We start from the raw sequence: 57671 nt of genomic DNA, 5'->3' as shown, positions 1-57671 counted from the left end.
AATAGCTGTCATCCCTCGTATCTCTCGTTGTCAGGTGTCATGGGAAGGGCGATGAGCGGGCGGCGTAGTTAAAAGTTCAAGATTTGCTCAAGATTCGTCCGATGGGCGTGAGAACGATTGAAAATATCCTGCTTTCAGCAAAAAGGTGTGGTACTATTTAAAAACAAGGGTATATGTAGGAGAGTTCATAGCATGGCCCAGAAAATCCTCATTATTGAAGATGAAGATGGCATCATTCACCTGCTCAATCTCTATCTGAAAAACGCCGGCTACGATGTCGTAGTCGCCAAAGATGGTGCCGATGGGCTGGCACTGCACGCGCGCACGCATCCTGATCTCGTCATCCTGGATATCATGCTGCCCGCCATCGATGGCTTCGAGGTCTGCCGCCGCATTCGGGCATGGTCAAAAACGCCCATTCTGATCCTGACGGCGCGTGCCGACGAGGAAGATCGCATTGCCGGACTTGACCTGGGGGCCGATGACTACCTGACGAAACCTTTCAGCCCGCGCGAACTGGTCAGCAGAGTGCGAGCCATCCTGCGGCGTGTGGGTGATACAGATGCTGGCGAAGGGCAGGCTGCGGACGGCCACGCTTCGAGCGCGAAGACCGTACTGCGCTTTCCCAGCCTTACTATCGACCTGTTAGCACGCCGCGTCGAAGTGAATGGCTTCGAAGTCACGCTAACGCCGACCGAATTTGACCTGCTGGCCCTGATGGCGCAGTCTCCCGATCGCGTTTTTACGCGCGAAATCCTGATGAACAAAATCTGGGGCTATGACTACTACGGCGATGGTCATATCGTCGATGTACATATCAGCGCGCTGCGCAAGAAAATCGAGGCAAATACCGACTATCGCTATATCAAAACCGTCTGGCGTATCGGCTATAAATTTGAAGTAGGAGCGCGTACAGCAGTTTAAGGTTTTCCATGAATCATTTCAAAGGAACTATATCTATGCGCATGCGTTGGTGGCAGAGTATTCGCTGGCGGCTGGCCCTGGGGTCAATGTTGGTAGCGTTGATCGCGACCACAATACTCTCATTGGCGGTAATCTTCGCCATTAACTATTATTATGGAGCCAATGAGCAACAACAACTCGTTGATGTTGCGAATAGCCTCTCACAACGGCTGGGCGTCAGTTATACCCAGAATGGCACGCTTGCAATGGCCGTCAATAACGTTTTGCCGAATACACCGCAGCAGAACGCTGAAAATCAAGATAATCTCTTGCTCGTCTTTAATAGATTTGCTCTGCTTGTCTATCCACGCATAGGTGGCCTGCATCCTCTTACGAGCGCTCTTTTAGTGAAAGTAACCGATCCTGCGATACAGCAGAGCGATTACACCAAATTAGTCACTGCCATTCGTAATGCTCGTTTGGGCACGACAACTGTGGGTGATCTTGGCAACGGTACACCCGGAAGTTCCACGCGCCCATTTGTAGTCGAACCGGTATTCGAGGGTGGTCAGAGCAGCGGCCGGGTCATTGGTATCCTGGTCGTCATACCCCGTTTCGCAGTCGCCGACACCATTCCGCCTTTTATCGCCACCGTGCGCCAGTTCATCCTGATCGCCGCGCTCGTCGTAGCTGTACTCGCAACCCTGGCTGCTATTCTCTTCTCACGCACCATCACACGCCCGCTCGCCAAAATGACGAGTGCCGCGCACGTACTCGCGTCTGGCGACTACAGCGCCCGCGTCACGACAGGAGCAGGTGGCGAGCTGGGTGAGCTTGCCGGTACTTTCAATAAAATGGCCGCCAAACTCGAGGCTGATGTCAACGAACTGCACCGCCAGGAACTCTTCCGCCGCGAACTCATCATGAACATTACCCATGACCTCGCAACTCCCCTCACCGCCATCGCCGGATTAGGCGAGTCGCTGGTGGATGGTGTCAATACCAGCCGCGAGGACTACGAGGCCACAGGCCGCGTTATCGTGCGCGAAACCCTACGCCTGCACCGTATGGTCAAGGACCTGCATATGATGGCGAAAGTAGAGGCCGGCGTCATGCAGCCCCAACGCAAAGCAATACGCCTGGCCGCGCTGGTCGATGACGTATTGGCCGTCCTGAGTCCCGAATTTGAGCGCGCCAATGTAGAGCCACGCAACGCCATTGCCTACAATCTGCCACCCGCCTGGGCCGATCAAGACATGCTCAAACGGGTCTTCACCAATCTCTGCGATAACGCGCTGCGCCACACCCCATCCGGTGGTACCGTCACCATCGATGCTCAGGCGTGCGGCAATATGCTCGAAGTTTCCGTTACCGATACCGGCGAGGGCATCCCCACCTCTGCCCTGCCGCGCGTCTTCGACCGCTTCTATCGCGCCGATGCCTCGCGCCAGGTCTCCACCGGCGGCAGCGGCCTCGGTCTCACCATCGTCCGCGCCATCGTCGAAGCCCACGGCGGGACTATCCACGCCGAAAATACAGATCAGCATGGCGCCCGCATCGTCTTCACCTTACCACAGGTTGCGCCAGAGCAGCTTCCGAATCAGGCGACGTTGCCGCTGCCTCTGAAGTGATATAAAATGAGTAACCGCACATCAGGGCTTGACAGGTAAATCACTATTAACAACCTGCTTGTAATAGAACTGCTTGCTCACATAGTAGTATAAACGTTTATTGAGCCAATAGCCCCTTGACAATCTCCCCTTTTCCGGTTACTATATCACTAACGGATATATCCGTTAGTGATATAGTAACTTCGTAGGTTTTCCTATATCGAAATGGAGGTTCGATGAAGAAAGCGCAAAAGAACCCGGAGGACCTGCTTCCTTTGACACCGGCCGTCTTTCATATCCTGCTGGCCCTGGCGGATGGCGAGCGGCATGGTTATGGCATTATGCAGGAGATCGCCGCGCGCACTCAGGGAACCATGCGCATGGGGCCGGGAACGCTCTATGGCTCCATTAAGCGCATGCTGGCAGACGGCTTAATAGAACAGGCGGCTGAACGTCCAGACCCCGAACTGGATGATGAGCGCCGTCGCTACTATCGCCTGACCAACTTCGGCCTGCGTGTCCTGCAAGCCGAGGCTCAAAGGCTCGAGCAACTGGTAAGCATCATCGAGAGCAAGCAGATTTTAGCCAATCCGAAACAGATTGGAGGCCTGCCATGACGACAACTCCATTGAAGAGGAACGCATCGTTCTCGGAACATTGCTATAGTCTGCTCCTGCGATGCTATCCTCGCCGGTTCAGGCGGGAATTTGGCCGCGAGATGATGCAGACCTTCTATGACTGTTACCGCGAGGCGCTGCTTGAACGCGGGCAGGCGGGTGTGACCAGGCTATGGGGAGCCATCCTGTATGATCTGGCAAAGACGGCATTGATTGAACATACGCGTGAATTTGTTTCTAAGATGAAAGGAAAGGAACCTATTCTTATGGTACAGCAATTTAGCCTGAATGTCGCTCAACTAACTGATATCGGACGCAAGCGTGAAAGTAATGAAGATAATATGATCTCTGTTATTCCTGATGATACCCAGATAATGACGAAAAAAGGTGCTCTGTTTGTGGTGGCCGACGGGTTGGGAGGGCATACTAAGGGAGAAGTGGCCAGCGAAATGGTCATCAAACATGTGCGCGAGGCCTATTACCAGAATGAGAGCGACGATATCGCAGCTTCTCTGCGCCATGCCGTGGAACATGCGAGTGCGCTCATCTATGCAGCTAATCAAAACCAGGCGCAGCCGCCGGATCAGGAACATAGTATGGGATCGACCTGCGTCGCGGCAGTACTGAAAGGCGATACACTTTATGTGGCAAACGTGGGTGATAGCCGTGCTTACATTGTGCGGAATGGGCAGGTGAAGCAGGTATCGCAGGATCACACGCCGGAAGCAGAGCAGGTGCGGGCTGGCCTGTTGACTGTAGAGCAGGCGCGCGCGCAGCAGGGCAATAAGATCACGCGCTGCATGGGTACTGATCCCTTTGTCGAGGTGGATGTCTTCACAGAACCGGTGCAATCTGGCGATATCGTTGTGCTTTGCACCGATGGCCTTTCAAGAATCATCAGCGATGAACAGATCGCCCAAGTTGTGCAGCAATTCGAGCCGCGGCAAAGCGTGCAGCGGCTGATCGAACTGGCAAACGAGCAGGGCGGCCCGGACAATGTGACGGCGGTCGTTGCCCGGGTGTCTTAGATGCAGAACTGATGGCCACTGTGAGGTTGATCTTGGGATTTTGAGCGGAAAGCCAAATTTGAAGTTGAACAACCAGTATCGGGAAGCGGCTCCTCATCGCATGTCATTCTGAGCGGCAGCGAAGAATCCGCAGCTCAGGTAGTCTGGAGGCCAAAGTTCTTGAGCCTGCCCGCATGTCATTCTGAGCGGCAGCGAAGAATCCGCAGCCTCGGCACAGGAATCGCCATGAACGTAGATTCTTCGCTGTCGCTCAGAATGACAGACTGCGTCCCACGGTGGGATGGCTCGCAAAATAGAAGGCTGAAAGGAATCTAGTTATGACAATCCGGGCCATTGTCTTTGATCTTGGCGGCGTGCTGGAGAACGAAATTGAGACTGATATGCATGTAAGGTGGGAAGCACGGCTGGGCCTCAAGCCAGGCGAACTACGTGAGCGCCACTTCAGTACGGGCTGGCTCATAGACGCTACCTACGGAAAATTCACGGAAGAGGAAATGCTCCAGAAACTTGGCGAGATTTTTGGCATGAATCGGGCGCAGGTGGACGAGTTTATGCTGGATTTCTGGGACAGCTATTGCGGTGAACTCAATAGCGAGCTGGCCGCCTACTTCAGAAGCCTGCGCCCGCGCTATTGAACGGCCATCCTCAGCAACGGCGTTCCTGGGGCCAGGCGCGTAGAACAGAAACGTTTTCATTTCGCGGAAATGGCCGATCTCATCATTTACTCTTACGAAGAGAAGACCGGCAAGCCGGAACGCCGCATTTTCGAGATTACCTGCGAGCGTCCTGGCGTAAAGCCCGAAGAGACCGTCTTCCTCGATGATATCGAGAAGTCAGTGGTCGAAGCGCGTAAGTTTGGTATTCATGCCATCCTCTTTCAAGAAACCGCTCAGGCAATTGCTGATGTCGAGGCCTGCCTGCAAGCTTACGCCTGATAACAGGATGTGGCTTGATTCGAGCCTGTTCATGCCCTCAATCTCATAAGTGCTTGCATCAGCCGCGTATATCTGGTATTCTCATAATAGGAATATTGCCAGGAAACTGTTTCCGAGTAGATCGCTGGATCATAGACCAAACTCGAATGGAAAGAGAGAACTTATGGATACTTCTCTTCAAAATACGCGCATCATAGAGGATCAGCTTGCCCATCCTGCCTCACCAGAAGTAGAAGAGGCCGGGGAAGAGAGCCACGTTCATCTGCCAGGCCCCAGTTACTGGCCGATTGTCCTGAGCGTGGCCATCCTCATCACTATCTCCGGTATCTTCTTCATTACCAGCGCCCCCTGGGTTACTATCGCTGGTCTTGTGCTGGTGCTGGTCGGCATTCTGGGCTGGGGATTGGAAGACCCCATGGCTGCTACGCACAAGGCGGAGCCGTTCTCCAGGCCGTTCACGTCGCCGGAGGCCGTGCTACAAGAGGCTGAAGATAGGGTTCATGAAATTGTGACCATCAGCAGTACTGCCTGGAGCGCTCACCCCGTCAAGGTCTTTATTGATCGTGAGGAGCCTGATGGCGTCGTACTGGCGCTGTATGGCAAGGTCGAACTGGAAGCGCAAAAAGTGGAAGTTGAAGAGGCCCTGCGCAAGATACCCGGTGTCCTCGACGTGCTGAACTTCCTGGTGGCCGAGGATGAGCTCTTGAACCAGGTGAACGCATTGATTGAAAGGTTGAAGGCTGCAGGCAAGCTCGAGGGCGCTAAGAACCTCTCGGCTCTGGTCGAAAACTATATCGTCAGCCTCTACGGTGAGGTGCCGAACAATGAGATGAAGTACATGCTGGAGAAAGAAATCACCGGCATCCCCGGCGCTCGCGTCGTCATCAACCATATCGGCTTGAATGAAAACATCCCCGGCAACCTTGGCAAAACAATGAACAGGATAGCGCGCATCTAAACCACTCATAAAAAATGGGCAAACCAGAGCTTGTCTGGTTTGCCCATTTTTTATGAGCGGTTTAGATTACCGTTTGCGCAAGAATGCCGGAATGTCGATCACATCACCCTGTGGCGTATTGCGGTTGCCGCGTGGCAGATCGAGCGCCTTGGGGTCCATGCGTCGGACCGGGCGCTGCTGGCGGGCGTCCGCGGCGGGGCGCTGTAACGGCTGCGCCTCCGGCTCCGGCACGGGCAGTTGTGAATGCGATGCCTGGGCCGACATTTCCATCCTATCGCCTGTATCCTCGCCGTCATCGTACAGGTCGTCATCGACATCCCCGCGTCCCATATCGCCACGGCTGAGGGAAGCCAGGGGTTGACGGGCCGAAGACGAGATGGGATCCTGCACTGGCGGAGCAGGCGGCATGGCCCGTCCGGCGTTCTGAAGCGGTCCCGTTGGATGCCTGGCAATATTCAGTGGCGGCGGCGTAACGGGCAGCGGGCTGTAACTGCTCTGCTGCACCGGGCGCCCGCCAGAACCGGCGTTGGGTGACGATGCGCCTGTGTAGAACATATTCCGGTTGTACTCCATGCGACCAGCCTGCGCGCCGACCACTTGCCCCCGTGCGTCGAAGCCCGTAGCGATCACAGTGATCTTCACTTTGCCGTCGTAAGCCGGGTCCTGAACGGCGCCGAAGATGATATTGGCCTCCGGGTGAGCTGCCTTGCTGATGATATCAGCCGCCTCGTTCACCTCGAAAAGCGTCAGGTCGAGTCCGCCGGTGATATTGAAGAGGACGCCGCGCGCCCCGTTGATATCGATATCGAGCAATGGGCTGGAAATCGCTATATGCGCGGCATCGACAGCGCGGGACTCGCCGGTGGCCTCGCCAATCGCCATCAGCGCCGAGCCCGCCGCCGACATAATGGTTTTTACGTCGGCAAAGTCCAGGTTGATCAGACCGGGCACGGTGATGAGGTCGCTGATGCCCTGAATGCCCTGTCGCAGCACGTCGTCGGCCAGCCGGAAAGCCTCTTTCAAGGGCATCTTCTTATCTGCCACCTGCAACAGGCGGTCATTTGGCACCGTGATCAACGTATCCACGTGCTGTTTCAGATTAGCGATGCCCTCTTCAGCGGCCAGGCGGCGCTTGTTTCCTTCAAACGTGAATGGCTTGGTCACGACGCCGACGGTCAGCGCCCCGACCTCGCGTGCGATTTGCGCGATGATCGGGCTGGCGCCGGTGCCGGTGCCCCCGCCCATGCCCGCGGTGATGAAGACCATATCAGAGCCTTTGAGCGCCTCGTAGAGTTCCTCGGCATTCTCTTCCGCGGCCTTCGCCCCCACGCTTGGATTGCCACCCGCCCCGAGGCCACGGGTCAGCTTATCGCCGATACGAATATAATGCGGTGCCTCCGTCTGCAGCAACGCCTGGGCATCGGTATTGACAGCGATAAACTCGATGCCCATCATATTTGCCTGTATCATGCGGTTCACCGCATTACTTCCTCCGCCCCCAACACCGATCACGCGTATCTGGGCGAAGCCCTCAACTTGATGATTTCCTAATGGTAGCATTTGTGGCCCCCTTTCCTTGTTTTGTTGCCTCGAAAGGTCTAATGGTCTCCCCGCTCAAGTCCTTCCGTACTCAACAAACAGGTGATGGCAATGGTGGGGGCAAGTGCTTGCCCCCGGAACAATCTCAAGGTATAAACGCTCGCAGCCAGCGGCCTAAGCGAGCAAGCATAGTTCCCTGGTCAATTTCTGCCAGCTCTTCCTCCTCGGTCAGGAATGAGGTGTGGCGCAATCCCCACAACAACAATCCAACCGAAGTGGCATAAGCCGGGCGACTGATCGAATCGGCAAGCCCGTGCAATCCCAATGGCGTGCCGATTCGCGCCGGCAGGTCCAGAATCTGGCCCGCTACGTCCAGGATGCCGGGTAGTTCCGCCGTTCCACCGGTCACGACCAGTCCTGCCGGCAGTAGCCCGTCATAGCCGGACTTCTTGATCTCCTCATGCACCATCTCGAACAACTCTTCTACCCGCGCCGCGATGATCTCGGCGAGCAGCTTGCGCGGTACCAGGTCGTTACAATCAGGCATATACTGCGAGAGGTCGATCATATCATCATCGGCGATGGTCGAGGGGTCGCAGTGACCATAGGTTACCTTGAGTTCCTCGGCGACGCCGAAAGGCAGGCGCAGTCCAATGGCGATATCGCTGGTGATCAGGTTCCCGCCGATTGGCAGCACCACCGTCTGCCAGATAGCTCCATCGGTGAAAACCGCGACATCGGTCGTACCACCGCCGATATCGACCAGCGCGACACCGAGATCGGTTTCGCCGTCCCCCAGCACTGCCTCGCTGGAAGCCAGCGGCTCCAAAACAAGGTCCTCGATCTCTACCCGCGCCTTATGCACGCACTTAATTAAATTGTGAATAGATGACACCGCGCCCGTAATGATGTGCGTCTCCACTTCCAGGCGGAAACCGGACATGCCAATAGGGTTCTTGATGCCCTCCTGACCATCTACAACATAGCCGCGAGGAATCACATGAATAACCTCGCGATTCGCGGGAATGGGAATTGCGCGCGCGACCTCGATAGCGCGGCTAATGTCGTTATGCACGATGTCGCGATGACTTGGCGAGATGGCGACAAAGCCCTTGCTATTTTCAGACTCGATATGGCTGCCGGCTATTCCCACGTAAGCAGTGGTAATAGTTTTCCCTGAAAGGCGTTCTGCACGATCCAGCGCCGCTGCAATGGAAGTGACCGTTTCTTCGATGTTCACTACCACCCCACGGCGCAAACCCTGTGAAGGGCAGGTGCCAACGCCAACAATATTCAGCTTCCCGTCGCGGTCCAACTCGCCAACGAGGACACAGATTTTTGTTGTTCCTACGTCGATACCGACGATCACCCGCTCTTGCACGATACACGCTCCATTTGTTGCCGCTTGGGCGGTTATATGAGACGCACTACGGTTTTATGTTGTAGCCTGACGTGGGCCCGGGCGAGCCGATTCGTTTGTTCAACCTCATGATTGGCCTCGTTCAGGCCCCGTATCAGGCTGCAATTCTACAATGAGTTCCCGCGCGGGAACAACTACGACGACGATTGTAATGTATAGACAGGGCGTAATCCAAAGCGCAGGTCAACAGTTGCCAGGCGTAGCTGTTGCTGTTGCGCCAGGTTCAGAATGTGCTGGAGTTCAATCAGCCGGTTATTTAATGGATTCGTATCATCCGCCCCGCCCAGATAGGCTAACCAGCCATTTGAACTCGCGACCACGAACGACCCATTTTCCCCCTCACCACCGCTCCCCGCCCCGTTGTAGCGCAGCGTGAAGTTGGAACCGCCTATCATTTGCGGCAATTGCGCGAATATTTGCGCCGCAAATGCGATATCCATCGCATTCAGCCGGGCGCCTGGATGTACCTGCTGAATCGCGGTTCCGGTTCGCATGTCTACAACGGTTGGTAAATGGGCTGCTCCCGCTGTTCCACTCGCGGGAGCGATGACCACCCCACTTTTATCTACACTGTATGTGCCCTGTTTTGTCTGCCAGAGCAATACAGGGATCCGCTCCACAACTGTTATCGTCAGGTGGTTGGGCAACTGCCTGGCGACATTGGTAGAAGCCACCACCGGCAATGCATCGATACGATTCGTCAGTGCCTGTGTATCGAGAAGAAAGATGTTCTGGTTCTGCTCGCCCATCTGCTGGATACTTTGCGCCAGCAAGTGATTTTGCGTCCCCTCGACATCAACCCGCTGTATTTGAAAGGTTGGACTGGTGAGCGCAAAACTGACGCCAAGTATACCCACAATAGCCAGACCCAGCATTCCCAATATGCGCTTCCACAAGCCTCCACGACGCGCCTGGTGCTGCCCGCTGCGCCTCGGAATGTGCGAGCCGGCTCGCATGCGCGGCAGTGGCTTCGCAACGCGCACGCGTCCGGTGGGAGCGGGTTCGCCTGTCATAGCCAGGCTGCGCCGCGCGAACCGCGTTCCAGTATATGATTCCGCCGTTGGACGATGCTGCCGCGCTCGCCTCTCGGCCCATGTCGGCGGCTGCATGATGTGGTCGGGATTCCTGACCACACGCCTGCGCGCATGTGTATCCGGCGACGATACCGTCGCTCTCCGGCCTCTATTTACCGGCCTGCTTGCCATGCCCTCGCCCGTTGGCTGGTGATAGCGATAGCGATGGGCGATCTGTTCCTTTGGCCGTTTATACTCAGTCATGATTTTCCCCATTCTCCGCGCAGCTCGACTTCCAGCTCCAGCTCTACTCCAAACAGTGCGCGCACCCGATTGCGAGCCTCGACTATCAGCGCGACCACATCGGCGGCGCTGGCTCCTCCTAGATTGACGATAAAGTTGGCATGGCGCTCAGAAATTTGCGCTTTGCCATGAACGCGGCCCTTTAAACCAGCCTGCTCAATCAGGCGACCCGCGAAATCACCCGGCGGGTTCTTGAAGACTGAGCCAGCGCTCTGCTGCGGCGGCTGCGTCATCTTACGATGTTGTTTGTATTGTTCTATGAGTACTTTCAGTTTCTCAGGATTGTCTCGATGCAGCCGCACAGCCACCTGCAAAATGATCTCGGCGGGTTCAATCAGTCCGGCAGGCGCCACAACGGGGTAGCCCTGCTCATCGAACTGGACGCGCCGCTCTGAGCGAAAACGACTATGCCGGTAGCTCAAGTCCAATTCATCACGCGTATAACGCCGCAGGTTGGGTACTGTAATCCCATCCTCTGACTCGGAGCCGCGCCGCGCATCCAGTACCTCTACCCATTCCAGTACCTCACCGATCTCGCTGTTGTGGGCCCCCGCGTTAGAGATAATGCCCCCACCAAGCGTGCCAGGTATCCCCGGCCCAAATTCCAGTCCGCCCCAACCAAGGTTGGCCAGCTCGTTCAGCAAACGCGGCCAGCTTACGCCCGCGCCCGCCCGCAGCAGCGCCGTTCCATTGCCATGGTCTTCGATCTCGTAGTTGTTCAGAGCAATGCGCCCGACAATGCCGCGCGCCCCCGCGTCGGCGTACAGCGTATTGGTGCCGTTCCCAACCAGCAACAGCGGCCAGCGATCCTGCATGCACAGGCGCACCAGGTCGATAACTTCCTTTGCCGTCTCGAGCGAAATCCAGATGTCCGCCGGACCGCCAACACCGAAGGTGCCATGACGCGACAGCGGCTCATTGCGCCGTATGCGTCCCTGGAAGTAGGGGCGCAGCTGCTCATAGGTTGTATCGATCTCGAACGTCATAAGGCCTCGTTCTCCTGGGACTGCCTATCCTGCAAGAGCATCTCGCTGGCGCGATAAATATCGCCAGCTCCCATGATAATGACCAGGTCGCCACTGCGCAGGATATGGCGTAGTGCCGTAGCGGTTTCCGGCACGTTGCCCGCGTAGATAACCGATTTTCCACCCCGGGCGTAACGTGGCGATTGCGCCATCGCCTCGACCAGGGCGCGTGTATGTATCAGGCCGGTATCGTGTTCGCGCCCCGGATAGATATCGGCGAGTACGACGACATCCGCGCTATCAAATGCCGTCAAAAACTGCTCGAAAAAGGTCTTCGTCCGGCTGTACATATGCGGCTGGTAGACCGCGACCAATCGCCGCGCGGGATAGCGCCGGCGCGCGGCCTCCAGGGTTGCCGCGATTGCCGTAGGATGATGCGCGTAGTCATCGACCAGCACAATATCCCGCGGCTCTCCATTGAGCGACAGCGGCCCCTGGTGGCGAATCTCAAAGCGCCGGCGGATACCGCCAAAATCTTCCAGCGTCCTCACGATGACCTTCGTATCCAGGTCGATAGCTCTCGCCGCAGCCAGTGCTGCCAGCGCGTTCTGGATGTTGTGCGCTCCCGGCAGTTGTAAATGAATAGCATGTATTTCATCAAATGAGCCATCCGCGGTCCGCACGCGGAAGCTTGTTTCTCCATCCAGCTTTAGATCATAGGCGATAAAGTCCGCTTTTCCCTCAATCGCGTATGTGATGATGCGCCCCGGCCAGCCCGCGACGCGCTCAAGCAGTTCCAGGCAGCCAGGACTGTCGCTGTTCACAACCAGCGTTGGCGGGAAAGGCCAGTCTCCCTGCATATCCATGCCGCGTACAAAATGCTCGAAAGCCGCCAGGTACTCTTCGTAGTTCGCGAAGAACTCCGGGTGCTCAAATTCAATTGAAGTCACGACGGCCAGGCGCGGGTGGTAGTGCCAGAAATTGTTATTGAACTCGTCGGCCTCGTTGACAAAGTACTGGCTCTTGCCCAAACGGTAGTTGGCGCCGAAACGCGGCACAACGGCTCCGATTTCACACCACGGATCAAGCCCCGCATCGACCAGCATCAGCGCCAGCAGAGCTGTGGTCGTGCCCTTGCCATGCACGCCGCTCACCGAGAGCAGGCACTTGCCCTCCAGCCACCTGCCCAGCATCTCCTGCCATGTCATCACAGGCATGCCGCTGGCTTTGGCCGCGACCAGTTCCGGGTTATCGGGATTCAGCGCGGCCACCGCCGGTACGTAGATCAAGGCGTCGGCTCCGGCCAGGTGCTCGGGGCTATGCCCAATCTGTACCGGCACACCGAGCCGTTCCAGCAAATGCGTCGTCGACGACTCCGACTGATCGCAACCCGTCACGGTTGCCCCGCCCAGCATTGCCATCTGAGCTACTGCCGAGATACCTGAGCCGCCAATGCCCATGAAATGCAAGCGCGCTTTATTCAGTTGTTCATACTTCGTCGATGCGCTCATTATTTTACTTTAGCAATCTTTACTATTTCCGCCGCGATCTCCTGCGTCGCCTGTGGCCTGGCAAAAGCTCGCGCCGCACTCGCCATTGATTCTAGAAGTGTAATAGATGTGATAGTATAATTTACACGCTCTACAAGTATTCCTGGTTTCAAATCGTTATCCTTAATCACCTCGGCTGCCTGCTTGCGAGCAAACATGGCCGCGTTTGCCTCTTGCGGCGAACTGCCAATAGCGGGCGGCAGCGGAACCAGGATGCTCGGCTTGCCTAATACCGCCAGTTCGCTCAAGGTGGATGCGCCGGAACGACACAACACCAGGTCTGCTGCCTGCAATGCCATTGGCATTTCGGCGCTGAGATAGGCGACCAGGCGATAGCGCTTCCTGGTCGCTTCATCCACATTCGCCAGCATTCCTTCAGACCATGCCTGCGTCTCGTTGTATAACTCCTTGCCGCTGATCTGTAAGACCTGGCAGCAGGCCAGCAATTCCGGCAATGCCTGGCATACGACCTGGTTCAGGTGCCTTGCTCCCTGGCTGCCCCCGGTAACGAGCAGCAAAGGCGCATCCTTCGCGAATCCTAGTCCGGCCCGTGCCTCCTGCGGCGTTACCTGGCGCGCATCCAGCATTGCCTGGCGTATCGGGTTGCCCAGCTGTACGCTTTTGCGGGCCGGAAAATAGGCCAGCGAATCGGCAAATGCAACCGAGATGCGTGTCGCCAGCGGCGCTACCAGGCGATTCGACAGGTTGGGCGGCACATCCTGCTGGTGCATCAGCAGCGGTACGCCGTTCAGGCGGGCGGCCAGCCCTGCGGGAACCGCTACATACCCTCCGCTGGTAAACGCTACCTGTGGCCGGAATGCCCGCACGATGTTGATCGCCTGTACCATGCCCAGCGGCACGCGCAACACGCCTGTCACAGTCTCAGGCGAGATGTAGCGCCGCAATTTGCCGGCCCGCACCGTGGCTAAGCGAAATCCTGCCGCAGGCACCAGTTCTGTCTCCAATCCGTCATCGCTGCCGAGAAACAGTATCTCGGCATCATACTCCGTCCGTAACTGCGTCGCTACCGCCAGAGCCGGGTAAATGTGCCCGCCGGTACCTCCGCCTGATACAAGCACTCGCATTACAAATCCTTTAAGCCGGTGTTACATATTGCTTCCCCGCGCGCCTTTTGCGAAACGTGAGCGTCTGGCGTGAAAGCACCGGGTCCTCCGGTTCGCGTATGTAGCGCGAGATATTCAGCAGCACGCCGATGGCCGCCAGCGAAACGACCAGCGATGAGCCACCGAAACTGATAAACGGCAGCGGCACCCCCGTGTAGGGGATCGTGCCCGTATTCGCGCCGATATTGATCATCGCCTGCACGATTAGCCAGGTCGTGATACCAGTCGCCAGCAGCGAGCCGTAGATGTCCGGCGAGCGCCTCGCCAGGCGGAACCCGCGAAATGCCAGCACCATGAACAGCACGACGATGACCGTACAGCCGATAAAGCCCAGTTCTTCTCCGATGATCGGAAAGATCGAATCGGTATAGGGAAAGGGCAGGTAGCCTGTCTTTTGACGGCTGGCTCCCAATCCCAGGCCGAACCATCCCCCCGAACCAAAGGCTAAAAGCGCCTGGTAGAGTTGCAGGTTGATGCCCGTAACATTCTGAAACGGATGCAAAAAACCTGTTATACGGTAATAACGATAACCGTTGAAAGCTTCCCTCAAAAAAATCAATCCACCGCAGGCCATCGCCAGCAAAAACTGGATGATATTGGCGCCCGCCGTAAAGAACATGGCCGTCGCGAAGGCGGCAATGATGATGGCGGTGCCCAGATCGTTTTCCAGCAAGACCAGCCCCAGCACGATGCCGACCAGGATAATGAAAGGCGCCAGGCCATACAGAAACGAGCTGACCTGGTTTCCTTTCCGCGCCAGCCAATCGGCGATGTACAACGCCAGCACCAGCTTGGTCAATTCGCTCGGCTGGAAGGTGAAGAAAGAACCGAGCGCCAGCCAGCGCGAAGCACCATACGCCGTGATGCCGAATTTCAGCACGATCACCAGCAACGGCAGGATGATCACCATTCCTATCAGCGAGATGCGCCGCCAGAACCGGTAGTCCACGCGCATCGTTATAAGCATGGCCACGACTCCCAGCACCAGCCATATCAGTTCGCGCTGGAAGTAGTAAGATGCATCTCCCTGCTGGCTTGCAGCGATATACGAGCTTGCGCTGTACACCATCACAACGCCAATACACAGCAGCGCCAGTACGCTAATCAGCAACCACGAATCAATCTTTCCCGCAACTCGCGGCAGCTGCATTTCCAGCGCGTCAAGTTTTCTCTGTTCCTCCTCGCTGATCAGCGGGCCGTTGCTCTTAGCATCCTGATTCTCTGCTCGCGAAGGGGTAGTGGGCCGGTATCCCCAGCGCGGTTCGCTCCAATGAGCGTCCGCGTTTTTGCTAACCACGCTCTCCACCGCGGATGAAGCGAACTGTGCCCGGATGGATGATAAACGCTCGCCCAACCCGGCGCGCCTGCCCGGTAGGCGTTTGCGCGGCAGCGCAATAGCGGGGCGTGACAGGCTCTCTTCGGCGGCAAAGCGTACATTCCGCCGCGTGCCGCCGCTTTGCGCGGGTCTCCGCCTCGACTCAGCGAGCAGGCTTTCCTTTCTTCGTTCCACAGACTCCAATGCTGGTGAACGCATGTCATAGGGGCGTACCCTCGTGGCCGCCTGCCGCGTACCCCTCTTGCCTGCTGCACTCGCCCGGCGTTCCTCTCCCCGCTCAGCCTGCCTCTTATTCAATTGTCCTCTGCCGGTTTGACGAGTCATTTTCTTACGAGTTCTCCAATGGCAATTCATCCGTCAAAGTCTTGACATAGAACAAAATTTCTATTATACTTGCTTCCAGATGATGGCTTGCACCTGAAAAAATAACGGCAGATCGAGTTTATGACTCACTTTCGGGCCGCTCTTGCATGATATCCAGAGCCTGTTCAACGTCGAGAATGTCTCCAGGTTCCTGCACCATGTGCGAACGTATTTGCCCTAAATCCACAACCTCGATGCCCTGGGAGTGCAGCAACGCGCTCCACGGATCATACTGTAAGGGCATACCTTGTGCTGGTTCAACCCGCGCGCTACAGGGCTCGCCCGCCAGGCTCTCTTCTTCATCTTGTTGATATTGCATATTTATACCCTCATAAGAATTGCCTCAACAAACAAGTTTTTTCCGTATATGATCTGCCACCTCTAACGGCGGAAAGGGGTAAAGAGATAAGCACGCCCCTGAAAGGAGCTGCCGAATCTGTACCCCGCTTATTTTAGCGCGTCCGGCGGGACGGAATAATACTCCATCAACTGCTGCGCGATGATACCCCAGAGGGGTGCCGCCGCCGTACTGCCGTAGATTGCCTTTTGCGGCCTGTCCAGCTTGACTAAGATGACGAAGCGCGGGTTCGTTGCAGGAATAAATCCTGCCAGCGAAGCCTCGGTCTGGTCAGCCGAGATACCCTGCGTTGTCGCCGTGCCCGTCTTGGCCGCGATAGTATAGCCGGGAACCTGCGCAGGCTGGGCGAAACCGTATAAAGCCGAATCTTCCAGCATGCCCGTCAAGGTCTGGGCCGTTTTTTCGCTAATCACGCGCCGTTCTACCTGTGGCTGCGTCGCAACAATATGACCATTGTTATTGATCGATGCCACCAGGTATGGGCGCATCATCACGCCTCCATTCGCGATTGCTTCATAGGCCATTGCCATTTGCAAAGGCGTTGCCAGGATACTCTGTCCGAACGCCTGGCGGGTCAGATCGCTTTCCGTCCAGTTCGGGTCGCCGGGCTTGCGATAATAGCCCGTGGCCTCCGGTCCATCGATACCCGTCGCCTGCCCGAAGCCGAAGCGTGCCAGGTACGGATAATACCGCGATGGCCCAAGGATGTTGTGCGCGACATAGGCCGCGCCTACATTGGCCGAGTGTTCCAGCACCTGGGTCATTGTCTCGGTGCCATAAGCCAGATATTCCCAGTTGCAGACTGTGGGCGTCCCGTCGCTGAAGGACAGGCATCCCTGGTCATCCAGGGTCGTATCCGGCGTAATCAGCCCCTGGTCGAGCGCGGCAGCCATCGTAACAGCCTTCATCGTAGAGCCAGGCTCGTAGGCGCAATACAGAACCGGATTGAAGTAGACCTGTTCGCTATTCAGGCAACCCACCTGGTTCGCGTATTTGCCATAGTTGTTAGGATCGAAGGTTCCTACCCCGGCCATGGCGACGACCGCGCCCGTGCGCGCATCGATGACGACGACGCTGCCGCTTTCCGCCTGCAATTTTTGCACGGCATTTGCCAGCGCGTTCTGTACCATGTACTCGACTGCGCTATCGATAGTGAGCGTGATATTTGCCCCGCTCACCGGCGGTTGCTCATTATCGGCCCCTACCACCAGCGGATTGCCTTGCAGGTCGGTTTCGGCGGTGAAGCTGCCCGGCTTTCCAGCCAGCAGCGAGTTGTACTGGCCCTCGATACCATACACACCCACATTATCGCCGTCGTTCTGTGTGACATAGCCCAGAATCTGGGCGGCCAGCTCTCCTGCCGGATAGATGCGCCAGGTACGCGGCTGCAGGAACACATCCGGTAGTTGCAGCGCTCGCAATTGCTGGCTTTGCTGCGGGTCAATGCGTACCGCGATTCTCACTGTAGGCAAATCACTGCTGAACGCCTGTTGCAGCTTCTGCATGGAAACATTCGGCAACACCTGGTGCAGTGAGTTGATCAAGGCCTCCAGGTCGCTCTGCGTGTTATCGGGATGGTCTATCGAGAATTGAATCGGCTCGACGTACACATCGTCACGCACGACATTCGTTGCCAGGATACGGCCCTGGCTGTCAAAGATGAGGCCGCGCGGCGCGTTTAGTATTTGATTTTGAGTGTGCTCCTCGTTGGCAAGCTCCGCCAGGTTGTATCCGCTATGTGATTCGAGTATCTGCCAGTAAAAGAGCCTGCCTAAAAGTATCAACATGCCAACACAGACCAGTAAGAAAATGAGCATTTGTCGATTTCGCGCCCGGCGCATTTCAGCACTCATTATTTTCCCCTGTGTGTTATGGTTGTAAATTCTGGTCGTCGCGCGGAATCGTTCTCAGGTGCTTTATCACCAGAATCTGTATTGTCTTCGGATCGGCTGGAGCCAGGCCCATCGCTTTAGCGTGCGTGATAATGTAGGCCGGTGATTCTTCCTGAGCGATGGTGTTGATCAGGTCCTGGTTCTCTCGTTGCAGTGTGGCCTGTTGCTGGTGCAAATTTTGAATTTGCTGATTGTCGTTGACAGCCTGCCCCAATTGAGAAAGGTAAAGGATAGCCATCAGGCCAATCAGAAGGACGCTACAGACGCTCAGGGTGCCGGGACCAATACGATAGAAAAATGGATGCAGGTGACGCCGCCGTTTCGCGGCCAGAATTGGCCCTGCCGGGATACTCTGTACAGGCTTGCCAGGCGTGGAAGAGCTGGCGGGTTGAGCCTGCCCTCCATGCAATTCTTTTCGGTCTCTAAGGCGATCCATTTTCTGCGTTCCCTGCGACACCTCGTGCCGGTACTTGTATGCCTGATACCGCTTGGGGGCTTTACCTTCCCCAAAGTGGAGTCATTGCAATCACATGCCGGCGCTCTACGAGATGAGCATCTGCACTTACAAAAGACGCACTACGAGCCAATAATAGCTTCAGCGGCCCGCAGTTTGGCGCTGCGAGCGCGGGGGTTAGCCACAATCTCCTGTTGAGTTGGGGTCAAGGGCTTCGTTGTCAGAATGCGCAAACGCGCCTTGTGCCCGCACATACAGACAGGCAGGTCGGGTGGGCAAATACAATCTTTTGCCTCGCGCCGCATAAACTCTTTGACCCGCCGGTCCTCTAACGAATGAAAAGAGATCACTACCATTCTTCCTCCAACCTTTCCACCACTTTCTCTATCCTCCCTCCCCACACTTAACACATCCAGTATTTGAGGGAGCGCCTTTTCCAGGTTCTCCAGTTCTGAATTGACGGCGATGCGCAGCGCCTGAAACACTCGCGTAGCCGGGTGAATCATCCCCGGCTTATACGGGGCGCCGATCAACACCAGCCTGGCGAGTTGCGCCGTCGTGGTAATCGGCCCTTTTGCCCGCTCGCGTGTAATGCGCCAGGCAATCGGACGCGCCCGTGTTTCTTCGCCGTAGCGCCAGAAGATATCGGCCAGTTCCTGCTCGCTGGCATTGTTGACGATGTCAGCGGCGGTCAATTCCTGTGACTGGTCCAGCCGCATGTCCAGCGGGCCATTCGCGCTGAAAGAAAATCCGCGTGCCGGATCATCCATCTGGTACGATGAGAACCCCAGGTCGAGTAAGACGCCTTTTGGCGATACAAAACCGGCCTCGCGCGCAAAACGGGCCAGTTCAGCGTAATTCCCATGCACCAGCACCAATCGCCCATTGTTCACCTGCTCGGAAAGTCGATCCTCTACCCTTGCCAGGGCTCTGGCATCTTTGTCGATACCCAGGACTCTTCCGTCCGGCGCAGTCAGCTTCAGAATTGCTTCGGTATGGCCTCCTCCTCCTAACGTACAATCGATAAAATCTGTACCGGGTGTGGGTGAGAGCAGTTGCAGCACCTCTTCCAGCATGACCGGTACATGACCGAGTTTTTGTGTTTCCATAAGTGTAGTATATGATCTTAAAAGGGGATGGTATTCCCCTCGGCGTCGAGTCGTTCCTGATACTGCTGCCAGGTGGCGCGATCCCAGATTTCGAAATGATCGCGCACACCGGCAACGGTCACCTCACTGTCCAACTTTGCGTAGGCGCGTAATCTGGCCGGAATAACGAGCCGCCCCTGCCCATCCAGTTCTATCTCGCTTGCGCTGGGATAAATGCGCCGTTCGAAGTCGCGCAGTTCATCACTTGATTTGCCCGCGACGAGTTCCGCCGATTTTTCCTCCCAGCGCTGCATGGTATAGACCGATAAGCAGGTTCCCATTCCTTTACTAATGACCGCACCGCGATCCAGCTGCCCGCGAAACCTCGCGGGGACCGCCATGCGCCCTTTTGAGTCAATGGTATGCTCGTATTCGCCCAGAAACATGTTTCTTTTCAATCCCAATCGAGAAATCGACCATTGAGCCTCAGGCCCGGCGGTCGCCCGAATTTCCATCCCCTCAACAGGTTCAGGAAAGGGTCTGGCGGCTCCGCTGCCCTATGGGAGCAGTAGAACTGCCAAACCCGCAAAGATCAAGTGCAGATGCACCAGAGTTCGCCCGACCAGCGTTCCCCTGGGAAGTCTTCCAGCATGTTCTCCCTCATGCCGGAAGACTTCACCGTATTCTCCCACTCGCTGGTCGAACTCACCATTTTCAGTTCAAATTCACCACAGCCCCCCACTTCTCCCCACCACATTATAGCATTACATTGTAAGTCTGGTGAAGGGTCTTATCCACCAAATTTAGAGCAAACAAGTGGAAAACTTGTGGATAACTACAGCAAACCCTCTAAATGACAATACATGCGGCCTGTTTTACTGCTTGCTTGATGTGACAAATTGGCCCGCTTCAACGTTCTACTAGTACAAGAACTTAAGCTGCTCGCTCTCAGATGAAGTATCGTGGAGAAACGCGGGCCGTTCTTGATATTGAGATATTTGGGGGAAACAGTTAGAAACGCCTCCGGGTGGTGTATTTAGGGTGGGGGGGAAGAAAGGCAGGCTGTGGGAAGAGTAAGCTATGAGCCAGTGTTTGCGTTGTAGCAAGCCTTGCGCGACAACCAGTGTATTTTGTGATGAATGCCGCTCTTTGCTGCATTATCAATTGCCGCAGGGTCCTGCTTCACCGGATATGCAACAACCGCAGGAACCCCTCGCGGTAGCTTCCTCATTCTCTGAACGTCCCACATTAGAGACGAAGGGCCAGGATGCCGGTGAGCCTGTAACCGGTCCCCAGCCGATTGTACGCGATCCACAGACCCCCCCGCCTCCCACGCTCTCCAGCTATGCTAATGTTGCCGAACAGACGCTCTCAAGGTTGAACGAAGCGGCGCGGCGCATCTCGCAGGCAAAACAGGGCAGGAGCGAACATAAAGGTCGTCAATATCCCCATGCTTCGCGCCTGGCGCCGATCAGGGACATTTCCGCCGATATCCAACGCGCGAGTACACCTTTGCCGAAAGTCTCAATGCCCGCCGAAAACACCCCGGCTTCCGGTAATCCTTCCTCCGATGGCGCGCTACCCATATCAGGTGAGGGTAAGCCGGATGATATTGCAAATCAGGCGACTGTATCAACCCCAGGCCTGGCTGCCAAAGATGTTGAATTGCCCGACCTCTGGCCCTGGCTGGATACCGAGCTGGAAGACAAAGAGGTTGATAACTGGGCAAACCAGACCGACCCATTATTGTCCCGTCATTTTCCCGATAGCAGCGAATCGGCGCGTATAGAGGAAGAGGATATGCGGCGCGCAGCTGCCGAGGGCATATCCACTGCACCTTTTCCTTCGTACCGTCGTTCCCACCGCTCGCCTCGCCTGCGTACCGCGTTTATCGCCCTGGCAGTTTTAGCAATTCTGGCAATGATAGCCGATGGCATTCTGCTTTCTTTCGCGTTTAATCACTCGCATCAGGCCAGCAATGGGCCTGGCGGCCCACCGGCTTTGACGCTTTCTTCCAATCAGGCCAGTATCGGCACCACTCTGCAGTTGGTCATCAGTCACTTCACGCCGTCAACGACTGTCTATTTGACGCATGATATAGATGAAACCGTACAGACGGCCAACGATACCAAGTATCTTCCAATCGACGCGCGGGGGAATGCCAGGACGGCGATTGTTATCGATAATACCTGGGGGCCGGGTTTTCATTTACTTTTCGCCGAGGATGTCCAGACTCGCTATACTGCCAGCGCGCAATTGCAGATCGTAGGTCAGGGGCAATCACGTCCTCCACGCCTCGTTCTCCCGGCAGCAACCATCAATCTGGGCACCGATTATCAAGGCGCCAATACCATTCAAAATATCACGCTCACGAATGGTGGCGATGGGGCAATCAACTGGACGGCGAGCAGCAATTCATCCTGGCTGCAGGTCTCTCCATCTCAGGGCATGTTCAGCAAGAGCCAGACGATTGTGATCGCCGCCCAGCGTTCAGGTCTGAAGCCAGGAAGCTATACCGGAAAGCTCACCTTTTCTTCAAACGTTGGACCGGCTCAGGGTATAGTCATACAAATGGATGTGCGCCCGCTCTCCGCAAAAGCAGGCCCGGTGCTATCCCTGTCGCCCGCCGTGCTTTCGTTTACGGCCACCGATGGAAATACTCAAATACTTAGCCAGGCGTTAACAATCAGCGATCCGGGGTCTCAGACGCTAAACTGGTCGCTCACTGTGAATGATTCTACAGATCAGTCCAGCCAGGATGCGTTTTTACATATGCTCGGCTCGAATGTACATTGGCTGACAACGAGTCTGTCCTCCGGTGTCATTGCAGCTGGCTCATCTGAGACAATTGAGGTGAGTGTCCAGAGTGCTATGCTGCTCCCCGGTACTTACCTTGGTACGCTGAACTTCAATGCGAAAGGCGCGATCGATGGCCCACAGTCGGTAAGCGTCTCCTTGACGGTGCAGCCGCATTGTGGGCTGGTTGTCAGCCCCGGGGGTCTAACTTTTACCTCTGTGCAGGGGCAGGGTAATCCCAGTAATCAGACCTTGAACCTCTCACTGACGAACAGCTGTGACGGTTCAATCGTCACCTGGCATGCAGTTCCATCGGTGGGCTGGCTATCGGCAACGCCCTCAAGCGGCCAGTTAAAAGGGGCGATGAATACGGCGACTTCCGTCGCTGTGAATATCAATGGGCTTGCTCCGGGAAGATATAACGGTGCGCTTACTTTTGCTGCCGGGCAAAGTACGCTGACGGTGGCAGTTCAGCTGACGGTCCAGCCAGCGCCGCCACCGGCTGAACCCATCATGAGCGCCTCGCCGCTGAATCTCAATTTTAGCAATATACAGGGCCAACCAAACCCGTCGGGCCAGGTGGTAACCATTACCAACAACGGAACCGGCCCGCTCTACTGGAAAACAACGGTCAATCAATTTTCATCAAGCTGGCTTGGCGCAGCGCCGACAGGGGGCGTTATTCAAGCGAAGCAGACGGGACAGGTAACCGTTAATGTAGATACATCTACGCTCTCGCCCGGCACCTACGTTGGACAGGTAGTTCTTGAAGGAACGGACAAAAGTGGGCATGTGGCTAGCGGCAGCCCGCAAAATGTTACCGTCAATCTCGTGGTCCAGCCGCCCTGTGTCCTGACGCAGCCCTCGTCCAGCTCATTGACTTTCAGCTATACAGAGGGGGGAACGGCTCCCACACCGCAAAATGTAACGTTTACGGGGACGGGTAGCTGTGCCTGGCCCTTGAATTGGACGACAGCGCTTAACCCTCCGTCTTCAACCTGGTTGACGCTTACCCCGGCCAGTGGATCAATTAAAACCGGCGGAGAAGTTGCGACCATACAGGTGAGCGTGAATACGACCGGCCTGCTGCCGGGAACGTATAGCGCGCAGGTCGCTATCAACGCTACCGATAATTCCGGCGCGCCTGCCCAGGGAAGCCCGCAGACGTTCACCGTGACCCTGACAGTGGTACTGCCCTGTACTTTCCAGTCGCCGCCATCCCCGCTGCTCTTCACAGCGCTTGAGGGGCAGCCTGCTTCACCGGCGTCCCAGACTTTCACGATTGCTGAAACAGGGGGATGTAGTTATCCTGTCTCCTGGACGGCAGTTGGAGATCCCAACAGCACCACGTGGTTGAGTTTTACGCCCATTTCAGGCAGTGATGGCGGTACCGGAAGCCTCGTCACCGTCACCATCGCTTCGACAAATATGGCCCCTGGAACCTATACAGGGCAGATTACCGTCTCCGCGACCGATAACAATGGCGTCTCCGTACAGGGCGCTTATGTGGTCACGGTTCAGTTGACCATCACTGCCAATATCAGCGGCACCATCTTTGCCTGCGCCGGACTCCCTCCTTCCTGTTCCAATCCCCAGCCATTAGCCGGCGCAACGGTCACGCTCATCAGCAACGGCAATGCAATTCAAACCGTGATTTCTGATCCTTCAGGCAATTATGTATTTACTCATGTTCCTCCTGGACTCTATATCATCACTATCAGTGGCATGCAGGGGGGGATGCAGTATAACGGCGTTTCATCGTCTCTTCAGCTCTCCGGCAATATCAGCGGGTTCAATATCGATGTCTTCTCTGGGTAAGAATACCCCTTGCAATAAATCTCAACATGTGTATTAATATAACAGCATGTATCATACTATTTTCCTGAATTGCAGTAAGCGAGTGAGACCTTTGAAATGTGCAACCTTTCCGATTGTGGAGAAGGATGCCGCCGCAAGACGGCCTCTTTTACTTGCCAGGCCATAGTTGGGTTGCATTCCTGGCGTCTTGATTATTACATCTCCTGGGAGGGGAAATGGAGACGAAACGCTGTCCAGGCTGTCATAAACTGTTGCGAGCCGATGCCCAGATTTGTGGTACCTGTGGGCACAACTTCGTCCAGGTTACTTATGTGAGGCGAAAGGCCAGAACTCACCCTCGCCCGACGCTACAATTGTCTGACTCATCCCAGCCACCGGCTTCTCCGCATGGCGCGGGACATTATTCCGGCCTGCACCCCGAAGATCAACCCTACCTATCCAGCTTCATGGTTGCTGTGCATCCCGAACCTGATGTTCCACAACCTTTGACCTTCCAGGAATCCGCGGAAAATGTATTGCCCGCGCGAGAGGAAGATGATCCCATTACTCCGCCAGGACTGCCTGCTCACTCTCAACAGCGCCAGGTGAAGAAAACAGTAAAACTGGTGGCTTCCCTGTCTCCTTCACCACTGCCAGAGACCCAACGCGGCTCACCTGTACCATCGTCCGCTCCGGCTCCCCGCGGCCCAGAGCAGCCGCAAAAAGTAGCAGCTCGCTATCAACAACCATCCGCGTATCGCCCGGCAGCGCGGCGGAAATCACAGTTCCGCTCGCATGCCATACCCGTGCTGTTAATAGCCGCCTGTATCCTCTTTTTATTGGCGACCAGTCTGCTTGCGTTTCTCCTGTTGAATGGGAAATCGCATGCTACCCGCCCCACAGTACTCGCGCCCGCGCGCCTGCAATTATCGACGGCTAACATTGATCTGGGCACAACCGAACCGGGGGGCGTGTATCACAAAACGATAGTGCTGACCAATAGCGGCGAACAATCGATCATATGGCAGGCGAGCAGCGATTCATCCTGGCTCAGCGTTACACCGGCCAGCGGAAAATTGACAGGCAATACCACTACATCACTTCCTATTACTGTCAATTGCGGTGTATTGCCAGCTGGAAACTATACCGGCCATATCGCGTTCGCCCAGCAGGGCAGCCATACACTGTTGACGGACCTGACGGTCACCATGGCAATCAAGGCATCTCCCGTCAATCTGGCCGTGTCGCTTGCCTCGTTATCTTTCTATGGCAGCGCCGCCCAGAATCCTGCCGGCCAGGCGCTGACTATTCAGAACAAAGGCACCGCTGCCCTCGCCTGGAGTTCAAGCGTAACCACGGCAAATAAAGGCTCCTGGCTCTCGATCAGCCCGGCGCGAGGAAGTTTGCAGGCAAATGCCAGCCAGGTCGTGACTGTAAGCGTTCAATCGCATGGCATGGCACCCGGAACGTACCAGGGAACGATTAATTTTAAGGGTGGGGCTAACCCACAGGTGATGGTAACGCTGGTTGTCGCTTCTCCCGGCAACCTGGGTGTCTCATCCTCTTCCCTGGCATTCTCCGCCGTGGCGGGCCAGCAGGCGGCGAGCCAGGGATTGGTGGTGCAGAACAGCGGCGGACAGCCTCTGAACTGGACGGCGGTTGCGGCCACAGCCAATGGCGGAAACTGGTTGAGTGTTACTCCTTCGCAGGGCTATCTCGTTGCGCATGTCGCGGCAAACATCACGGTAAATGCTAATGCGGCAGCCCTCAACTCCGGTACGTATCAGGGAACGCTGACCTTTAGCTATGCTGGCGGCCCATCGATGCAGGTAGCCGTTTCGTTCACCGTCAGTCCGCTCCCGGTTCCCGGCCTCAATGTCCGTCCCGGCACGCTGAATTTCAGCACCATTATGGGCACCAATCCAGCGCCGCAAAGCTTCTTAATTACGGATAGCGGGACAGCCCCGCTCGACTGGGCAATCTCAGAGGATGCGAATGGCACGAAGTATATTCCTCTTGCCTCGACGCATGCCACGCTGTATCCAGGGAAAAGTACCACCATTACCGTCCAGCCCAACGTATCACAGGCCGGAGCCGGAACGATTTCCGCCGTCCTCACGGTCTATGATAGCGATAAAGGCTCGCAAGTACCGAGCGCACAGATCGCTGTTACCATCACTATTCTCAACCAGGCGCAGATCAGTGTTTCCGTAAACAGTATGAGCTTCGACCAGAACAGCCAGATAACCCAATCTACCGAACTGCTCGTAATCACCAATACCGGCTCTGCCGTCCTCAACTGGGCGCTGGCGCAGTCCGGTCAATCACAGGCCTCCTGGCTCTCTGTAGATAACAGTTCAGGCTCACTAGGACCTTCCGAGGCGGCGCTGGTCAATGTAACGTGCAACAGCAGCCAGCTCTCTCCCGGCACCTATACGACCACACTCGAGGTCAGCGATACCGACTCCGGCTCACCCGTCCAGCCGCAATATATTACCGTGACACTGACCGTTTCGAGTTAAGTTGACGCTCTTGTACCCCTGTGCTACACTCCTATATATATAGGCAGAGGCTATGTACGTACCGATCATCATATTTAGAAGGCCTCTGTTAAGAACTCAACTAATATAGTGACTCGGAGGATGTAAGCGTGCCAACCATTACTTTTGTGCGTGAGAATATTCAGGTGGAAGTGCCCGAAGGCGATCACGTGCGCTACCCGGCGCTGGAGAACGATGTGCCTGTCTATTGCGGCCTGTGGAAATTCGCCAACTGCCACGGCAATGGCCTGTGTGGTACGGACCGCGTAGCCGTCTCTCCCGCGACCAATACCAATCCCCTCACCTTTATGGAGAAATTCTGGTTACGTAAGGACCTGAAGAAGAACCCCAACATGCGCCTCTCTTGCCAGGTCGAAGTCTACGGCGATGTGACCGTGGAAACGCAGTGTGGGAGTTAGCAAAAAACGCGCCGGGTCCATCCCCAGCTGGAGATGGGCCCGGCGCGTTTTTTGCTAACTCTTATCAGTCAGGCTCTACCACGAATAAGAGCGTCACCGCAAGCTCATTGTTCCAGTAAATTTCCACTTTCCCCTCGAGCGGTTGAGAGAATTGTATTTCGGCGTACCCGGTAGATTCTTGCGCTTTCGTAACGGGTTTGTCGAAAGAATTAAAGAAGGTGGAATTGGTGTACCACTTCAGGGTAACGGTACCGGGCGAGCGAGGATGCACGCTGTATGTCAGGTAAATAGCCTGGTTCACCTTGAATTGATTCGTGGGATTCAGGGCTACAACCGTATTGGAGACAAACGCCACTTTAGAGGCGGTCGTGGCCGAAGGAATGATATTGAACGCCGGGCCTTGTTGGAGCGTCATGGACGGGATGGGTAGCTCGGTGACGGGAGATGGCGGCATATTCTTCGCGCGCGCGTCACCTATGATGTAATGTACAAACGCAAGCTTACCCGTCACTTTGGCATAATAGCCCGCGCCCGCGCAGAGCAATCCAAACACAATCAACACGCTTAACAGGCCGCTGATGGCGCGGTAGCGCGGAATAATCGGGCGCGGTTTGGTATACATGGGTGGAATGTGTACCACCGGCTCGGTAGTGGGCGGCGCGGGAATAAGCGCGCCTCCATCGGCTCCCGTATGAATAGCTGGCAGTCCGGGAGGCATTGTCATCAACGACTGGGGAAACATCCCTGCCCGCTGTGGTTGATATGGTACAGGCAGCAACGAAGGTGACTCGTTTGCGTTTGTAGGAGACATGGAAGGAAATGCCTGGGGAGCCATAACCTGTGCCCAGAGCGAATTATCGTGCGTTTCTGCCCCCGACCCTGCTGGCGCGGCCATAATACCGCCTCTTATAGCGCTGCTTGCGAAGGGACTGGTATTTTCCATCCCGGGCATAAACTGAGCGCTGGAAACAGTCCCCGGCTCTCCAACCAGCGGAGAAGGCGCGTTGCAATGCGGGCATAATTCTTGATTGGAAGGTCTAAAATTATTGCATGACGGGCAGATCATAATGGTTGATCCTTTTTCTCTCCCATAAATGCTCTCCTCGTTTCAAAAGGAGGCTACCTTTTTGTATATTTCTCTGTCACATTAAAAACCACAGTAACATCCACGTATTCCCCGGTCAAGTATTCATCCAGGCCGTAGGGAAAATTGGCTATGCCTCGTTAAATATAAACGTGTTTCAAAACGTATCTGACGACTCGCATCAAAAGTATCTTGAACAAGATAATGCCTGCATGTTACCATTCAAACAGGAGATAGTTGTAGCGCACGCATGAGGAAATAGAGGCCGAGCGAGACGACATATGGCAGAAACTCAAGAACAATGGTACAATCGGCAGGCCATCGAACACCTGGCCCAGCATATACCGTTTGAAAGCGATACCGCGAGCAAAGCGGAACAAATAGAGATGTTGCGCGGGCTTGTCATTCGTCATGGCCGGGAAATGGACCCCGAACTCTTCGGCTTCGAGGCACGTAGCGAGCTGGTGCGCCTCGGATTATGGAGCCGCATCGGACCCGAAGGCTATAAACCCGATCCTTTCGCCGATGAAGACCCTTGAGGTCTATTTTGTGCTAGAATAAACAAGAGAAGGTTCCTCTGATTGCCGTTTAAGTCTTTCATAATAAGGGGGGCAATGATGCTCAAGGGTACACTGCTGTATCTGGCTCAGAACAATAGGGTACGCAACTTCGTCATTCATAATCGTGCCACTCGCAGCGTTTCGCGCCGGTTCGTGGCCGGTGAGGTGCTGGACGATGCCGTCGCGGCAACACGCGTGCTTAATCAACGCGGCATGCATGTTTCGCTCGACCACCTGGGAGAAAATGTCTCTGACGAGAAGGAAGCGATATCCGCCGCGCAGGATTACATTAATATTCTTGATTGCATCAAGCAGTCAGGTATCGATGCCAATATCTCCATCAAGCTCACCGCGCTTGGACTGGATGTTTCGCAGGAGTTATGCGAACGAAATGTGACGCGCATCCTCGAACACGCGCAACAGTTTCCTATTTTCGTGCGCATCGATATGGAGGGTTCGGCCTATACCGAGCGAACGGTGGATATTACGCTACGGATGCACAAGCGCTTTGAGCATGTAGGCACGGTCATACAGTCCTGCCTGTATCGCAGCAAGAAGGATATCGAGCAGCTAATCGCCCAGGGAGTGCGCGTGCGCCTGGTCAAGGGCGCCTACAAAGAGCCGAAATCCGTGGCATTCCAGAACAAGAGCGAGGTCGATCACAATTATGTCAGGCTAATGACCATGTTGCTCCAGCATGGCAATTACCCGGCCATTGCCACGCATGACGAGGCTATCATCAATGCGACCTGCAAGTTTGCGCGTGACAACGGCATCAGCAAGTCGGCCTTCGAGTTCCAGATGCTCTATGGCATCCGGCGCGACCTGCAAGAAAAGCTGGTTGCCCAGGGATACAATATGCGCATCTACGTTCCCTATGGCTCGCAGTGGTATCCCTACCTGATGCGGCGCATGGCGGAACGGCCCGCTAACCTGTTATTTGTGATGAGCAATATGATTCGGAAATAGAAGCATGACAGTTCTACCCTACAAGGGCATATCTCCCACCATCGAGGGCAACGTCTTCATTGCCCCGGGCGCGATGATCATTGGCAATGTCACCATTCGCGAAGGGGCCAGCATCTGGTACAATGCGGTCGTGCGAGGAGATAGCGCGCCCATCGTCATTGGACGCCGCACCAATATTCAGGATAACTGCGTGCTGCACGTCGATGAGGATGCGCCCCTGACGATTGGGGATGAGTGTACGATCGGTCACGGCGCTATCGTGCATGGCGCGACGATAGGTGACCATGTACTTGTTGGCATGAACGCCGTTGTCCTCTCGCACGCCCAGGTAGGCCCGCGCACGATCATCGGCGCGTGTGCCCTGGTTTCTGAGCGCAAGACGATACCAGAAGGCGTACTGGCGGTGGGAGTGCCCGCCAAAGTAGCGCGTAATCTCACTGTTGAGGAGAAGGATCAGATCCCCGCGAGCGCCGCCGGATATTGCGCGAGGGCAGTAGAGCATAAGAAAGCGATACAATCAGGCTGATCTTTAAACATCCTCTTTCAGATTCCGGCGCAGTTCTTTCACGAAGCCGAAAATGCCCTCTATCCAGGTCATTTCAGGCTCTTGTTTTTTTGCCTGCTCCTTTTGCTGGCGATGTAGATTGGCTCTGGCATCGGCACGTCGTTGCATCTCCTTGCGCTGCGCGTCGTATTGGGCGCGCCTGGCCGGGTTGCCGATGATTTCATAGGCCTGGTTCAGGCGTTTGATATGGATGTCGAGCGCGTGCCGGTTCAGGTCAGGATGATGCATACGCGCGAGGCGATGGTAGGAGCGTTTGATCTCTTCCATCGATGCAGTTGGGGGCACTTCAAGAATTTTATAGTAGTCCGGCATTATGCACCTGTGCTTCCAAATCCACCGCGGCCCTGGCCCATCTCGCTCACTTCGTTCCAGACGGCACGCGTAATCGGAACAAAAATACCTTGAGCGATGCGCTCGCCGCGTTTCACTGTGACCGCCTCTTCGCGGAAATTGAAGACCTGCGCCTTCAGCTCGTCTCCCTCACCGCAGTAATCCTGGTCGATGATGCCCACACCGTTCGGGATGAGCAGTCCCTTGCGACGTGGGGTGCTGCTTCGAAGGGCAAGCAGCAGCATATAACCCTCTGGAATGCGCACGATCACATTGCAAGGAACCAGTTCTATCGTGCGCGGCTCAATCTCCGTATCTTCGCGACAGAGCAGGTCAAAGCCGACCGATCCTGCCGTGGCATACGTTGGCAGGGGCAAACTGGTATCTATTCGTTTGATATTTACCAGCAGATGTTGCGCGGATGTTTCCATATCTGTTATTCTAAGGTAGAGTTGGGATGTCGTCAAGTGAAAACCCTTAAGGCGCCCAATCGTATCTACTGGTGGAACCATTTTTAGCATGATAGGTCGAGGGAGCAAACTTTTGCAGGGTATGAAGGAGCTGTCTCCAATGAACACACGTGTAAAGTTCGTCATTCTGGGCGTGCTTTTATGTGTGGCGTTGGGCGCTGCGATCTTTGCTGCTATCACCACCGTACAGGCAATTCAGCAGTTCAGGCAACAGCACCAGCTTACCACGTCAGGCGATGTCAGCACCATTCGCCCCTGGATGACGATTCATTATATCGCGCTGACCTATCATGTTCCCGAAAATTACCTTTACCAATCCTTACATATCACGAATCCTCAACAGGTTCGTCATGCGACCCTGCGTGTCCTGGCGGATCGGGCTAATCAACCTGTGGATGATGTCATCCACGAAGTCCAGAAGGCTATTCTGACGTATCGAAAGCAGAACCCACAGACCGGAATGCCCATACATACCGGCCAGTTGAACGGCGCGCCTCGTGCTCCTGGAAGGGAGAATCCATGAGCATATTTCTCCCCATCGTGCTGAACTGGCTGCTGGCCTATGGCTATCCCGTTATCTGGTTCGCGATTTTCATAGCTTCTGCCGGGTTTCCTATTCCCAGCGCCCTCGTCTTGCTCGCGGCAGGAGCATTCGCCCAGGCTGGCGATTTCAATATCTTTTTGCTGGCGGTGCTTGCCCTCAGCGCCTCGGTTTGCGGCGACAGTACGGGCTATTTTATTGGACGGCGCTGGGGTACGAAAGTTATTGACTGGCTAGAAACATCGAAGTGGAACCGCTTTATCTCGCCCAGAGCCATTGAACGAGGCCGCGCGCGCTTTAAGAAACAGGCTGCCTGGGCGGTCTTTCTCACACGCTTTCTCTTTCCGGCATTGGGAGGCGTTGTAAACCTGATCGCGGGCGCTGATCCCTATCCCTATCGTTATTTTCTACCGTGCGATATCTCAGGAGAGATCTTATCAGCAGTGATCCCACTTTCGCTCGGTTATGCTTTTGGTGCGAGCTGGGAAGCGGTAGGCGATGTATTAGGTTCATTTTCGATATTTGCGCTGGCTCTGCTCGCTGCTACATTTCTGACGCTGTACCTGATTAGAACGGCACGCCGTAGCAGAGTGGAGAAGCTCGACACAATGAAAGAGCCGGCTATCGTTCAGTTCAAGAAAACCGGAACAATGCCGCCGGATAATCCCGCACAAAGGTCAGGCGAATTGCCACTTTCGTGAGTCTAGAACGTATATAAATATAAGTAGATGAAAGTTTTGTCTCACCGGTTGAACCTGATAAATTGAGTGCTTTAGGGACTAGAAGAAAGGGAGCGTTTGCGTTATAATTGGAGTGGCGAAGGAATATTTTCCGCCTTCTCTGTGTTTCTATAGAATAGAAAGACAGTGCGTATCATTGACTTCCTCCCACTCGGTATTCGGGCTCATAGCTTAGTTCATAGAAAGGAATCGCTTTCCCTGAGTGCGACGGAAATTGCTGCTATCTTGCTGCTTAAGATGCTACTGTTCAAGGAGGGCGCAATATGATTGATATAGAGCGGGCCGCAACCGGAGCAACGCTTACCCTGGATGACACAAAACAAATGAGTACCGATCTGGACAAGCAATACGACGACATCGTCGACCGGTTGCTGACGAAAGATCTTGAATATACTGATGAAGATGTAGAGGATTCTGGCAAGGACGAAAACGAGCTGGAAGAGGACCTTACGAGTATGGGGCCAGCACCTCTTGAGTTGGAAGAAATGTCTGATATGCATGAAGACCTGACTCAATTACAAGGTTCACCCGTTCTGGATGCCTCCATTCTCGCTCTGCCGGCTATCGCAACCGGGGAGACCCACCACGCGCGTCGCTCAAACGTGCGCCGTCGTCGCTCCGAAGATGCCGATGAGAATGCAGACAATACCGCTGATGCCGGTGAGTCCGACGCGGTGATGACCTACCTGCGCGAAATTGGTCGCGTGCCTATGATTACGCATGAGCGTGAAATCGAACTCGCTCAGCGCATCGAGATGGGCGACCGCGAGGCGATGAAGCAGTTCATCCTGGCTAACCTGCGCCTGGTTGTGAGTATTGCCAAGCGCTACGTTGGCCGCGGCCTGACGCTGCTCGACCTGATCCAGGAAGGCAATATCGGCCTGATCCGTGCCGTACAGCGCTATGATTGGCGGCGTGGACATCGTTTCTCGACGCACGCCACCTGGTGGATTCGCCAGGCCATTAGCCGCGCCGTTGCCGATAAGGGTCGCACGATTCGCCTCCCCGTCTACGTCAATACGGCATTGAACCGTATTCGCCGCGAACGCCAGCGCCTGTTACAGGAACTGGGTCGCGAACCCACCGAAGAGGAACTGGCCGAGGCTACCGGGCTTGATCCCATTCGTATGATCGAGTTGCAGTCCGCTCCTGGCGCCCCTGTCTCCCTGGAATTGCCTGTCGGCGAAGACGAAGAGCAGGAACTCGGTGATGTGCTGGCCGATACCGAATCTGCCTCGCCAGAGGAGATCGCGACGACGCAGACGTTGAAGGATGAAGTACAGCGGGTTCTCGAATCGGTGCTCACTCCCCGCGAGCGATTGGTCTTGCAGTTGCGTTTTGGTCTTGGCAACAGCCAGGCCCACCCCCTCGAGCAGGTGGGACGCGAACTCGGCATCACTCGCGAACGCGTGCGCCAGATCGAAGCCGGGGCTTTAGCGAAGTTGCGCCAGCCGCCCGTGCTGGAACGGTTGAAGGGCTAATACTATAAAAAAATCGGGGGCAACCGGATTGCCCCCGATTTTTATTTCTTCTTCCCTTTTCCCAGGTCCCTCTCCACGTGTATCACTCCCCTGACCCGTTCCAATTTAGCGAACACGCGGTACATCTGATCCAAACCGTCCACTTCGAGCGTGGCGTTGATAAGAGCGGTCTCTTTGCCTGCGCTCACGTTTGAACTGACCGAGGTTATATTCACGCCGATCTCGGTTACCACTGTAGCGATGTCGCGTATCAGTCCCGCACGGTCGCGGGCCGTAATCAGTATTGGGGCCAGATAGCGCTGGTAGCCCATATTGGTCCAGTTCACGTTCACCAGGCGCTCGCGGTCGCGTTCGCGATAGCGCTCGATATTCTTGCAGTCGGCGCGGTGAATAATTGCCCCCTTGCCCCGGCTGATGAAGCCAACGATTTCATCCCCAGGCAGCGGGCAGCAGCAGTTCGCCAGGCTGGTCAGCAATCCACTGACGCCCGCGACCTGCAAGCGTGCGGTGGGAGCCGCTTTAGATGCGGCAGGCAGCGCGACCGGCTCCACCTCTTCTTTCTGCTCTTTGCTTTCGCGTGGTTCGCGCTGTTGCCAGAACTCCTGCAGTTTCACGACGATGCCATGTGGCCGCATCTCGTCGCTACCCAGCGCCGCCAGCACATCCTCGAGCGTTTCCTTGCCGTACTCTTTGGCCAGCCAGAGTTGCGCATCTTCGGTGATCGCGTCGATACCGCGTGGGATACCGCGCGATTTCAATTCACGGTCCAGGCGCTCGCGTCCGATCTGGATATTGATGTCCCGCTCGTGAATTTTCAGGTAGCGCCGTATCTTGCTGCGCGCTGCCGCGGTGCGGGCGAAATTCAGCCAGTCACGCGTGGGGTGTGCGGTGCGGCTCGTCACGATGTCCACAATCTCGCCGCTGCGCAGCTCGTAGTCCAGCGGCACCATGCGCGTGACGAGGCGTTCGCCGTCGCCGCTGCCGCTCTCCGTGATAATGCGCGCCCCGGAACAGTGGTCGCCAATCTCGGAGTGAACGCGATAGGCGAAATCGACCGGCGTCGAGCCAACCGGCAGGTCCTTGACCTCGCCGCGCGGTGTGAACACAAAGATCTGCTCCTGGAAAATCTCTTCCTTGACGGCCTCGACGAATTCAGCATCGGTCGCCGTTGACGAGTGCAGTTCGCGCTGCCATTCGGCCAATTGCCGCAACCAGGCCAGCAGTTCTTTCGCCGAACTGGATGCTCTATCGCCCACGTCCTTGTAATGCCAGTGCATCGCCACGCCGTATTCGGCCATTTCATGCATGGCAAAAGTGCGAATCTGAATCTCTACCAGGTGGTCGTCCAGGCAGAAGACCGTCGTATGCAGCGCCTGGTAGCCGTTTGGCTTGGGGTTGGCGATGAAATCTTTGATGCGCCCCTCTTTGGGCCGCCATAGACTATGCACGTGACCCAGCGCGATGTAGCAATCGGGCGTCGTCTCCACCAGAATACGAAATGCAATCAGGTCATGAATCTGGCTGAAATCGGCGGATGCTTTCAAGACCTCGAAGTGTTCGACGTTGCCCGCGTTACGTTGCAGCTTCTTATAGAAACTATACAGGTGCTTCACGCGCCCCGATACTTCCGCTCTCAAACCCAGCTTCTGCATTTCATCACGCAGGATTGTGCAGACGCGGTCTACATAGGAGCGCCACTGCTTGCTTTCGGCCTCTACCTGGTCACGCACCCAGACGTATTGCTCAGGCTCCAGAATCTGAAATGCCAGGTCATCCAGTTCGCTTTCCACGCGCGACATGCCTAAACGACCGGCCAGGGGAGCATAGATCTCACGCGATTCTCGCGCCGTGGAGATGATCTCCTGGTGATCCGCGGGATATTGATGGGCGCAGATCAGGCGCATCACATGCAGGCGGTAGGCCAGTTTGAGCAGAACAACGCGCGGGTCTTCCGACATGGCGAAGAACATTTTGCGCACCGTTTCGGCTTGCTGGCGGCGCAGCGCCTCACGGATGCGCTGCTTCTTTTGCTCGCGGGTATTCTCGCTTTCCGCCTGTGCTGGTGACTGGGCTACCTGCGCCACCGTTTGCTTGGTGCGCTCCAGGATATTCATACGCAGCATGCTTCCTACCACGCGCGCTACAGGGACGCCGAGTTCCACTTCTACACGCTCGAGGGGAAGAAGATCGGCGTCGACGGCCTCAAATACCAGGCCGGAAGCGACACCCACGGCATCGATATGTATCTCGGCGAGAATCGTCGCCACTGCCAGCGCGTATTCGAACGGCGGGAGCGTGCGTTCGCCGCGCGCATCGCCACAGGTCTCCCGCGCGAGTTGAAGCGCGTGGCGCACCAGTTCCACTTCGGAAGCCGGCATATATTCCTGTACGGTATTCAGTAATTGAGCCGCTGGCTCGCTAGAGACCTTTTTTGGCCTCGCCTGGTTCTTTATAGACATATCTATCATAAGCATTTCCAGTAAATGCGTGTTGCTGACTTTACTAAGCAGCGCGGCGGGCAAAATTCCGCGCCACACTCACCACATTTTTAATCTGCTGCAATCGTTCAAAGATCGGCTCGATCTGATCGACGCTCTCTATCTCCAGTGTCGCCGTGATGACGGCCTTTTGCAGCGAGGCATTGGTCGTCGATGAAACGGCGGTCATGTTGATACCTGCGTCAGAGACAACTGCCGCGACATCGCGTAAAAGGCCGGGGCGATCATGCGCGATAATGATGATCGGCGCCAGGTAATGCCCGGCTTCGATCTGCAGCCAGTTGATCTCAACAAATCGCTCGCTCTCCTGCACTCGCAGGCGGCGCAGCGTCCGGCAGTCGCTGCGATGGACGATGATTCCTTTATTGGGATTGAGGAATCCGATAATCGCGTCGCCGGGCAGCGGGCAGCAGCAGTTGGCGAGCCTGACAACAGCCTGCGGTACTTCACCGTTCCCATTGTTGCCGTTGGTATGGTGCCCATTTTTAACCGGCTCCGTCTCCTGCTTCATCTCGCCCCGGTCCTGTAAGAGCGGTGTCAAATGCTCAAGCACCGCCCCTACTGGCAGGTCCTCTCGCCCAAGTGCCACATACAGGTCATCGGCTGTCGTGTACTTCTTATTCGTATTGAAGCGAGACAGGTCTTCGTCGCGCACGACCCGCAGCCCGGATACGCCAGCGGCCTTGAGTGCCAGGTCAAGACGCTCGCGGCCCAGTTGCAGGTTAACTTCTCGCTCGTATGTATTCAAGTACCGGCGAATTTTCGTGCGCGCGCTGGCCGTCCGCGCGAAGTTGAGCCATTCGCGCGTCGGATGCACCGCCTCGTCTGTAATAATATCGACGATCTCCCCGCCCTTGAGTTCATAATCCAGCGGCACGATGCGTGTCACCAGGCGCCCGCCATCATCTTGAGTGGTAATGATGCGCGCGCCCGCGCAGTGGTCGCCAATATCAGTGTGAATGCGATACGCCATGTCGAGCGGAGTCGAGCCGCGCGGCAGGTCTTTGATCTCGCCCTTGGGGGTAAAGACGAAAATCTGCTCCTGGAAGATATCTCCCTTGACTGCTTCCACAAACTCGTCCGCGTTCTGCGGCAGGCCACGCTGCCACTCGCGCAGTTGCTCAATCCAGGCGATCATTTCATGGGTTGAGAGCCTTGATCCACCGCGGTCCTTGAGATACCAGTAACTCGCGATGCCATAGTCCGCGATACGCTGCATTTCATGCGTGCGAATCTGGATCTCTGCCAGCTGGTTGTCCAGGCAGAAGACCGTCGTGTGCAGCGATTGGTAGCCATTCAGCTTGGGAGTGGCGATGAAATCTTTGATGCGCCCATCCTTTGGCCGCCACAGGGCGTGAATGAGTCCCAGCGCAAGATAGCAATCCTGGACGGAGTCAACAAGGATGCGGAAAGAGACGAGGTCATGAATCTGGCTCAATTCATCCCCACTCTGTTGCAGTTTGCGCTCGATACTGGACAGGTGTTTTTGCCAGGCATGCACCTCGGCGTGAATGTCGGCCTTCTCCATCTCCTCTCGCAATACCTGGCAAATCTGATCGATTGAGGGTTGGCGCTTGCGCCTCTCCGCTTCCACGGCACGCGCCAGTTGCGCGTAGCGCTCAGGCTCCAGGTAGCTGAAAGCCAGGTCTTCGAGTTCTGCCTGTACTAAGGCCATCCCCAGCCGCCTCGCCAGGGGCGCGTAGATTTCTCGCGTCTCGCGGGCCTTATTCTGTTGCTGGGCAGGGTTCATGACGCTCAATGTGCGCATGTTGTGCAGGCGGTCGGCCAGCTTCAGCACCACCACGCGGGGATCCTCGGCCATTGCCAGCAGCATTTTGCGTACCGTCTCAGAACGCTGGCGCCGTTTCAACTCACGCGCCTGCTTTTGTCTTTGCTCCACCTGCTCGGGCGTCTCCGGCAGAGGGCCGCTGATGGTCTTCCTGCCCGTTCCCTCCTGGTTATCAGGAGCCACGAACTTTGTGCTGGGCGCGGGTTTGCTTGCCAGCGCATCAAATTTTGTGACGCCGTCCACGATGTTGGCAACGGACTCCCCAAATTGCTGGCGCAGTTCCTCCAGTGTGAAATCTGTATCCTCGACGACATCGTGCAGCAGCGCGGCCACGATGCCATCGGCATCGATGCGCATATCGGCCAGCAGGAGCGCAACCTCGAGTGGATGTTGAATGTAAGGATCGCCAGAACGACGCACGACACCCCTATGTGCCAGGTTCGCGACCTCGTAGGCACGCTGAATTCTCTCCATTTCTTCTGGAGAGAGGTATTGGCGCGTTTCCTCCAGCAGATGCTCAAGCGTCATCTGCGGAAGCGCCAGGAATTCATCAGGGTTCGTGGTCATCATATACATCCCTCTGAGGGTCTCCCACAAGCTCCTCGTACATAGTTTAGAACAATGCTATGTTCATTGCAATAAACATGTAAAGTATTTGCTATTGTAGTATTTTACGTTCAGCTAGCAGATAATGTAACAGGCCGCCGGTAATGTGAGGAATTTGTAATGCAATGCAAGTGGGAAGCAGCAGCATTACGAACACCTGGAGGCCGGTACTTACCAATATAGGGCGCTACTAATGATAATACAAATGAATAGATATAATAGCGTAAATGTATCTGATAATTACAACAAATCCCTGGCCGGCTTTATTCTACATGAATAGACGTATGAGCCGCGCCAAAAATAAAAAAGGGACGAGGCCACGAAGCTGCCCTGGCCTTGTCTCTTGCTTTACTTCCAGGCAAGCCTGGAACAACCCTCATCCGGTCAAAACGTCGAATGCGGGCCGGCCCAACAAATATTGGCCGCACAAGCTCGATGAATTCGCAGGCTACTAATTGCGTGCGACGCGAATTTTATCGTAGCAGGTGCTGCAATACACGGGTCGATCATTCTTGGGCAAGAATGGAACCTGCGTCTCAACGCCGCACTCGGCGCAAATCACCGTGTGCATTTCGCGTGGGCCGCGCTCGGAGCGACCGCCTCCCATGCTGCCAGACGAGCTGCGGCGCGCCGCGCGGCATGAGGGACAACGACCGGGTTGGTTCATCAACCCTTTTTGTGAGTAAAACTCTTGTTCGCCCGCTGTGAAAACGAAATCATTTCCGCATTCACGGCACTTCAGGGTTTTGTCAACGAAATTCAACTAGGGACCTCCTTAGTGATATGTTGGTATTCCTCCGGGTCGTCCATATCCTGGCGGATGTCACCAGTTTGTCTGTCACCCCAAGCAGCGCGGGACCGGATGTGCTGGAAGATCACTATATGCCAGACCGAGATCGGATAGATACCGCAAAAGAGCATACACGATTCATTGCCAGTTTGCAAGAGATTTCTCGTTAAATTCTGAATTTTTATGGAATTTTTATGTGTATTCTTTACATGCAAGCCTGCATTCGTATGGTTATTTCGCTCCCTGGCCCTCTAGAGAAGCGCTCTTGAAGGCTCTACCAGGGTGAATGCAAGGATACGCTCTGGAGCTACTATGGGTCACCCCAGGCGGCTTGACGCATATGAGACAATTGTACTATATACCTGTTTTCTAATTGTTGAGGAATGCATGCCAACGTTTTCATTCACCATTGACGCCGAATGTCCTGCAAGCTGGGCGCGCGCGGGAACCATCCAGACGCCCCACGGCACGATTTCGACGCCTATCTTTATGCCCGTCGGGACGCAGGCCAGTGTGAAGAGCGTCTCACCCGAGGAGTTGCGCGAGGCGGGCGCGCAGATTATTCTCGCCAATACCTATCACCTGATGCTGCGCCCCGGCTCGCGCTTGATCGCCGAATTTGGTGGCCTGCACACTTTTATGCATTGGGATGGGCCTATTCTGACCGATAGCGGCGGCTTCCAGGTATTCAGCCTGGGGCACCTGCGCAAATTGAGCGAGGAAGGGGCCGCTTTCAAATCACACCTGGATGGCTCCGCCCATATGCTGACGCCGGAGAGCGTGATGCAGATCGAGTCCGAGCTTGGCGCGGACATCATCCTGCCGCTGGATATCTGCGCGCCCTATCCTTGTTCTCGCGAAGCGGCGCGAGATGCGATGGAGATGACGCATCGCTGGGCCGAGCGCGCGCTGGTTGCTAAGGAACAGTATCGACCGGAGCAAACGCTGTTCGGCATTGTGCAGGGCGCCTTCGATCCAGAACTGCGGCGGCAAAGCGCCCACTACATCGGCAATCTGCCGTTTCGTGGCCTCTCCATTGGCGGGCTATCGGTCGGCGAACCCAAGGCCGAAATGTGGGAATTATTGGGCTGCGTGACTCCCGAATTGCCACGGGACAAGCCACGCCATTTGTTAGGCGTGGGTTCTCCTGAAGACCTGGTGATGGGGGTCAGCCTCGGTATGGATATGTTCGATTGCGTCCTGCCCACGCGGGTTGCCCGTCACGGCGGCCTCTTCACGCGCCAGGGACGTGTCAATATCAAGGCGTCGCGCTTCTCGGCCCAGCATGGCCCGGTCGAAGAGGGCTGCGATTGCTACACCTGTCGCAATTACAGCGCGGCATACGTGCATCACCTTGCCAGGGCTGAGGAGCAATTGTATTATCGATTGGGGAGCATCCATAATATCCGCTTCATGTTGCGCCTGGCGGGTGAGATTCGCGCCAGCATCCTGGCCGGAACGTTCCCCGAATTTCGCGACACCTTTTTAGCGCAGTATGTCCCCACCTCAGAGAAGGTGCGTGAAGACCAGCGCGAAAAATGGAAGGCTGCGCGCTCTCGCTTATCCTGAAGGAACCATCAATGTCCGAACCCTATCGCTTCTTAAACACCGGCATCCAGCATGCCGCTATGAATATGGCTATCGACGAGGCGGTGCTGACCCATCACCTGCGGGGCGAGGCGCCTCCAACTCTGCGCGTCTTTCGCTGGTCGCAGCCGTCCATCTCGCTGGGACGCTTCCAGAGTATCGAACGCGAAATCCTGCGCGATGTGTGCGAACAACAGGGAGTCGCGCTGGTACGCCGGCCAACGGGTGGGCGTGCCGTCTATCACTGCGATGAATTTACCTACAGCATCGTTATCGGTAAGCGCTTCGGCGTTCCGGCGGGCGTAGTGGCCGCCTATGCCTATCTCGCCCAGGGTTTGCTCGCCGCTCTCAACCTTTTGGGTGTGCGGGCCGAACTCAGCGATGAGCGCGTGAGCAAACATCCTTCGGCTGCCTGTTTTGCCTCCTCTACGCAGGCCGATCTCACCAGCGGGGGCTTCAAACTGGTCGGTAGCGCCCAGGTCTGGAAGGATGATGCCCTGCTGCAACAGGGTTCGCTCCCGCTCGATGATCGTTCCGCCGAGTTTTTCGCCATGTTGCGCTTCCCGAATGAAGATTCGCGCCAGGAGGCCCTGGCCCAATATCGCGAAAAGACGACGCCCCTGCACACCTTCGTGCCCGGTGCATCCTGGGATGATGTCGCTCATACCTTCCGTAGCGGTTTTGGTGAGGCTTTGCGGGCAGAGTTTGTGCCTGGCGAGTTGAGCGCGTCGGAATGGGAGATGGCTCAGCAGTTGGTCGAGGAGAAGTATAGCAAGTTGGAGTGGCGGAGGGAGAGAATCAGTTTGACAGGGAGTGTATAATAACCCTCTTGTGACTCCCCGCTCAATACGTTATACTAACAGCATCAGAAGGCCGCGTGGTCAATCTTGTATTGAGCGGCACATCATCCGTTGGGCGCGCATACTGCGCCCGAGAAGGAGTGACAGACGTATGAACTTAACCATAGATATTGCGCGACGCATTCTCGAAGCCAGCAAGCAGCGCGCTATAGAATTGCGCAGCCCTGTGAGCATCGCCATCGTCGATGCCGGCGGTCATCTGGTGCTTTTTGAGCGGATGATGTCCCCCTATGGGTGGGCCACCGGCAATATCAGCGTTGCCAAGGCCAGTACAGCAGTGATGTTCAATCAATCGACCGACGCTGTGGCCCAGTGGGGTTCCGGTATCCCCGGCTTCGCCTCGAGCATGGCCGCCATGTCGCAAGGAAAGTTCATCATGGCGGCAGGAGGGTGGCCTATTCGACTCGGCGGTGCGACTGTTGGCGGCATCGGTGTAAGCGGAGGCAACGCGCCTGGCCGTGATGACGATATCGCGCGTGCTGGCCTGGCAGCGTTGGAGGCTATGGCCCCGGCTGCTCCCGCCATGCAACCTGTGCAGCATCCACAGCCGGTAGGACAGGCACAACCAAGGCCGGCTCTACAGCCAACGCCATCATATCCTCCCATGCCGTCTCCTGCCAGCTCGCTCTACAACGCGCCTGCCAATCCGGCGCCGGCACCACAAAATGTTCCAAATAGCACTCATCATCTCGATCCTGATCAGGATGGCTCTTACAGCTCTGAAGATGAGCAGTTGCCACTCGATCAGTATAATGAATCTCGTGGAGGCCAATCATGACACAAGCACCAGGTTCGGGGCCAGGAGGGAATGCAGCCGGAAAATCCAGTTCGGCCAGGCGCAGCCGCGCGAACCGCAATCGCCCGGTTCTCGTCACTGCAACGCCCGATTCGCTCGCCGAACCGGAAGATGATAAAAAAGCGCAGGAAGAGCTGATCTCGTCCGGTGGCGATAGCGACACCGGGACTACGAACCAGGCAGTCGAGGAAACAAAGACTGTCACTGCACCCTCTCGTCGCCTGCCGAAATTCTTTTCCACGGTCGGCAAGACTACGGAGAAACCGGAAGTGAACCCTGCTCAGGCTCGTCTCGCGCGCGCCACAGCCGGGAAAACAGCGGTACAAGCAAAAGAGAGCAAGCAGCCGGCTGCCAGTGCGCCTGTTAAAAGCGCGCCGGCCAGAAGCGCCGCGGTTCGCAGCGCGCCCACTCGTCCGGCAGGGGCATTCAAGATGAAATACCTCTTCGGCATGCTCCTGTACCTGATTATTGCCGATTTCATCGGCACATTTGAGACGAATTACCTGACCGTGAATAAAATGAATTATACGCTTTTCTCGATCGGGTCATTTCCCGTTAACCTGTCAACAGTCCTTTTCCTGTTGACGTTGATCGTCGTCTTAATCGTTCTGGCGCGCTTCGACCTCATCCCCCGCAACCTGGCGGGGTTGAGTGGTCAGCAGTCAGCACAGCGCAAAACAGTTCAGACAAAGAGTACTTCTGAACCTGGAAGTATCAGGAATCAGCCACCAGCAATGAAGCAGGGAGTGAAAGGCGTCGATGATGACCTCTACCAGGAGTATCGCCAGCAGCAGCGCTACAACCAGCGCCGCGAACGGAAAAGGTAAAGGAGAACCACTATGCCTACACGTGTAATAATTGCTGATGACGAAACGATTCAGCGCATGGATTTGAAAGATGTTCTGACCAAGCAGGGTTATCTGGTAGTCGGTGAGGCAGGCGACGGCATAAGCGCCGTCAACCTCGCCCGCGAGTTGCGTCCCGACCTGGTCATTATGGATATTCGTATGCCTGATATGGATGGCATCACGGCGGCAGAAACGCTCACGCAGGAAAAAATAGCCCCCGTCCTGTTGCTCACCGCTTTTGGCGACCAGCCACTGGTCGAGCGAGCCAAAGAAGCAGGAGTGGTCAACTATATCGTCAAGCCCCTGCGCGAAAGCGAGGTGACCCCGGCCATAGAAGTTGCCCTGGCGCGCTATGGTGAGTTTCGCGCCCTCGAAGAAAAGACGCGCACGCTTAGCGAGCAACTGGAGACGCGCAAGGTCGTCGAACGCGCCAAGGGGTTGTTGATGGAAAAGCAGGGTCTCAGCGAGCAAGAGGCATTTCGCAAGATACAGAAGGCCAGCATGAACAATCGCAAGTCCATGCGCGAAGTTGCCGAGGCCATCCTGCTCACTAACGAAATGTAACGCCCTCTAAGGATAGAGAGCCAACGTAAGGATTGACAACAATGTCTTCTGCGACAACCGTAGAGAACATGGTTACCATCGTCGGCATTCGTTTTCGTCCCGCCGGGCGTATTTACAACTTCGACCCACAGGGGGCAACTTATACGACAGGTCAATATGTCATTGTCGAAACGGTACGCGGTGTAGAAGCTGGTAGGGTCGTTATCGCCTCCAAGAAGATCGCCGCAAGCGAACTAAGCGACCCCTTAAAGCCTGTTCTGCGCCTGGCTACCGAAGACGAACTGCGCATGATGCTCTCTTTCAAAGGAAAAGAGAAAGACGCGCTGGTGCAATGTGCCAGGCATGTCGCGCAGCACCAGTTGCCTATGAAATTAGTCGAGGCCGAATATACGTTTGATGGCAGCCGCCTGACATTCTACTTTACCGCCGATGAGCGGGTCGATTTCCGCGCCCTCGTGCGAGACCTGGCAGCCACATTCCGCACGCGCATTGAACTGCGTCAAATCGGAGCGCGCGACCAGGCCAAGCTGCAAGGCGGGGTAGGCCCATGCGGCAAAACCTTGTGTTGTAGTTCGTGGATCAGCGATTTTGGCGTCGTGTCGATCAAGATGGCTAAAGAGCAGGATTTGCCGCTCAACCCCGCCAAAATCTCCGGCGTCTGTGGCCGCCTGCTATGTTGTCTCTCATACGAAAACGAGAACTACATCCAGGCCAAACAGACCATGCCGCAGGTCGGCACCTTTCTGGATACCCCCAGCGGCACGGGCAGGGTAGTTTCCATCAATGTGCCGAAATCTTCCGTTGAGGTGATGCTGGAAAGTGGCGTCATTATACAGGTTCCGGTACAACCTCAACAGGATACAAACGATAAGGCTGGTGGCTGTGCCTCCTGTGGCATCAAAGCTGGTGGCGGCTGTGGCTCCTGTGGAGTGAGCAATGCGACGGCGAAAGCTTCTGCCGGCTCATCCGCTTGTGGCTGTGGCAAGACCGGTGGCTGCACCTGTGGCTCGAATTCTGGCGGGGGTGGTGGATGCAGGGTGGGACAAACGCGCCCCCAAACCTACGACGCGCGAACCATCATTGGTCACTAATAAGAAAAGAGAGGTGCAAATATTTATGACAACGGATCAGGATGATTCTAGTTCTACCTGGCAAAACCCGGGTGACGGCGACGATGATGAAAATGACCGGAATGGCATAACTGGCTATGGCTCAGCTCCACCTGCTCAGAATATGCAGGCGCAGTTCGTAAATACCAGGGCCAATCAGGTCGATTCTGCCGATTCAGATGATGCCGTTGACGAGGACGAAGATCAGGATGATGGCAATGCTTCTTTCTTTACCCTGGAATCGTTGCGCAATTTCGGGCGCCTCTTCTCGCCCATTCTTGTCCCTCTGCCTTTTGCCCTTTTCGTCTTCATCATCACCTATGTCGTCATCTACAAGTCGCCACATCCTAATCTGCAACCCCTGCCACTGGCAATTCTATTGCTTGCCCTTGCTATCCTGCAAGGCACTATGCTTTACTACGTCGGCTCCAATGACGACCTCTGGTTGCTCTGCCTCGCCCTGGGCTACACGCTCTTCCTGCTAGTCGGCACCTTTGCCATTTTTGGCCTCCGTGGCGCCATCATCCTCTTGATTATCATACTGGTCATCGTGCTGTTCTACGCGCGCCGCGGCGTTCGCATTGTAGCCGCTGGCTCTGTCGAGATCGTTCATTCCTTCGGCAAATACAGCCGCACGCTTGATTCTGGCCCTGCATTTCTCTGGCCGTGGGAAAAGGTTGTCCAGCGCGTCAGCATAAAGGAAAAGGTCTGGACAACTCCGTTGCAGGTCGTAAAAATCTCCCGCGATCAGGATGTGCGTCTCATAGCCACCATCTCTTTTCAGGTCGTGCCCGAAGACGCCTACCTCACCCTGAGCGTCGAGAATTGGGAGGAAAGCCTGCATAAGCTCTTTATCGGCACCCTTCAAGCTCTGGTCAGCCAGCTCTCCCCAGCCGATTTCACCGCCTGGCCACAGGCTCAGGGTCAGCCTCTACGCTCGTCTCACTCTCCTGCCCCCCTCGATCCAATTCAGGATACGCGCTGGGATCGTATTAATCATGCCCTTGCTTCGCGCACGCAGGACCGCGTAGCAGGCTGGGGCGTTCAGGTCAACTGGGTGCGCATCCAGGATATTACCCTTATCCCTCATTTAATGCCTGTCACAACTGCTCCTCCTGGCATGCAAGCACAAACAAAAAGGCCTGTACCTGCCGCCAGTCATGCCCCGGACCCTGCAGATCAGCCTGCGCAACAACCCACCAGGACAGGAACTCCAGTCGCACCAGGTCCCTCTGCCGGCGACGATGATGCAACAGTCGTAATGGTTAGCAATGCCGTGCAACAACGGGAGGTTCCACCCCAACCGGCATCCACTTCCGATGCTCCCACAGACTTATCCTCCCGGCCTATCAGCATGGATTCACTGAAGGAACTCTATGAGGCCGTCCGGCAGAGCCGTATTACTGACCCGAATACTATTCGCGGTATCGCTCGTCAATTCGAGGTAGTTTCTCACGACCCGCAGCTCAGCCAGAATGCCGATTTCGACGCCGCACGTGCCGCGAGAACCCTCTATCAACGCGCCAAATCCATCGAGGACAATGCCCAGGCACGCGTAGGCTCAAATACCAAACGCTAGTGGTGTCATTCTGAGCGCAGCGAAGAATCTGTACCTTGGAACGCTGAGATTCTTCGCTGCGCTCAGAATGACACCGCTAGCACCTATTTACCGCAGATTCTTCGCTCCGCTCAGAATGACATAGCTCGCTGCTGGTTGTTAAAAATTATCGGGGTTGGGAACCCTTTATGCTATTGTTTCGATGGTATTTCTTAGTGCTAGCACTGCGTTATTCAGGCGCGTGATCAATTCCTGCATCGTTGTCGTTTTTTCTTGCTCGGCACGCACAAAGCGCGTATATGGCGCAATCGCATCCTGCACGCGGCCTGTCGCGTTATTCAATTCTTTGCGGAATTGTTCCTCCATGGACTCGTGCAAACGTGTGCGCAGCTCCTCCATCTTCTCATCGAAGTCCCGCTTTGCCCGCGTGCGGCGCGCCGGTATAATGTATAAACCCAGGCTCAGCAGCACCAGACCCGCCAGTATTCCGGTCACATCTGCCGCCGCCGTCCCAACCGCCGCTACCACAATCGCTCCTAATCCAATGCCGCCCGCACCCGCGATAGCCGCCTGCGCCACCGAATTGCGCAAATTCTGCGACAGCACCAGCGCCTCCGACTGGTGATCGTAGCTATTCACAACCGTATGCGCCATTCGCGCCACAGACTGCAACAATGTACGGCGATTATAGTCGAACTGCCTGCCTATGGTCCCGACCATTTCGCTATCGCGCCGCGCGCTCACCTGCCGTCGCCGGTCCAGGTACTCCATGATATCCTGCCACAGCCGGTGTTCATGCTCTACCAGCCAGTCGATCAACTGCTGCACCGCATCGTCAATGCGCGTCGCGCTATCGCCGATTACTTCGCGTTCGAACTCATCCCGCAGCCGGTTGGCCTGGATAAGGTCGAAGATGCGCCCCAGGCGAATCGTATCATCGAAGAAACGATCACCGCGCCCGCGCATCGTCAGCACAATATTTTCAATCTCGCTCAAGCGGTGCCCGAAATTTTGCTCCATATCCTCGCGGTATAAGCGCAGTTGGTCTTCGATGGCGCTCACCGTTCGCGCATCTTCCGCCAGCAGGCTCGCCCGCTGCTCCACCACGCTCTGGGTTTCTGCCAGCAGGCGCTGCATCACGCCCAGTGGGCTGAGCAACTTCAACCGTACCCGTTCCACCTCGTCCAGCTTTTTGAAAAGGTAATGTTCCAGCGCGCTAAACCCGCTCTCTTCCCACAGGCGTATCGCCTCGTGCCCAACAGCCGTGTGCGATTGCTGCGACCGCAATGCCGAGACCGGAAATATCTCAGGCTCGAACCCCAGCAGGCTCTTACAATTCTCATGCACGAAATCGACCACTTCCGCCAATCCCTCCGGCGTGCGCAGCAGGTCGATTTTATTCAGCACAATCACGACCTTTTTGCCCCACGCGCGAATGCGCTCCATAAAAGCCCGCTCGCTCTCCGTAAAGGGCCGGTCCACCGAGGTCACGAACAGGATCAGATCGCTGCGCGGTATGAAATCCTCCGTCAATCGTTCGTGCTGTCGCAGCACCGCGTTTACCCCCGGCGTATCTACGATGGTGATATCGCGCAGAAATTCAGCCGGGTAATGCAATTCCAGGATTGCTCCGTCTCGTAATTGCCTTGTATCCTGGTCGCCGAAACGCAGCATCGTGACCTGGTTTGTCGTCGGTACCACGCCCTCCTCCAGAACATTAGCATGCAGCAGCGCATTGATACAGGCCGATTTTCCTGCGTTGAACTCGCCCACCACTACCAGCAGGAACAGTTCATCCAATGAGGTAATCACCTCGCGTAACGTCGTAGAGTATGCCTCGGCCTCCTCAAATCCAACCAGGCACGCCTGCAGCTCCTGCGCAATTCTCCGCTCATCCTGTAATATCTCACGCTGCCGTTGCTGTAAAACCGCTCCTATCATCGTGTTATGTATCACTTTCTCCGGCACCGCCCGATGCCCTGAAATTCATGTCCTTATATATATAATATATCACTTTTGGTGTGAGACGCGCCGGATACCTGAGCCGCTCTTGCTTCCTGCGCTACAAAAGTGTAGACTCATAACAAATATAAATCAGGGAGGATATGTTATGCGCGAAAAGGTCATTCATATCTTGCTGTGCGAAGACCAGACGCTGATGCGCGAGGGTTTGCATACCGTTCTCGAACTCGAGCCTGGCCTTGAGGTCGTGGCCGAAGCTGCCAATGGCGAAGAGGCTATTCAAAAGTACAACGAACTGCAAAAGCAGGGGCGCGCGCCCGACATCGTCCTCATGGATATCCAGATGCCGCGTAAAAACGGCGTCCAGGCGACGGCTGCCATCACCACCGCGCATCCAGGCGCCAGGGTCATCATTCTTACCACCTTTGACTATGAAGACTACGTCTTCGAGGCCATCAAGGCCGGAGCCATGGGCTACCTGCTCAAAGATGTGCCCGCCGGTGAACTCACCGCTACCATCCGCAAAGTCTATGCAGGCGAGCCGTTCATCCAGCCCAAGGTCGCCAGCAAATTGCTTGTGGAATATGGTCGCAGGGGAACGCGTTCCGTCTCGCCATCATCTAGCGGTGTAGCCGAAGAGGAATTGAGCGCGCGCGAAATTGAGGTTCTCAAATTGCTCGCCGCCGGAGCCAGCAATCGCGAAATAGCCGAAAGGCTTGTACTGGCTGAAGGAACCGTCAAAAACCACGTCTCCAATATATTGGGCAAACTCCATGCCGGGAATCGCACGCAGGCGGCGAATCTCGCACGAGAACGCAAGATTATATGAAATAGCTGATGAAAAGAAATACGCGCCCGCCCGGACGCGTATTTCTTTTCATCGCATTGACATTGATCAGCCCTGGCTGGCGACCGAGGCTAGAGCGTTGTAGAAATTCACCAGGTTGGGCGTGCCCAATCCTGTCGCGAAATCCCACCCTGGAGTCGCGTTGAACCCCAGATTGTTCCCCTGTGTCACGTCGTAGAAGGCCGGGTGATTGCCTGCATGATTTGCGACGTAATAGAACAGGCTGGGTCCGTAGAAAAAGACGTGATAGCGTTGTATCAATGCCTCATTGACCAGCAACATACCCGAGGCCCAGATGGGAGCTGCCGCGCTTGTGCCGCCGCCACCGCCCTCGCCATCAGGGAAGGTTACCCATTGCCCTCCGAAGTAGAAGGCCAGGTTCGCCGCTACCGCGGAGACATCAGGTATCTGGCGGAACCCGCGTGAAGCGTCGTTCTGCACGCCGGGGCCAGTTTGCCACGAAGGCTGGGGGAAGTAGTTGCTGCTGCCGCCGCCGCTGCCCCAGGAGTTCGTGCATTTGCTTAAGTCCGAGTTGTCGGACCAGACGATCTCATCTGTGCGATTGCCCTGGTTATCGATGTGTAGCACGGTACCACCAACAGAAACGACGTTTGGATCGGTCGTTGGGAATTGCACAGAAAAGCTCTGATAGATGCCATCGGCAAAAGCGCCGCAGTCTCCACTGGAGACGAAAACCGTCATATGCTCGACCTGTGTCAGCATGCTCAGGCGTTGATCGAGCGCCTTCAGATCATTCAGCGTTTCAGCGCTTTCGACTGCTCCCAGGCTGATGCTCACGACATTGCCTACGCCGGCATTATTCGTGTTGTCGTCAACGATTTGCTGCAGCTCATCTATCAGGCTGGCAGATGATGGCGTACCGGTTTCATAGTCGATGATGTTGGCATTGCGATCCAGGCCCTCGATCATTTCGATATCCAGTACCGATTCACCCTCGGCCTGGGTGGGTGTGCCATCAACATCCTTCACCGCGATATGGCCTTGAAATCCGACGCACTGCCCGTAGTTCTGAATATCGTTCGCGGTGGCCCCGTCGATCTCCACGAGGTTAATCGTCAGGTTTTCGCCATGGTAACCGTTCTGGTAGAATGGAGCATACCCATAGGCATCCGCGACATCCTTGGGGAATACCTGGTTGTTCGGCGGATTGCAATCCGCTTTTGCCTGTCCCTGAGTATGGCTGGTGAGCGGGATGACCTTGTTAAACACTGATCCTGTATGGAAGGGCATACCATAGTTATCGAGTCCGGTCACCGTGATCAGCTGGTTTACGATAAATGTGGGCAGCTTTGGCGTCGTTGTCGGCGCATAGAAGGTGCGGCCCTGGTATTTGTGGATCACGAAGTGCGTCTGGAATAGCGACGCGATGGTCTTCGCCTTCGCATCGACCTTCAGGTCGGTGTGCAGCTTGCTCAGCGTCAGCTTAGCATCCTGAATGCCAAGAAAAGCCTTGATCTGCTGGTAGGTCGCATCGCTGATGCCAATTGAATTTGCCTCTTTTTCAAGGTCCTGTCCTTTGCCCGAGCCGGTCTTATTCAACTGGCCCTGGTGGCTTATGTTCGCCTTGAATGTCAGGTCTACATGTAAAATGGTGGTATCGGGTAATGGGCCTGTCACAGGCGAATTGAGCGCGGCGGGGGGAATGTTCACCGTAACCGGGCTAAATTGGACCAGCGATGGGGGGGTTGGTGTAGGCTGCGTGCTTGAATTGGAGCCACCGCAACTCACCAGGATGAATGTGATGAGCAACAGCGCCAACGCGCCCAGGGTTGGTCGCCTATGGGAATTGTGTGGGGCTTGAATCATCTGAAAACTCTCCGTCTACTTGGCCAGATCGCACAATCCTTTTGACCTGGCTGGATAGAATAAGCTAATAAAACAAACAATACGTAGAAGGTAGAAGGATATAGAAAAAGTCTTTGGCAATGCTCCTTTCTTGATAAGCTAAATGTATAGAATTTATCATGTCAGCAATAGAATAACCGAAAAATAAACGTTTGTATAGTTCTTTTTTATCCTATGAAATGTGAATTGCTTCCCACTTTCTATCATTCTATTCATCAGACCAAAGGACGTTCTGATAATGAGTTTTACCAATCAAAGTCGGCCATGTCATTCTGAGCGCAGCGAAGAATCTCCGGGCCGATGAATGCAGGCAGATTCTTCGCTGCGCTCAGAATGACACGCCCGGGACCGCTCAGATTACTGATTTTGCGTGTCAAAATTCAGCAGGACTGTTAAATAGCCCTGCTGGACAGCCATTCGTAAAATGCGTACAATACAAACGTTGTTGAAATCTATTTTTTGAAGATGAAAAGAAGTGTTTTATGCGTGATATAGCAAACCGGGCGTTGAATATCGCCCAGCAACTTGGTGCGAGCTATGTCGATGTGCGCGTTATGGAACGCACTACCGAGGGCATCGTCGTCAAGAATGGCAATGTCGAGGGAGTCGCGAGCGGTACGAGCAGTGGCTTCAATGTGCGCGTCATTGTGGATGGCGCCTGGGGCTTCGCCAGCAGCGCTCGCATGGATGATGCGGAGGCCGAACACGTCGCGCGGCAGGCCGTGCAGATTGCCCGCGCCAGCGCTCTTGTGGCGGGCGAGCCGGTGCGCCTCTCCCCGCTTGCTCCGCAGCACGGCTTCTACCGCACGCCCATGCAAAAAGACCCTTTTGCCGTTCCCCTCAACCAGAAAGTAGAGTTGTTGCTCGCTGCCGATGCCGCTATGCGCAGCGTGCAGGGCGTGGCGTTGACCAGCGCCAACATGGAGTATGCCCGCGAGCGCAAGCTGTTCGTCAGTTCAGAGGGCAGCGAGGTCGAGCAGGAACTGTTCGACATAGGCGCGGCCATTGATGCCAGCGCCGTCGATCCCACGAGCAGCGAGATACAGACGCGCTCTTACCCTAATTCCTTCGGTCGCCAGGCGGGAACCTCTGGCTACGAATTCATTGAGGTCATGCGCCTGCCAGATCATGGCGCCAGGATCGGCGAAGAGGCCGTGAAGCTGCTCGCCGCTCCTCAATGCCCTTCCGGTATTACAACCATTATACTCGATGGGCCGCAGGTCGCGCTGCAGGTGCATGAATCCTGCGGCCATCCCATTGAACTGGATCGCGTGCTGGGATATGAAGCGGGCTTTGTCGGCAAGAGCTTTCTGACAACCGATAAATTGGGTCATTTTCGTTACGGCTCGGATGTCGTCAATATCACCGCCGACGCCACCATCCCTGGCGGGTTGGGCACCTTCGGCTGGGATGACGAGGGTGTGCCCGCCCAGCGCACGGCTATTGTCACCAACGGCAACTTTACCGGCTACTTGATGTCACGGGATACCGCGCCCTTGCTTGGTTTGACGAGCAATGGCTGCGTGCGCGCCGACAACTGGAATCGCCTGCCGATGATCCGCATGACCAACGTCAGCCTGGAACCAGGAACCTGGACGCTGGACGATCTGATTGCCGATACTGATGATGGCATCTACATGAGCATCAACAAGAGTTGGAGCATCGACGACCGCCGCTTGAACTTCCAGTTCGGCGTTGAGCTGGCCTACGAAATCAAGCACGGCAAGCTGGGCCGCATCTTGAAGAATGCCACCTATACCGGCATCACCCCCCAGTTCTGGGGTTCGTGCGATGCCATCTGCAACCGCGACCACTGGGTCGTCTGGGGCACTCCCAACTGCGGCAAAGGCGAACCGATGCAGGTCATGCGTACCGGCCATGGGGCTGCACCCGCGCGGTTCCGCAATGTCCAGGTCGGCGTCGGGCGCTGGTAGAAAAGAAAGAGTACAAAACCATGTATGCCGATGAGTCAAAAGTGCGTTCCTTGCTCAATACAATTCTCGGCTATTCAAGGGCCGAACAGACCGAAGTACTCTATTTTGGCACGGAGAGCGCCCTGACGCGCTTCGCCAACAACCATATTCATCAAAATGTGGCCGAGAGCAACCATGAACTGCATGTGCGTGCTGTCGTGGGCAAAAGAACGGGAGTCGCCACAACCAATCGCCTGGACGACGAATCGCTGCGCCGCGTTACGGAGCAGGCCCTGGGAATTGCGCGTATCTCGCCCGAAAATCCAGAATTTCGTTCGCTGCCCGGCCCGGGGCCTATCATTGCCGCGCCAGCATACAGCCAGCGCACCGCTCAATATAGTCCCGAAGAACGCGCCCGCAACGTCGGAATCATCGTGCAACTGGCGAAGGAACGCGGCCTGGAAGCCGCCGGAGCCTTTTCGACTGATACCACCGAAGTGGCGGTCGCGAACTCGCTGGGCATTTTTGCCTATGAGCCGCGTACCGAGGCCGAGTGCCACGCCGTCGTGATGGCCGACGCCCAGGGTTCGGGCTATACGCAGCGTCTCGCAACCGATGCCTCGACCATCGACTTCGAGGCCATGGCGCGTGAGGCGGTGCAAAAGGCCGAGCGCAGCCGCAATCCCATCGATTTTCCGCTGGGCGAATACCCGGTCGTGCTCGATACTTATGCCGTCGCGGATATGCTGCAAAACCTGGTCTTCATGGGCCTTTCCGCCCTGGCCGTCCAGGAGGAGCGCAGCTTTATGAACGGTCAGTTCGGCAAGCAGATTGCCAGTCCGCTGGTAACGATCTACGATGATGGGCATGATCCGGCAGGCTTGCCGCAGGCATTCGACTACGAAGGCGTACCGAAGCAGCGTGTGGATATGATCGATCATGGCATTGCCACCGCCGTCGTCTACGATTCGTTCACCGCTTTTCGCCAGGGAAAGACCGACACCGGCCATGCCATGCCCGCGCCCAATCCCTGGGGGCCAATGCCCATGCACACAATGATGGAAGCGGGCGATGCAAGCCTTGAGGAACTGATAAGGGGTATCGAACGCGGCATCTATGTCACGCGCTTCCACTACACCAACACCGTACACCCGGTCAAAACGCTCTTCACCGGCATGACGCGCGATGGCACTTTTTTGATCGAACACGGCGAACTGAGCAGCCCCTTGAAGAATTTTCGCTTCACACAAAGCATTCTCGATGCCCTGCGCGACGTGCAGGCCATAGGCCGCGAGCGCATCCAGTGCCGCGATTACATTCCGGTGCTGGCTCCCGCCCTGCGCATCGCACGCTTTAACTTTACAGGCGTTACGAGTTCATAACAGGCATTTGCCTGTTCATATAGCCATAACAAGCACCTGATTGTGGAGGCCCGATTATGGAGATGAACAAATTATACTGGGAATCCACGGAGGCCGATAAATCGGCGCTGCCCGCGATCAATCGGGGCCTACGGGCATTCCCGCGGCGAAGCCGCGTAGGGGCCGATTGATCGCGCCCACCGCCGATTCATCGGCTTTGCGGGATTGCTGAACTATGTTGTTGAACAACATAGTTGCGCCACTACATTGCCTGATTGGAGCCAGGACGCTTGGTTAAGCAGGCCCCCTGATCTTCAGGACTGCGGACGAAGCTTCAGGTTGGGATGCAACTGCGCGGGATTAGGTCGAGCCGGAGGCTGCGCGCGATGCTGGATTGGCAAGGCATAGGCATACAGGTTGTCATCCGACGAGCCAATATAGACCACCCCGTTGGCCACAGCCGGTGAGGAGTAGATGCTATTGCCGGTCGCGGCGAACCATAACTCGCTTCCCGTCTGTGCATTGAACGCATAGAGGTTGCCATCTATTGAGCCGACATAGACCACCCCGTTAGCTATGGCGGGTGAGGAGGCGATGGAAGTGCCGACCGGGGCTTTCCACAACAGGGAACCATGCACTGCATTAAAGGCGTACAGGTTGCCATCATAGGAGCCGGCATAGACCACCCCGTTGGCCACCGCCGGCGAGGAGAGGACGAGACTGCCAGTTGCGGCCTTCCATAGCTCGGCTCCCGTTTGAGCGTTAAAGGCATACAGGTTGTCATCATAGGAGCCGACATAGACCACCCCGTTGACCACAGCCGGCACGGAGGCGACGTCATCTCCGGTCGCAGCAGTCCAGTCGAGGCCCAGACCGGAGACGTTGGAGGGGTTGAGGACGTTTTCGTAGGGATTGGTGCCGCTGTGCTGGAGGTTGTAGCCGAACTCGTCCCAGTTGGTCTGCACCAGGAACGAGGCCTGGGCCGTGAGTCCCGTGTAGCGCTGCACCGCGCTCACCGTGTGCGTGCCGGGTACGGCATCAGCAGGCACGGTGATGGTGATGGAGAACGCCCCCTGGCCGTCGGTCCCTGCTAGCGCTTCGTCAGAGGTGTCGAAGTAGACATCGACCGCCTTATTCTTGCTGAAGCCACTACCGGTCACGGTGATCGAACTGGTCGGCGGGCCAACGGTCGGCGAGAGCGTGATCGAGGCCGAGGCCTTCAGCACGATGAACTTGCCAGGACTCTTGACGGTCTTCGTGGGGGTGTAAACGGCGATCACGCCGCTGGTGGCCCCAACGGGCACCGTGGCCGTGATCTGGGTGTCCGAATTGACGACGAAACTGGCCACAACGCCGTGAAAGGTAACGCTGGTCGAGCCAGTAAAGCCACAACCGGTCAGCGTGACTGGGGTTCCGGGCGCTCCACTGCTGGGTGTGAAGCTGGTAATCGAAGGACAGCCCAGCGGAAAATTACTGTGCAGGCTTCTGGCGAAAGCGCTGGGAGCACTTGCCAGCAGCAGCATGATCAAGAAAGCGCTCAGCAGGACAACAGAACGCAGGCGTGGGTAAGACATGAGATTTTCCTTTCACTGTACATCTCCCTCATTGAAAGTTCACTGATCCAGCACATCAGGAATGAGGTGATTTTTTTCTTCTGGAGAAAGCATACAGATCAGTCGTGACAGAATCGTGACGGAAACATTACAGAGCCGGGGCGAAAATCCGGGGACACGATGATGAATGGAAACAAATTGAGCCGGGGTGGAAGGCCGTTATTATCACTGGTCTCAAAATACCCTTAAAGCACTTTTCTAGAACAAGGAGTACTTCCTCTTCGCTTTGAGCGAGCGCTTCCTCACCTCCTTGAATTAATGCTTCCTCGCCACCTTCAGTCAATATCTCCGCACCTCCCACCTGCCTTTCTTCGGTTCCTGCCAACTCTGGACCACCGAACAGGATGGAGCCGGCCAGCAGGAGATTATTGGCATCGTTGAGAACTGCTCCTGCCACCGCTCCGAATTTATCCCAGAAAGTGGCATTCGGGTCAGTGAAGGTATTTTCAATGTCGGTAATACCTAAGGCATCCATGAGCTTCTGCCAGCTCGAAGGCCCTGAGGTATCCTGAGCCGGCTGTTGGAGCTGCGCATGGGTATAGAAGTAGGTGCGATAGATGTAGCCTTGTCCGCTACCATAGGAGGGATAGGGTACCCAGATGTGCAGGTTGCCCTGCGAATCGATATTACCATACTCGCCGTTTTGCCCCTCGATCATCTTGCCGGTTGGATCACTCCTGGTCTCCGGGTTCCCATCCACATAGCCATACGGATTCATCCCCTGCCAGTTCCCCTGCACCTTGTCCGCCGAGAGGAAGACTCCCGCTACCGGGTCATAATAGCGCGCGTGGAAGTAATCGAACCCGGTCAAGCCATCGTTGTACTGTCCGATAAAACCCTTGGCCGTGTTGATGCTGCCCGCAGAGTAGCGTCCGTTGCCATACGGCCCGAAGAGTTGGTTGCCTTGCACCGAGGCCCCACCTGCTGACCAGCTGATCTCCGAGAGGATGCTGCCCAGCGCGTCAGTCAGCAGGAAGTAGGTGTTGTTGGCGTCCAGATCCCCAATTAAGCGGCTGCCCAGGAAATAGTAATAGGTGTTCCACTGGTTGGTGCCACTGCCGCTATACTGGTGTTCCTCCAGGCCAAAGGGGTAGACGATGAGGGTGGTACCGGTGTTGTTGGTGGAACGGCGCAGCACGCGATTGCCGGAGGCATCGTAGAGGTACTGCTCCTGGTTGCTGCTACTGACGTACCATTGCGTCAGGTGATCCAAAATGTCATAGGTCAGCGTGCCGGTGGTGCCGCTGTAGGTGCGACCGGTGACGTTGCCCCACTGGTCGTAGCTCGTGGCGTAACCCTGCCCCGTCTGGTTCGAGCAGGTGGCACCCAGGCTGTAGAGGCCGGTCAACTGGTGCG

50 protein-coding genes (1 of these 50 running past the window's edge) are annotated in these 57671 nt (G+C 55.9%); 28 read left to right on the top strand and 22 right to left on the bottom strand.

Annotated features, from left to right (window positions below; genetic code table 11):
- From VFA09_01325 to VFA09_01290, 8 genes are all read left to right on the top strand, one after another.
- A protein-coding gene (locus VFA09_01325) for a tyrosine-type recombinase/integrase (GenBank protein HZU65891.1) crosses the window boundary here: on the top strand, window positions 1-5 show its 3' portion. It extends 1138 nt beyond the left edge of the window; only the last 5 of its 1143 coding nucleotides appear in the window; its start codon lies off the left edge, out of view; it ends in the stop codon at window positions 3-5.
- A gap of 187 nt (window positions 6-192) precedes the next feature.
- Window positions 193-924 (top strand): response regulator transcription factor, encoded by a 732-nt coding sequence (locus VFA09_01320; GenBank protein HZU65890.1) that lies wholly within the window; start codon window positions 193-195, stop codon window positions 922-924.
- A 35-nt stretch (window positions 925-959) separates the two neighbouring features.
- Entirely contained in the window at window positions 960-2534 is a 1575-nt protein-coding gene (locus VFA09_01315; protein ID HZU65889.1) for a HAMP domain-containing sensor histidine kinase, read from the top strand.
- A 215-nt stretch (window positions 2535-2749) separates the two neighbouring features.
- Window positions 2750-3130 carry a helix-turn-helix transcriptional regulator gene (locus tag VFA09_01310; GenBank protein HZU65888.1) on the top strand — a complete coding sequence of 127 codons (381 nt, stop codon included), beginning with the start codon at window positions 2750-2752 and terminating at the stop codon, window positions 3128-3130.
- On the top strand, window positions 3127-4158 hold the full coding sequence (locus tag VFA09_01305) for a PP2C family serine/threonine-protein phosphatase (protein ID HZU65887.1): 1032 nt from the start codon (window positions 3127-3129) through the stop codon (window positions 4156-4158). Before VFA09_01310 ends, VFA09_01305 begins: the two co-directional genes overlap by 4 nt.
- A gap of 317 nt (window positions 4159-4475) precedes the next feature.
- Complete coding sequence (locus tag VFA09_01300) at window positions 4476-4793, top strand: hypothetical protein (GenBank protein HZU65886.1); 318 nt, start codon at window positions 4476-4478, stop codon at window positions 4791-4793.
- A gap of 6 nt (window positions 4794-4799) precedes the next feature.
- Entirely contained in the window at window positions 4800-5093 is a 294-nt protein-coding gene (locus VFA09_01295; GenBank protein HZU65885.1) for an HAD-IA family hydrolase, read from the top strand.
- A 163-nt stretch (window positions 5094-5256) separates the two neighbouring features.
- A complete protein-coding gene (locus VFA09_01290; GenBank protein ID HZU65884.1) occupies window positions 5257-6051 on the top strand; it encodes a BON domain-containing protein in 795 nt (264 codons plus the stop codon).
- Window positions 6052-6117: 66 nt separating this feature from the next.
- On the opposite strand, the gene ftsZ is transcribed toward VFA09_01290, so the two are convergent.
- From ftsZ to mraZ, 12 genes are all read right to left on the bottom strand, one after another.
- Entirely contained in the window at window positions 6118-7611 is a 1494-nt protein-coding gene (gene ftsZ, locus VFA09_01285; GenBank protein ID HZU65883.1) for a cell division protein FtsZ, read from the bottom strand.
- 124 nt (window positions 7612-7735) lie between these two features.
- Window positions 7736-8971, bottom strand: coding sequence for a cell division protein FtsA (gene ftsA, locus VFA09_01280; GenBank protein ID HZU65882.1), 1236 nt, complete (start codon window positions 8969-8971; stop codon window positions 7736-7738).
- A 173-nt stretch (window positions 8972-9144) separates the two neighbouring features.
- Entirely contained in the window at window positions 9145-10287 is a 1143-nt protein-coding gene (locus VFA09_01275) for an FtsQ-type POTRA domain-containing protein (protein ID HZU65881.1), read from the bottom strand.
- Complete coding sequence (gene murB, locus VFA09_01270) at window positions 10284-11312, bottom strand: UDP-N-acetylmuramate dehydrogenase (GenBank protein HZU65880.1); 1029 nt, start codon at window positions 11310-11312, stop codon at window positions 10284-10286. The genes VFA09_01275 and murB overlap by 4 nt, the downstream gene beginning before the upstream one ends.
- The gene (murC, locus tag VFA09_01265; GenBank protein ID HZU65879.1) at window positions 11309-12802 is read right to left on the bottom strand and encodes a UDP-N-acetylmuramate--L-alanine ligase; all 1494 of its coding nucleotides are present in this window, start codon (window positions 12800-12802) and stop codon (window positions 11309-11311) included. The genes murB and murC overlap by 4 nt, the downstream gene beginning before the upstream one ends.
- Window positions 12802-13926, bottom strand: coding sequence for an undecaprenyldiphospho-muramoylpentapeptide beta-N-acetylglucosaminyltransferase (gene murG / locus VFA09_01260; GenBank protein HZU65878.1), 1125 nt, complete (start codon window positions 13924-13926; stop codon window positions 12802-12804). The genes murC and murG overlap by 1 nt, the downstream gene beginning before the upstream one ends.
- 10 nt (window positions 13927-13936) lie before the next feature.
- A complete protein-coding gene (gene ftsW / locus VFA09_01255; GenBank protein HZU65877.1) occupies window positions 13937-15625 on the bottom strand; it encodes a putative lipid II flippase FtsW in 1689 nt (562 codons plus the stop codon).
- Between the two features lie 118 nt (window positions 15626-15743).
- Window positions 15744-15983, bottom strand: coding sequence for a hypothetical protein (locus tag VFA09_01250; GenBank protein HZU65876.1), 240 nt, complete (start codon window positions 15981-15983; stop codon window positions 15744-15746).
- A gap of 128 nt (window positions 15984-16111) precedes the next feature.
- The gene (locus VFA09_01245; GenBank protein ID HZU65875.1) at window positions 16112-17875 is read right to left on the bottom strand and encodes a penicillin-binding protein 2; all 1764 of its coding nucleotides are present in this window, start codon (window positions 17873-17875) and stop codon (window positions 16112-16114) included.
- 16 nt (window positions 17876-17891) lie between these two features.
- On the bottom strand, window positions 17892-18350 hold the full coding sequence (locus VFA09_01240) for a hypothetical protein (protein HZU65874.1): 459 nt from the start codon (window positions 18348-18350) through the stop codon (window positions 17892-17894).
- Window positions 18351-18490: 140 nt separating this feature from the next.
- A complete protein-coding gene (gene rsmH, locus VFA09_01235; protein ID HZU65873.1) occupies window positions 18491-19477 on the bottom strand; it encodes a 16S rRNA (cytosine(1402)-N(4))-methyltransferase RsmH in 987 nt (328 codons plus the stop codon).
- A 17-nt stretch (window positions 19478-19494) separates the two neighbouring features.
- Window positions 19495-19971, bottom strand: coding sequence for a division/cell wall cluster transcriptional repressor MraZ (gene mraZ, locus VFA09_01230; GenBank protein HZU65872.1), 477 nt, complete (start codon window positions 19969-19971; stop codon window positions 19495-19497).
- A 565-nt stretch (window positions 19972-20536) separates the two neighbouring features.
- Here mraZ and VFA09_01225 point away from each other — a divergent pair.
- From VFA09_01225 to VFA09_01215, 3 genes are all read left to right on the top strand, one after another.
- Window positions 20537-24070, top strand: a complete 3534-nt coding sequence (locus VFA09_01225; protein HZU65871.1) for a BACON domain-containing carbohydrate-binding protein — start codon at window positions 20537-20539, stop codon at window positions 24068-24070.
- Between the two features lie 215 nt (window positions 24071-24285).
- Window positions 24286-26571 (top strand): choice-of-anchor D domain-containing protein, encoded by a 2286-nt coding sequence (locus VFA09_01220; GenBank protein HZU65870.1) that lies wholly within the window; start codon window positions 24286-24288, stop codon window positions 26569-26571.
- Between the two features lie 128 nt (window positions 26572-26699).
- Complete coding sequence (locus VFA09_01215; GenBank protein ID HZU65869.1) at window positions 26700-27008, top strand: hypothetical protein; 309 nt, start codon at window positions 26700-26702, stop codon at window positions 27006-27008.
- Window positions 27009-27072: 64 nt separating this feature from the next.
- Here the strand turns inward: VFA09_01215 and VFA09_01210 are convergent, their stop codons facing one another.
- Window positions 27073-27903 (bottom strand): hypothetical protein, encoded by an 831-nt coding sequence (locus VFA09_01210; GenBank protein HZU65868.1) that lies wholly within the window; start codon window positions 27901-27903, stop codon window positions 27073-27075.
- A 470-nt stretch (window positions 27904-28373) separates the two neighbouring features.
- On the opposite strand from VFA09_01210, the gene VFA09_01205 reads away from it, so the two are divergent.
- The 3 genes from VFA09_01205 (at window position 28374) to VFA09_01195 (ending at window position 30147) form a co-directional block, all read left to right on the top strand.
- The gene (locus tag VFA09_01205) at window positions 28374-28631 is read left to right on the top strand and encodes a hypothetical protein (protein ID HZU65867.1); all 258 of its coding nucleotides are present in this window, start codon (window positions 28374-28376) and stop codon (window positions 28629-28631) included.
- Window positions 28632-28706: 75 nt separating this feature from the next.
- Entirely contained in the window at window positions 28707-29621 is a 915-nt protein-coding gene (locus tag VFA09_01200) for a proline dehydrogenase family protein (GenBank protein HZU65866.1), read from the top strand.
- Window positions 29622-29625: 4 nt separating this feature from the next.
- Complete coding sequence (locus VFA09_01195; protein HZU65865.1) at window positions 29626-30147, top strand: gamma carbonic anhydrase family protein; 522 nt, start codon at window positions 29626-29628, stop codon at window positions 30145-30147.
- A 3-nt stretch (window positions 30148-30150) separates the two neighbouring features.
- On the opposite strand, the gene VFA09_01190 is transcribed toward VFA09_01195, so the two are convergent.
- Both VFA09_01190 and dut read right to left on the bottom strand, forming a co-directional pair.
- On the bottom strand, window positions 30151-30498 hold the full coding sequence (locus VFA09_01190; GenBank protein ID HZU65864.1) for a DnaJ domain-containing protein: 348 nt from the start codon (window positions 30496-30498) through the stop codon (window positions 30151-30153).
- A complete protein-coding gene (gene dut / locus VFA09_01185; GenBank protein HZU65863.1) occupies window positions 30498-30983 on the bottom strand; it encodes a dUTP diphosphatase in 486 nt (161 codons plus the stop codon). Before dut ends, VFA09_01190 begins: the two co-directional genes overlap by 1 nt.
- A 103-nt stretch (window positions 30984-31086) precedes the next feature.
- Here dut and VFA09_01180 point away from each other — a divergent pair, with 103 nt between their 5' ends.
- The 3 genes from VFA09_01180 to VFA09_01170 all read left to right on the top strand — a co-directional run bounded on the left by VFA09_01180 (window position 31087) and on the right by VFA09_01170 (window position 33748).
- A complete protein-coding gene (locus VFA09_01180) occupies window positions 31087-31509 on the top strand; it encodes a hypothetical protein (GenBank protein HZU65862.1) in 423 nt (140 codons plus the stop codon).
- Window positions 31506-32228, top strand: a complete 723-nt coding sequence (locus VFA09_01175; protein ID HZU65861.1) for a DedA family protein — start codon at window positions 31506-31508, stop codon at window positions 32226-32228. Before VFA09_01180 ends, VFA09_01175 begins: the two co-directional genes overlap by 4 nt.
- A gap of 302 nt (window positions 32229-32530) precedes the next feature.
- Window positions 32531-33748 carry a sigma-70 family RNA polymerase sigma factor gene (locus tag VFA09_01170; protein HZU65860.1) on the top strand — a complete coding sequence of 406 codons (1218 nt, stop codon included), beginning with the start codon at window positions 32531-32533 and terminating at the stop codon, window positions 33746-33748.
- Window positions 33749-33789: 41 nt separating this feature from the next.
- On the opposite strand, the gene VFA09_01165 is transcribed toward VFA09_01170, so the two are convergent.
- The 3 genes from VFA09_01165 to VFA09_01155 form a co-directional block, all read right to left on the bottom strand.
- Window positions 33790-36216 (bottom strand): RelA/SpoT family protein, encoded by a 2427-nt coding sequence (locus VFA09_01165; GenBank protein HZU65859.1) that lies wholly within the window; start codon window positions 36214-36216, stop codon window positions 33790-33792.
- 34 nt (window positions 36217-36250) lie between these two features.
- Window positions 36251-38605, bottom strand: coding sequence for a bifunctional (p)ppGpp synthetase/guanosine-3',5'-bis(diphosphate) 3'-pyrophosphohydrolase (locus VFA09_01160; protein HZU65858.1), 2355 nt, complete (start codon window positions 38603-38605; stop codon window positions 36251-36253).
- A 487-nt stretch (window positions 38606-39092) separates the two neighbouring features.
- A complete protein-coding gene (locus tag VFA09_01155) occupies window positions 39093-39404 on the bottom strand; it encodes a zinc-ribbon domain containing protein (GenBank protein HZU65857.1) in 312 nt (103 codons plus the stop codon).
- 20 nt (window positions 39405-39424) lie between these two features.
- Between VFA09_01155 and VFA09_01150 the strand changes: the two genes are divergently transcribed.
- The 8 genes from VFA09_01150 (at window position 39425) to VFA09_01115 (ending at window position 46774) form a co-directional block, all read left to right on the top strand.
- Entirely contained in the window at window positions 39425-39601 is a 177-nt protein-coding gene (locus tag VFA09_01150) for a hypothetical protein (protein HZU65856.1), read from the top strand.
- Between the two features lie 217 nt (window positions 39602-39818).
- Complete coding sequence (gene tgt / locus VFA09_01145) at window positions 39819-41000, top strand: tRNA guanosine(34) transglycosylase Tgt (protein HZU65855.1); 1182 nt, start codon at window positions 39819-39821, stop codon at window positions 40998-41000.
- Window positions 41001-41011: 11 nt separating this feature from the next.
- Window positions 41012-41839, top strand: coding sequence for a biotin/lipoate A/B protein ligase family protein (locus tag VFA09_01140; protein HZU65854.1), 828 nt, complete (start codon window positions 41012-41014; stop codon window positions 41837-41839).
- 130 nt (window positions 41840-41969) lie between these two features.
- Window positions 41970-42656, top strand: coding sequence for a heme-binding protein (locus VFA09_01135; GenBank protein ID HZU65853.1), 687 nt, complete (start codon window positions 41970-41972; stop codon window positions 42654-42656).
- Window positions 42653-43501, top strand: coding sequence for a hypothetical protein (locus tag VFA09_01130; GenBank protein HZU65852.1), 849 nt, complete (start codon window positions 42653-42655; stop codon window positions 43499-43501). Before VFA09_01135 ends, VFA09_01130 begins: the two co-directional genes overlap by 4 nt.
- Before the next feature lie 12 nt (window positions 43502-43513).
- Window positions 43514-44086, top strand: a complete 573-nt coding sequence (locus tag VFA09_01125; GenBank protein ID HZU65851.1) for a response regulator — start codon at window positions 43514-43516, stop codon at window positions 44084-44086.
- A gap of 41 nt (window positions 44087-44127) precedes the next feature.
- Window positions 44128-45177 (top strand): stage 0 sporulation family protein, encoded by a 1050-nt coding sequence (locus VFA09_01120; protein HZU65850.1) that lies wholly within the window; start codon window positions 44128-44130, stop codon window positions 45175-45177.
- 25 nt (window positions 45178-45202) lie between these two features.
- Complete coding sequence (locus tag VFA09_01115) at window positions 45203-46774, top strand: SPFH domain-containing protein (GenBank protein HZU65849.1); 1572 nt, start codon at window positions 45203-45205, stop codon at window positions 46772-46774.
- Between the two features lie 165 nt (window positions 46775-46939).
- Here the strand turns inward: VFA09_01115 and VFA09_01110 are convergent, their stop codons facing one another.
- Window positions 46940-48694 carry a dynamin family protein gene (locus VFA09_01110; GenBank protein ID HZU65848.1) on the bottom strand — a complete coding sequence of 585 codons (1755 nt, stop codon included), beginning with the start codon at window positions 48692-48694 and terminating at the stop codon, window positions 46940-46942.
- A gap of 169 nt (window positions 48695-48863) precedes the next feature.
- Here VFA09_01110 and VFA09_01105 point away from each other — a divergent pair, with 169 nt between their 5' ends.
- Entirely contained in the window at window positions 48864-49544 is a 681-nt protein-coding gene (locus VFA09_01105) for a response regulator transcription factor (GenBank protein ID HZU65847.1), read from the top strand.
- 66 nt (window positions 49545-49610) lie between these two features.
- Here VFA09_01105 and VFA09_01100 read toward each other — a convergent pair whose 3' ends face one another.
- The gene (locus tag VFA09_01100) at window positions 49611-51389 is read right to left on the bottom strand and encodes a S53 family peptidase (protein ID HZU65846.1); all 1779 of its coding nucleotides are present in this window, start codon (window positions 51387-51389) and stop codon (window positions 49611-49613) included.
- Window positions 51390-51910: 521 nt separating this feature from the next.
- On the opposite strand from VFA09_01100, the gene VFA09_01095 reads away from it, so the two are divergent.
- Both VFA09_01095 and VFA09_01090 read left to right on the top strand, forming a co-directional pair.
- A complete protein-coding gene (locus VFA09_01095; protein ID HZU65845.1) occupies window positions 51911-53362 on the top strand; it encodes a TldD/PmbA family protein in 1452 nt (483 codons plus the stop codon).
- A 20-nt stretch (window positions 53363-53382) separates the two neighbouring features.
- Window positions 53383-54723, top strand: coding sequence for a TldD/PmbA family protein (locus VFA09_01090; GenBank protein ID HZU65844.1), 1341 nt, complete (start codon window positions 53383-53385; stop codon window positions 54721-54723).
- A 293-nt stretch (window positions 54724-55016) separates the two neighbouring features.
- On the opposite strand, the gene VFA09_01085 is transcribed toward VFA09_01090, so the two are convergent.
- Both VFA09_01085 and VFA09_01080 read right to left on the bottom strand, forming a co-directional pair.
- The gene (locus tag VFA09_01085; protein ID HZU65843.1) at window positions 55017-56276 is read right to left on the bottom strand and encodes a PQQ-binding-like beta-propeller repeat protein; all 1260 of its coding nucleotides are present in this window, start codon (window positions 56274-56276) and stop codon (window positions 55017-55019) included.
- A 127-nt stretch (window positions 56277-56403) separates the two neighbouring features.
- A partial coding sequence (locus VFA09_01080) for an RHS repeat-associated core domain-containing protein (GenBank protein ID HZU65842.1) occupies window positions 56404-57671 on the bottom strand: 1268 nt, incomplete at its 5' end.

This window comes from Ktedonobacteraceae bacterium (assembly GCA_035653615.1).
Lineage (GTDB): Bacteria > Chloroflexota > Ktedonobacteria > Ktedonobacterales > Ktedonobacteraceae > DASRBN01.
Note: the sequence above shows the minus strand (reverse complement) of the source record. Positions and strands in the feature narration are given on the sequence as shown.

Bases quoted from the DNA above. Each gene is read 5' to 3' on its own strand.
- VFA09_01320 (HZU65890.1), top strand. From the start codon at position 193: ATGGCCCAGAAAATCCTCATTATTGAAGATGAAGATGGCATCATTCAC.
- VFA09_01315 (HZU65889.1), top strand. From the start codon at position 960: ATGCGCATGCGTTGGTGGCAGAGTATTCGCTGGCGGCTGGCCCTGGGG.
- VFA09_01310 (HZU65888.1), top strand. From the start codon at position 2,750: ATGAAGAAAGCGCAAAAGAACCCGGAGGACCTGCTTCCTTTGACACCG.
- VFA09_01305 (HZU65887.1), top strand. From the start codon at position 3,127: ATGACGACAACTCCATTGAAGAGGAACGCATCGTTCTCGGAACATTGC.
- VFA09_01300 (HZU65886.1), top strand. From the start codon at position 4,476: ATGACAATCCGGGCCATTGTCTTTGATCTTGGCGGCGTGCTGGAGAAC.
- VFA09_01290 (HZU65884.1), top strand. From the start codon at position 5,257: ATGGATACTTCTCTTCAAAATACGCGCATCATAGAGGATCAGCTTGCC.
- ftsZ (HZU65883.1), bottom strand. From the start codon at position 7,611: ATGCTACCATTAGGAAATCATCAAGTTGAGGGCTTCGCCCAGATACGC.
- VFA09_01275 (HZU65881.1), bottom strand. From the start codon at position 10,287: ATGACTGAGTATAAACGGCCAAAGGAACAGATCGCCCATCGCTATCGC.
- murB (HZU65880.1), bottom strand. From the start codon at position 11,312: ATGACGTTCGAGATCGATACAACCTATGAGCAGCTGCGCCCCTACTTC.
- murC (HZU65879.1), bottom strand. From the start codon at position 12,802: ATGAGCGCATCGACGAAGTATGAACAACTGAATAAAGCGCGCTTGCAT.
- murG (HZU65878.1), bottom strand. From the start codon at position 13,926: ATGCGAGTGCTTGTATCAGGCGGAGGTACCGGCGGGCACATTTACCCG.
- ftsW (HZU65877.1), bottom strand. From the start codon at position 15,625: ATGACTCGTCAAACCGGCAGAGGACAATTGAATAAGAGGCAGGCTGAG.
- VFA09_01250 (HZU65876.1), bottom strand. From the start codon at position 15,983: ATGCAATATCAACAAGATGAAGAAGAGAGCCTGGCGGGCGAGCCCTGT.
- VFA09_01245 (HZU65875.1), bottom strand. From the start codon at position 17,875: ATGAGTGCTGAAATGCGCCGGGCGCGAAATCGACAAATGCTCATTTTC.
- VFA09_01240 (HZU65874.1), bottom strand. From the start codon at position 18,350: ATGGATCGCCTTAGAGACCGAAAAGAATTGCATGGAGGGCAGGCTCAA.
- rsmH (HZU65873.1), bottom strand. From the start codon at position 19,477: ATGGAAACACAAAAACTCGGTCATGTACCGGTCATGCTGGAAGAGGTG.
- mraZ (HZU65872.1), bottom strand. From the start codon at position 19,971: ATGGAAATTCGGGCGACCGCCGGGCCTGAGGCTCAATGGTCGATTTCT.
- VFA09_01225 (HZU65871.1), top strand. From the start codon at position 20,537: ATGAGCCAGTGTTTGCGTTGTAGCAAGCCTTGCGCGACAACCAGTGTA.
- VFA09_01220 (HZU65870.1), top strand. From the start codon at position 24,286: ATGGAGACGAAACGCTGTCCAGGCTGTCATAAACTGTTGCGAGCCGAT.
- VFA09_01210 (HZU65868.1), bottom strand. From the start codon at position 27,903: ATGGCCGCGCCAGCAGGGTCGGGGGCAGAAACGCACGATAATTCGCTC.
- VFA09_01205 (HZU65867.1), top strand. From the start codon at position 28,374: ATGGCAGAAACTCAAGAACAATGGTACAATCGGCAGGCCATCGAACAC.
- VFA09_01200 (HZU65866.1), top strand. From the start codon at position 28,707: ATGATGCTCAAGGGTACACTGCTGTATCTGGCTCAGAACAATAGGGTA.
- VFA09_01195 (HZU65865.1), top strand. From the start codon at position 29,626: ATGACAGTTCTACCCTACAAGGGCATATCTCCCACCATCGAGGGCAAC.
- VFA09_01190 (HZU65864.1), bottom strand. From the start codon at position 30,498: ATGCCGGACTACTATAAAATTCTTGAAGTGCCCCCAACTGCATCGATG.
- VFA09_01180 (HZU65862.1), top strand. From the start codon at position 31,087: ATGAACACACGTGTAAAGTTCGTCATTCTGGGCGTGCTTTTATGTGTG.
- VFA09_01175 (HZU65861.1), top strand. From the start codon at position 31,506: ATGAGCATATTTCTCCCCATCGTGCTGAACTGGCTGCTGGCCTATGGC.
- VFA09_01170 (HZU65860.1), top strand. From the start codon at position 32,531: ATGATTGATATAGAGCGGGCCGCAACCGGAGCAACGCTTACCCTGGAT.
- VFA09_01165 (HZU65859.1), bottom strand. From the start codon at position 36,216: ATGATAGATATGTCTATAAAGAACCAGGCGAGGCCAAAAAAGGTCTCT.
- VFA09_01160 (HZU65858.1), bottom strand. From the start codon at position 38,605: ATGATGACCACGAACCCTGATGAATTCCTGGCGCTTCCGCAGATGACG.
- VFA09_01150 (HZU65856.1), top strand. From the start codon at position 39,425: ATGTTGGTATTCCTCCGGGTCGTCCATATCCTGGCGGATGTCACCAGT.
- tgt (HZU65855.1), top strand. From the start codon at position 39,819: ATGCCAACGTTTTCATTCACCATTGACGCCGAATGTCCTGCAAGCTGG.
- VFA09_01140 (HZU65854.1), top strand. From the start codon at position 41,012: ATGTCCGAACCCTATCGCTTCTTAAACACCGGCATCCAGCATGCCGCT.
- VFA09_01135 (HZU65853.1), top strand. From the start codon at position 41,970: ATGAACTTAACCATAGATATTGCGCGACGCATTCTCGAAGCCAGCAAG.
- VFA09_01130 (HZU65852.1), top strand. From the start codon at position 42,653: ATGACACAAGCACCAGGTTCGGGGCCAGGAGGGAATGCAGCCGGAAAA.
- VFA09_01125 (HZU65851.1), top strand. From the start codon at position 43,514: ATGCCTACACGTGTAATAATTGCTGATGACGAAACGATTCAGCGCATG.
- VFA09_01120 (HZU65850.1), top strand. From the start codon at position 44,128: ATGTCTTCTGCGACAACCGTAGAGAACATGGTTACCATCGTCGGCATT.
- VFA09_01115 (HZU65849.1), top strand. From the start codon at position 45,203: ATGACAACGGATCAGGATGATTCTAGTTCTACCTGGCAAAACCCGGGT.
- VFA09_01110 (HZU65848.1), bottom strand. From the start codon at position 48,694: ATGATAGGAGCGGTTTTACAGCAACGGCAGCGTGAGATATTACAGGAT.
- VFA09_01105 (HZU65847.1), top strand. From the start codon at position 48,864: ATGCGCGAAAAGGTCATTCATATCTTGCTGTGCGAAGACCAGACGCTG.
- VFA09_01100 (HZU65846.1), bottom strand. From the start codon at position 51,389: ATGATTCAAGCCCCACACAATTCCCATAGGCGACCAACCCTGGGCGCG.
- VFA09_01095 (HZU65845.1), top strand. From the start codon at position 51,911: ATGCGTGATATAGCAAACCGGGCGTTGAATATCGCCCAGCAACTTGGT.
- VFA09_01090 (HZU65844.1), top strand. From the start codon at position 53,383: ATGTATGCCGATGAGTCAAAAGTGCGTTCCTTGCTCAATACAATTCTC.
- VFA09_01085 (HZU65843.1), bottom strand. From the start codon at position 56,276: ATGTCTTACCCACGCCTGCGTTCTGTTGTCCTGCTGAGCGCTTTCTTG.